Annotated in this window: 45 protein-coding genes and 5 pseudogenes; 23 read left to right on the top strand and 27 right to left on the bottom strand. The window is 69.8% G+C overall.

Translation table 11 applies throughout. The features are described 5' to 3' along the window. Positions 1 to 69 precede the first annotated feature (69 nt). Positions 70 to 978: an aldo/keto reductase gene (locus AB0E02_RS04150; protein WP_362135770.1), complete on the bottom strand. Its 909-nt coding sequence runs from the start codon at positions 976 to 978 to the stop codon at positions 70 to 72. A 70-nt stretch (positions 979 to 1048) separates the two neighbouring features. On the opposite strand from AB0E02_RS04150, the gene AB0E02_RS04145 reads away from it, so the two are divergent. Next, a complete protein-coding gene (locus AB0E02_RS04145; protein ID WP_362136103.1) occupies positions 1049 to 2041 on the top strand; it encodes a helix-turn-helix domain-containing protein in 993 nt (330 codons plus the stop codon). 242 nt (positions 2042 to 2283) lie between these two features. Here AB0E02_RS04145 and AB0E02_RS04140 read toward each other — a convergent pair whose 3' ends face one another. The 5 genes from AB0E02_RS04140 to AB0E02_RS04120 all read right to left on the bottom strand — a co-directional run bounded on the left by AB0E02_RS04140 (position 2284) and on the right by AB0E02_RS04120 (position 8343). Then, on the bottom strand, positions 2284 to 3525 hold the full coding sequence (locus AB0E02_RS04140; protein WP_362135767.1) for a serine hydrolase domain-containing protein: 1242 nt from the start codon (positions 3523 to 3525) through the stop codon (positions 2284 to 2286). Positions 3526 to 3583: 58 nt separating this feature from the next. Further along, on the bottom strand, positions 3584 to 4066 hold the full coding sequence (locus AB0E02_RS04135) for a hypothetical protein (protein WP_362135765.1): 483 nt from the start codon (positions 4064 to 4066) through the stop codon (positions 3584 to 3586). Positions 4067 to 4235: 169 nt separating this feature from the next. Continuing rightward, positions 4236 to 6542, bottom strand: a complete 2307-nt coding sequence (locus tag AB0E02_RS04130; protein WP_362135763.1) for a tetratricopeptide repeat protein — start codon at positions 6540 to 6542, stop codon at positions 4236 to 4238. Positions 6543 to 6790: 248 nt separating this feature from the next. After that, complete coding sequence (locus AB0E02_RS04125; RefSeq protein ID WP_362135761.1) at positions 6791 to 7411, bottom strand: sigma-70 family RNA polymerase sigma factor; 621 nt, start codon at positions 7409 to 7411, stop codon at positions 6791 to 6793. 290 nt (positions 7412 to 7701) lie between these two features. Next, positions 7702 to 8343, bottom strand: a complete 642-nt coding sequence (locus AB0E02_RS04120; RefSeq protein ID WP_362135759.1) for a hypothetical protein — start codon at positions 8341 to 8343, stop codon at positions 7702 to 7704. A 382-nt stretch (positions 8344 to 8725) separates the two neighbouring features. On the opposite strand from AB0E02_RS04120, the gene AB0E02_RS04115 reads away from it, so the two are divergent. Together AB0E02_RS04115 and AB0E02_RS04110 are read left to right on the top strand one after the other, a co-directional pair. Continuing rightward, a complete protein-coding gene (locus AB0E02_RS04115) occupies positions 8726 to 9865 on the top strand; it encodes an MFS transporter (RefSeq protein ID WP_362135757.1) in 1140 nt (379 codons plus the stop codon). A gap of 2 nt (positions 9866 to 9867) precedes the next feature. Continuing rightward, positions 9868 to 10992: a sugar ABC transporter permease gene (locus AB0E02_RS04110; RefSeq protein WP_362135755.1), complete on the top strand. Its 1125-nt coding sequence runs from the start codon at positions 9868 to 9870 to the stop codon at positions 10990 to 10992. Between the two features lie 21 nt (positions 10993 to 11013). On the opposite strand, the gene AB0E02_RS04105 is transcribed toward AB0E02_RS04110, so the two are convergent. After that, on the bottom strand, positions 11014 to 12210 hold the full coding sequence (locus AB0E02_RS04105) for an acyl-CoA dehydrogenase family protein (protein WP_362136101.1): 1197 nt from the start codon (positions 12208 to 12210) through the stop codon (positions 11014 to 11016). Positions 12211 to 12362: 152 nt separating this feature from the next. Between AB0E02_RS04105 and AB0E02_RS04100 the strand changes: the two genes are divergently transcribed. Continuing rightward, complete coding sequence (locus AB0E02_RS04100) at positions 12363 to 14141, top strand: CoA transferase (RefSeq protein WP_362135753.1); 1779 nt, start codon at positions 12363 to 12365, stop codon at positions 14139 to 14141. Beyond that, a complete protein-coding gene (locus AB0E02_RS04095) occupies positions 14138 to 15793 on the top strand; it encodes a class I adenylate-forming enzyme family protein (protein ID WP_362135751.1) in 1656 nt (551 codons plus the stop codon). Before AB0E02_RS04100 ends, AB0E02_RS04095 begins: the two co-directional genes overlap by 4 nt. Positions 15794 to 15849: 56 nt before the next feature. Here the strand turns inward: AB0E02_RS04095 and AB0E02_RS04090 are convergent, their stop codons facing one another. The 4 genes from AB0E02_RS04090 to AB0E02_RS04075 all read right to left on the bottom strand — a co-directional run bounded on the left by AB0E02_RS04090 (position 15850) and on the right by AB0E02_RS04075 (position 19557). Continuing rightward, entirely contained in the window at positions 15850 to 16650 is an 801-nt protein-coding gene (locus AB0E02_RS04090) for an ABC transporter substrate-binding protein (protein ID WP_362135749.1), read from the bottom strand. Next, entirely contained in the window at positions 16608 to 17471 is an 864-nt protein-coding gene (locus tag AB0E02_RS04085; protein ID WP_362135747.1) for a metal ABC transporter permease, read from the bottom strand. Before AB0E02_RS04085 ends, AB0E02_RS04090 begins: the two co-directional genes overlap by 43 nt. Further along, positions 17468 to 18088, bottom strand: coding sequence for an ABC transporter ATP-binding protein (locus AB0E02_RS04080; RefSeq protein ID WP_362136099.1), 621 nt, complete (start codon positions 18086 to 18088; stop codon positions 17468 to 17470). The genes AB0E02_RS04085 and AB0E02_RS04080 overlap by 4 nt, the downstream gene beginning before the upstream one ends. Positions 18089 to 18684: 596 nt before the next feature. Next, a complete protein-coding gene (locus tag AB0E02_RS04075; RefSeq protein ID WP_362135745.1) occupies positions 18685 to 19557 on the bottom strand; it encodes an aldo/keto reductase in 873 nt (290 codons plus the stop codon). Positions 19558 to 20278: 721 nt separating this feature from the next. Here AB0E02_RS04075 and AB0E02_RS04070 point away from each other — a divergent pair. Next, positions 20279 to 21160, top strand: coding sequence for an LLM class F420-dependent oxidoreductase (locus tag AB0E02_RS04070; RefSeq protein WP_362135743.1), 882 nt, complete (start codon positions 20279 to 20281; stop codon positions 21158 to 21160). A gap of 126 nt (positions 21161 to 21286) precedes the next feature. Beyond that, positions 21287 to 21916 (top strand): annotated as a pseudogene (locus AB0E02_RS04065) (histidine phosphatase family protein); the annotation flags it as partial. An 80-nt stretch (positions 21917 to 21996) separates the two neighbouring features. Here AB0E02_RS04065 and AB0E02_RS04060 read toward each other — a convergent pair. The 4 genes from AB0E02_RS04060 to AB0E02_RS04045 all read right to left on the bottom strand — a co-directional run bounded on the left by AB0E02_RS04060 (position 21997) and on the right by AB0E02_RS04045 (position 26591). Further along, positions 21997 to 23358: an aldehyde dehydrogenase family protein gene (locus tag AB0E02_RS04060; protein ID WP_362135741.1), complete on the bottom strand. Its 1362-nt coding sequence runs from the start codon at positions 23356 to 23358 to the stop codon at positions 21997 to 21999. Beyond that, positions 23358 to 24416: an AMP-binding protein gene (locus AB0E02_RS04055; RefSeq protein ID WP_362135738.1), complete on the bottom strand. Its 1059-nt coding sequence runs from the start codon at positions 24414 to 24416 to the stop codon at positions 23358 to 23360. The genes AB0E02_RS04060 and AB0E02_RS04055 overlap by 1 nt, the downstream gene beginning before the upstream one ends. A 97-nt stretch (positions 24417 to 24513) precedes the next feature. Beyond that, positions 24514 to 25626: an FAD-dependent oxidoreductase gene (locus tag AB0E02_RS04050; RefSeq protein WP_362135736.1), complete on the bottom strand. Its 1113-nt coding sequence runs from the start codon at positions 25624 to 25626 to the stop codon at positions 24514 to 24516. After that, positions 25623 to 26591 (bottom strand): hypothetical protein, encoded by a 969-nt coding sequence (locus tag AB0E02_RS04045; RefSeq protein ID WP_362135734.1) that lies wholly within the window; start codon positions 26589 to 26591, stop codon positions 25623 to 25625. Before AB0E02_RS04045 ends, AB0E02_RS04050 begins: the two co-directional genes overlap by 4 nt. Positions 26592 to 28377: 1786 nt before the next feature. On the opposite strand from AB0E02_RS04045, the gene AB0E02_RS04040 reads away from it, so the two are divergent. The 3 genes and pseudogenes from AB0E02_RS04040 to AB0E02_RS04030 all read left to right on the top strand — a co-directional run bounded on the left by AB0E02_RS04040 (position 28378) and on the right by AB0E02_RS04030 (position 29924). Then, the gene (locus AB0E02_RS04040; RefSeq protein ID WP_362135732.1) at positions 28378 to 29397 is read left to right on the top strand and encodes a hypothetical protein; all 1020 of its coding nucleotides are present in this window, start codon (positions 28378 to 28380) and stop codon (positions 29395 to 29397) included. A 68-nt stretch (positions 29398 to 29465) separates the two neighbouring features. Then, a pseudogene (locus AB0E02_RS04035) lies at positions 29466 to 29573 on the top strand (IS630 family transposase); the annotation flags it as partial. Positions 29574 to 29648: 75 nt separating this feature from the next. Then, positions 29649 to 29924, top strand: a complete 276-nt coding sequence (locus AB0E02_RS04030) for a hypothetical protein (protein WP_362135730.1) — start codon at positions 29649 to 29651, stop codon at positions 29922 to 29924. A gap of 412 nt (positions 29925 to 30336) precedes the next feature. Here the strand turns inward: AB0E02_RS04030 and AB0E02_RS04025 are convergent, their stop codons facing one another. From AB0E02_RS04025 to AB0E02_RS04015, 3 genes are all read right to left on the bottom strand, one after another. Continuing rightward, positions 30337 to 31539: a multidrug effflux MFS transporter gene (locus AB0E02_RS04025; protein WP_362135727.1), complete on the bottom strand. Its 1203-nt coding sequence runs from the start codon at positions 31537 to 31539 to the stop codon at positions 30337 to 30339. Between the two features lie 619 nt (positions 31540 to 32158). Beyond that, the gene (locus tag AB0E02_RS04020) at positions 32159 to 33442 is read right to left on the bottom strand and encodes an NPCBM/NEW2 domain-containing protein (RefSeq protein ID WP_362135725.1); all 1284 of its coding nucleotides are present in this window, start codon (positions 33440 to 33442) and stop codon (positions 32159 to 32161) included. A 186-nt stretch (positions 33443 to 33628) separates the two neighbouring features. Then, positions 33629 to 34519, bottom strand: a complete 891-nt coding sequence (locus tag AB0E02_RS04015; protein ID WP_362135723.1) for a DUF1918 domain-containing protein — start codon at positions 34517 to 34519, stop codon at positions 33629 to 33631. 579 nt (positions 34520 to 35098) lie between these two features. Here AB0E02_RS04015 and cseB point away from each other — a divergent pair. From cseB to AB0E02_RS03990, 5 genes are all read left to right on the top strand, one after another. Next, complete coding sequence (cseB, locus tag AB0E02_RS04010; RefSeq protein ID WP_362135721.1) at positions 35099 to 35791, top strand: two-component system response regulator CseB; 693 nt, start codon at positions 35099 to 35101, stop codon at positions 35789 to 35791. Between the two features lie 5 nt (positions 35792 to 35796). After that, complete coding sequence (locus tag AB0E02_RS04005) at positions 35797 to 37050, top strand: HAMP domain-containing sensor histidine kinase (protein ID WP_362135719.1); 1254 nt, start codon at positions 35797 to 35799, stop codon at positions 37048 to 37050. Positions 37051 to 37199: 149 nt separating this feature from the next. Next, positions 37200 to 37982, top strand: a complete 783-nt coding sequence (locus tag AB0E02_RS04000; RefSeq protein ID WP_362135717.1) for an ABC transporter ATP-binding protein — start codon at positions 37200 to 37202, stop codon at positions 37980 to 37982. A 72-nt stretch (positions 37983 to 38054) separates the two neighbouring features. Further along, positions 38055 to 40583: an FtsX-like permease family protein gene (locus AB0E02_RS03995; protein WP_362135715.1), complete on the top strand. Its 2529-nt coding sequence runs from the start codon at positions 38055 to 38057 to the stop codon at positions 40581 to 40583. 234 nt (positions 40584 to 40817) lie between these two features. Beyond that, on the top strand, positions 40818 to 41768 hold the full coding sequence (locus AB0E02_RS03990) for an SDR family NAD(P)-dependent oxidoreductase (RefSeq protein WP_362135713.1): 951 nt from the start codon (positions 40818 to 40820) through the stop codon (positions 41766 to 41768). 102 nt (positions 41769 to 41870) lie between these two features. Here the strand turns inward: AB0E02_RS03990 and AB0E02_RS03985 are convergent, their stop codons facing one another. Next, entirely contained in the window at positions 41871 to 42347 is a 477-nt protein-coding gene (locus AB0E02_RS03985; protein ID WP_362135711.1) for a universal stress protein, read from the bottom strand. A 5-nt stretch (positions 42348 to 42352) separates the two neighbouring features. After that, complete coding sequence (locus AB0E02_RS03980) at positions 42353 to 43609, bottom strand: SLC13 family permease (protein WP_362135708.1); 1257 nt, start codon at positions 43607 to 43609, stop codon at positions 42353 to 42355. Positions 43610 to 43906: 297 nt separating this feature from the next. On the opposite strand from AB0E02_RS03980, the gene AB0E02_RS03975 reads away from it, so the two are divergent. Beyond that, positions 43907 to 45283, top strand: coding sequence for an MBL fold metallo-hydrolase (locus tag AB0E02_RS03975; RefSeq protein WP_362135706.1), 1377 nt, complete (start codon positions 43907 to 43909; stop codon positions 45281 to 45283). Between the two features lie 142 nt (positions 45284 to 45425). Here AB0E02_RS03975 and AB0E02_RS03970 read toward each other — a convergent pair whose 3' ends face one another. After that, a complete protein-coding gene (locus AB0E02_RS03970; protein ID WP_030413348.1) occupies positions 45426 to 45707 on the bottom strand; it encodes a metal-sensitive transcriptional regulator in 282 nt (93 codons plus the stop codon). A gap of 52 nt (positions 45708 to 45759) precedes the next feature. Here AB0E02_RS03970 and AB0E02_RS03965 point away from each other — a divergent pair. The 3 genes and pseudogenes from AB0E02_RS03965 to AB0E02_RS03955 all read left to right on the top strand — a co-directional run. Further along, positions 45760 to 45915: pseudogene (locus tag AB0E02_RS03965) on the top strand (transporter); the annotation flags it as partial. Positions 45916 to 46716: 801 nt separating this feature from the next. Beyond that, on the top strand, positions 46717 to 48822 hold the full coding sequence (locus tag AB0E02_RS03960) for an FAD-dependent oxidoreductase (protein WP_362135703.1): 2106 nt from the start codon (positions 46717 to 46719) through the stop codon (positions 48820 to 48822). Next, entirely contained in the window at positions 48819 to 50678 is a 1860-nt protein-coding gene (locus AB0E02_RS03955) for a thiamine pyrophosphate-binding protein (protein ID WP_362135701.1), read from the top strand. The genes AB0E02_RS03960 and AB0E02_RS03955 overlap by 4 nt, the downstream gene beginning before the upstream one ends. Positions 50679 to 50897: 219 nt before the next feature. Here the strand turns inward: AB0E02_RS03955 and AB0E02_RS03950 are convergent. After that, a pseudogene (locus AB0E02_RS03950) lies at positions 50898 to 51258 on the bottom strand (serine hydrolase); the annotation flags it as partial. 167 nt (positions 51259 to 51425) lie between these two features. Here AB0E02_RS03950 and AB0E02_RS03945 point away from each other — a divergent pair. Continuing rightward, complete coding sequence (locus AB0E02_RS03945; protein ID WP_362135699.1) at positions 51426 to 52046, top strand: DinB family protein; 621 nt, start codon at positions 51426 to 51428, stop codon at positions 52044 to 52046. A gap of 397 nt (positions 52047 to 52443) precedes the next feature. Here AB0E02_RS03945 and AB0E02_RS03940 read toward each other — a convergent pair whose 3' ends face one another. The 5 genes and pseudogenes from AB0E02_RS03940 to AB0E02_RS03920 form a co-directional block, all read right to left on the bottom strand. Continuing rightward, positions 52444 to 53250 carry a nucleotidyltransferase domain-containing protein gene (locus AB0E02_RS03940; protein WP_362135697.1) on the bottom strand — a complete coding sequence of 269 codons (807 nt, stop codon included), beginning with the start codon at positions 53248 to 53250 and terminating at the stop codon, positions 52444 to 52446. Positions 53251 to 53377: 127 nt separating this feature from the next. Further along, positions 53378 to 53615: pseudogene (locus tag AB0E02_RS03935) on the bottom strand (ATP-binding protein); the annotation flags it as partial. A 93-nt stretch (positions 53616 to 53708) separates the two neighbouring features. Further along, a complete protein-coding gene (locus AB0E02_RS03930) occupies positions 53709 to 53918 on the bottom strand; it encodes a hypothetical protein (RefSeq protein WP_362135695.1) in 210 nt (69 codons plus the stop codon). 490 nt (positions 53919 to 54408) lie between these two features. Further along, the gene (locus AB0E02_RS03925; RefSeq protein ID WP_362135693.1) at positions 54409 to 54771 is read right to left on the bottom strand and encodes a hypothetical protein; all 363 of its coding nucleotides are present in this window, start codon (positions 54769 to 54771) and stop codon (positions 54409 to 54411) included. 423 nt (positions 54772 to 55194) lie between these two features. Then, positions 55195 to 55632 carry a VOC family protein gene (locus AB0E02_RS03920; protein WP_362135691.1) on the bottom strand — a complete coding sequence of 146 codons (438 nt, stop codon included), beginning with the start codon at positions 55630 to 55632 and terminating at the stop codon, positions 55195 to 55197. Between the two features lie 347 nt (positions 55633 to 55979). Between AB0E02_RS03920 and AB0E02_RS03915 the strand changes: the two genes are divergently transcribed. The 3 genes from AB0E02_RS03915 (at position 55980) to AB0E02_RS03905 (ending at position 57600) form a co-directional block, all read left to right on the top strand. Continuing rightward, positions 55980 to 56516, top strand: a complete 537-nt coding sequence (locus AB0E02_RS03915) for a DUF1648 domain-containing protein (RefSeq protein ID WP_362135689.1) — start codon at positions 55980 to 55982, stop codon at positions 56514 to 56516. Between the two features lie 130 nt (positions 56517 to 56646). Further along, positions 56647 to 57189: a DUF1707 domain-containing protein gene (locus AB0E02_RS03910; RefSeq protein WP_362135686.1), complete on the top strand. Its 543-nt coding sequence runs from the start codon at positions 56647 to 56649 to the stop codon at positions 57187 to 57189. Between the two features lie 180 nt (positions 57190 to 57369). Further along, positions 57370 to 57600 carry a hypothetical protein gene (locus AB0E02_RS03905; RefSeq protein WP_362135684.1) on the top strand — a complete coding sequence of 77 codons (231 nt, stop codon included), beginning with the start codon at positions 57370 to 57372 and terminating at the stop codon, positions 57598 to 57600. Positions 57601 to 57671 lie beyond the last annotated feature (71 nt).

Here is a 57671-nt window from a genome sequence, read left to right as displayed (position 1 = left end):
GGCCCCACACCCTGTGTCGCGGCAGAGCGATCAGGAGAAGCGGACCACGAGGTCATCGGGGTGACTTGGTCATGCGGTTGGGTGGTGGAGGGAGTCCAGGACGGCCAGTTCGTCCTCGGAAAGGCGCAGAGAGCCGGCCGCCACGTTCTGGACGAGATGGCCGAGGTCGCCGGTGCCGGGAATGGCCAGGACGTGAGGGCCGCGGTGCAGCGTCCACGCCAACCGGACCTGGGCTGTGCTCACCCCGCGGAGGCGGGCGATGGCGTGCACCCTGCTGCTGTCGTCGGCAGGGGCGCCGGCCATGCGTCCGCTGCCGGCGATCGAGTAGAACGGCACGAACGCGACGCGTTGTTCACCGCAAACTCGCAGGAACTTCTCCTGTTCGGGCGAGGCGCCGATGCCGTACATGTTCTGGACGCAGACCACCGGTGCGATGGCCTGGGCCTCGGCGAGGTGGTGGGGGCGGACGTTGGAGAGGCCCAGGTGGCGGATGAGTCCGGCGTCGCGCAGTTCGGCGAGCGCGCCGAAGCGGTCGGCGAGGGAATCGGTGCCGACGATGCGCAGGTTCACCACGTCGAGGTGGTCGCGTCCGAGCTGGCGCAGGTTCTCCTCGACCTGGCCGCGAAGCTGCTGGGGGGTGGCGTGCGGCAGCCAGTTGCCCGAGGGATCGCGGCCGGGTCCGACCTTGGTGGCGATGACGAGATCGTCCGGGTAGGGCGCGAGGGCGCGGTTGATCAGCTCGTTGGCGGAGCGCAGCGGCGAGAAGTAGAACGCGGCGGTGTCGAGGTGGTTCACGCCGAGCTCGACCGCCCGGCGCAGCACCTTGATCGCCTGGTCGCGATCGCGCGGGACGGCGTCGGGCGCGAGCGCCTCGCCGTGCTGGGGCAGGCGCATCGTGCCGAAGCCGATCCGGTTGACCGTGCGGTCGCCGAGCTTCCAGGTGCCCGATGCCGCTGCGGTGATCTTCTGTGAGGTCATGGCGGGATGATCGGTGCACGGTAGCCTGGCGGGCCATTGTTTAAGGCATGCCTGAATCCATTGAGGGGCGATTGTCGTGGCGGAGCTGGCGTTCTCGGCGAACGATCTCGCCGAAGTGCGGTTCGCCGTCTCCCCGATGTGGGAGGTCGCGCCCAGCTTCCGGCTGCTGACGTCGAACACGGCGCATCCGGTCCACCGGTCCTGGGTCGAGCACGTGCGGCCACGCGTGAGGGCCGCCGGCCTGGACCGAGGATGGCTTGCCGAGCTGATCGGGCCCGCCGGCTATGTGCCCGACTTCCTCAACCCGGCCCCCGCCGGACCGGCCCCCACACCGGCGGCAGAGTGGGATGCGATCCGGGCCTCGCCCGCCGACCGGGTACGTCAGGACCTCGACCACCTCGCCCGCCACCAAGGACATCTCGGCCCCCGACTGCGGACCCTGCTCGCCGACCCGCCCTCCCGCCTGACCAAGGTCACACAAGAGATCGCAACCTACTGGGAGTTGGCCCTCGCCCCTTACTGGGCACGGATCAGGGCCCTACTGGACGCCGACATCTTCCACCGGGCCCGAACGGTCGCCGAGCACGGCGCGGGCCACCTCTTCAACGACCTGCACACCTCGGTGAGCTGGGACGACAACACGCTCAGGCTGCTCCGCCGGAAACGAGACATGCCCCGCCCATCCGCAGGCGCCGGACTGCTGCTGATCCCGTCCGCGTTCACCGGCCCCGGCCTGCGCACCCGGGTGCGACCGCCGGACCCGCCGCAACTCGCCTATCCAGCACGGGGTATCGGCACACTATGGGAGACGCGGCCTGCCATCGGCCCCTGTGCCCTCGCCCCCGTCCTCGGCCGCTCACGAACTCTGCTGCTGAGCGAACTGGAGACCCCGGCCTCCACCACCGAACTGGCCCACCGAACCGGGCTGTCGCCGGCCGGGGTGTCCCAATACCTCACAGCACTGCGCAACGCGGGTCTGGTCAGCGCCCATCGCGCCGGCCGTTCCGTCCTCTACGCCCGCACCACTGCCGCCGAAACCCTCCTCAAAGCCGCCTCCTCCTGAAGGTCTGGACGTCAACCCTCGAAGGACTCCCTGGAGCCGACCGCTGGGTCGTGTCCGACGGGTGGCTGTTCGATGCCCGTTGGTGCCGCTCGATGGATGGTGATGGCGTGCCTGCCTGTGGGCGCCCCCTGGGTGTCTGGATCGCTCAGGCCGGGGCGCCTCAAGGGATCTCTCATCCACCAGCAGCCTGAGTCGGCTGCCGCGGATGGAGACGGGCCTACCGGGGCGCCGCCGGGTCAATATCAGTCGTCGATTGCTTGGTAGAGCGTGGTCCAGAAGTCGTGCATCAGGTGCACCGAATGCGGGACGGACGCCCCGACCTGGGTGAGCAGGATGCCGGTGAGCTGGTTGGCGGGGTCGGCGTAGGTCGAGGTGCCGCTTCCGCCGTCCCAGCCGAACTGGCCGATGGGCGCGTAATCGCCGCGGTAGGCGCGGACCGCCATCCCCAACCCCCAGCCGCCGTGCTGCCCTTGACCGAAGGAGATATGGACGTTGTCGCGGGCCAGAGCGGTGCGGGCGGCGTTCTGCTCGGGCGTGAGGCGGTTGGTGGTCATCAGCTCGACGGCGGCCCGGGAGAGGATGCGTTCGCCCCGGTGCATCCCGCCGTTGAGCAGCATCCGGAAGTAGGCGTGGTAGTCGTCGGCGGTGGAGACCAGCCCACCGCCGCCGCCCGGAAACGCCGGAGGCGAGCTCCACCGTCCTCCCTCGGCCTCGTCCCAGACGGTGAACTCTCCGGTCTCCGGGTCGGGGGCGTAGAGGGTCGGCATCCGGTCGATCTTGTCGGCGGGCACGTGGAAACCGGTGTCCTTCATGCCCAGCGGCTCGAAGATGCGCTCCCGCAGGAACGTCTCGAACGACTGGCCCGTGACCCTGGCGACGAGCACGCCGACCAGATCGCTGCTGATCTGGTACTGCCAGCGCTCGCCGGGCTGATGCATCAGCGGAAGGGTGCCCAGGCGGCGCATCCACTCGTCCGGCTCGGGCATCGGTGTCGGCAGATTGGGCGTGAGCCCCTGCTCGAAGACCGCGCCCATGATCGGGGTGCCCAGCACCGTCATATCCATGCCGAGCCCGAACGTGGAGGTCAGCACGTCCCGTACGGTGATCGGCCGCCGCGCCGGCACGGTGTCGTCCAGCGGGCCGTCGATCCGCTTCAGCACCTGCCGGTCGGCGAGTTCCGGCAGCCACGTCTCCACCGGGTCGTCGAGGCGCAGCCGACACTCGTCCAGCAGGACCATCGCCGCCGCGATCGAGACCGGCTTGGACGTCGAGGCCATCCGGAAGATGGTGTCCCGGCGCATCGGCGCGCCCCCGTCATGGCGCATCGTCCCGACCTCTTCGACGTGCGTCTCACCGCCCCGGCCGACCAGGGCCACGACTCCGGGAATCTTCCCGGACTCGACATGCCGTGCCAACACCTCGCGCATCCTGCGCAGCCCTGCTTCGGAGAAGCCGCTCTGCTGGTCGGAAAGGGTGGTGGACATGGTGGTGTGCTCCTTTGATGGGAAAGTTGGAGGGGGAATGGATGGTGAGGGCGGATGGTCAGCAGCCGAGCCGGTCGGCAATCACACCCAGCACCTGCTGCAGATCGCGGGACATGCGGGCGTGCAGGCCGATCTCGGCGATTCCGTCCGTGAACCCCGGATGGTCGGGCAGGACCCGGTGGACGCGATGGGTCACCCGGGTGCCTGCGGGGCAGGCGGTGACGGCGTGCACCCCGGCGTACCAGCTCTGCACCGCCATCCTGGACCGGGCCCGGTCCACCTGGATCTCCACCGGCTCCACCGGCCCGGCGAGCTCGGCGCGGTAGGCACCGGTGCCGGCCCCGGCCACGACGGTCATCGCCCCCTGCCGTGCCGCCGAGGCCCTGGCCAGCACCAGCAGGTTGTCATCGCCGACCCGCCCCTCGGCGACGGCGAGCAGGAGCTCGGCGACCGCTGCGACGGGCGCGGCGAGCGTCCCTTGGACTTCCCACGGGGCGGGCAGCGCGTCCAGTTCGGCGAGAAGGGAAGGCGTCGTGTGCATGGCCAGGAGCCTCGCCGCCGCGGCCGGTCCCGGGCCACCCGTGCCGCACCTTCCGGGACGCGGGACATCTCACCGAGCGCCGGCTGACCTGCGCTGTCACTCCGACGGACGGCTGGTGCGCGGGTGTCCCGGGACGGGACGGGACACCCATGCAACCCCTGGGACAGGCTCAGGACACCTGGGTCAGACCTGAACGCGCCGCGGCAGTGAGGTAGTTGAGGTCATGTGCGGTGGCGATCTCCAGTGCTGCCTGGAAGTGCTGCGCCGCGGCGGCCCGGTCGCCCGTGGCCAGGCATGCCTCCGCGTACGGGAGGAGGCTGCGTACCCTCCGATGCGGCTCGCCGGCCCGTTCGAGGATCCGCATGGCCTCGGCGTGCCTGGCCGATGCCTCCTCGGCGCGGCCGAGGTGGCACAGGGCGACGGCGGTGTCCGTGAGGCTGGCCGCCTCGAAGATCGGATGCCGTGTCGCCCGACTGAGCGCCACCGCCCGCTCGGCGTGGTCGAGGGCGGTCTGCGCGTCGCCCAGTCCCAGTGCCGCCCGGCCGAGCACGTCCAGGCACACGCGCTCCTTCTGCCGGTCCAGCCCGCGCGCGGTCTCGATCACCTCCGAGACGACCTCGCGGGCCTCACCGTACTTCCCCAACTGCACCAGCGCCTGGCCGAGGACGGTGCGCACCCGCACGCGGGCGGCGGCCTCGCGGGGTGACAGCATCCCGGTCGCCTGGCGCATGAGCTCGACGGCGCCTTCGGCGTCCGCGGCGTACAGCCGGATCTCCGCCAACTGCTCGAGGGCGACGGCCTCGCCGACGATGTCGCCCTCCTCGGCCATCAACACACGGGCCACCTCAAGCTCCGACACCGCCTCCGCCAGCCGGCCTTCGCGCATCAGCGCGGCGCCCAGCAAATACCGGTGCGAGGCGAGCATGCGGCGCTCACCGAGCCGTTCGGCAGCGGGCATGCTGGCCTCAAGCCCGCGGCGCAGCTGCGCCATGCCACCGCGCCGTGCGTGGGAGATCAGGGCGAGCTGTCCCAGCCCGACCGCCGGCGCGTCGATGCGCAGCTCCATGGCGAGCGAAAACGTCGCGGTGAGGTTGGCCCACTCGGTGTCCATCCAGTCGACGGCTGTGTCGTGGTCGGCGAGGTCGGGAAGAGCGGGAGGTGGCTGCGACACGATGACCGGCAGGGAGATGACGATTTCGACCAGCCTTTTCACGGCCAGCATGCCACTCAGGTAGTAGTCGCCCAGCCGGGCGATCGCCGGCACGGGATCGGCCGCGGCATCTTCGGCACGAGCAGCCTGCCGAAGCAAGTCGTGCATCCGATATCGACCCGCCGCCGGCTCCTGGACCAGATGGACGTCCACCAAGTCCTCCAGCAGCGAACGGGCGTTGGCCAGCGGGACCCCGGCCAGGGCGGCCGCGGCGTACGCGTCGATGTCCTCGCCCGGCACCAGCCCCAGCAGCCCGAACATCCGCCGCTGGGCCGCGTCGAGCTGCCGCAGCGACATCTCGAACACGTCCGACACCGCCAACTCGCCCTCGCGCAGCCGCTCCACCAGGGTGTCCAGCGTCCACGCGGGCCGGTGCCGCAGTCGCGCGGCGGCCACCCGGATGGCGAGCGGCAGGTTCCCACATCGGCGCAGCACCTCGCCGACGTCACCGGACCGAGCGCCGCCCGCGGATTCGACGAACAGCTCCGCCGCCTCCTGGGTCGGCAGCACGTCCAGGGAGATCGGCTGGACCCCGTCCAGCTCCACCATCCGCCGGCGACTGGTGATCACCACGAAGCTCCGGCCGGCGCCGGGCAGCAATTCGCGCACATGATCCGCGTCGGCGGCGTTGTCCAACAGCACGATCGCACGCCGCGTCGCCAGCTCCGAACGCCATAGCGCGGCCCGCTCGGCGACCCCGTCGGGGATCCTGCCGGGCGGCAACCCGAGCGCGGCCAGCAGCACCCGCAGCGCCTCCGCGGGCTCGACCCGCTCCCGGCCCGGAGTGAACCCGTGCAGGTCCAAATAGAGCTGGCCACCGGGGAAGTCGGCGGTCAGCAGATGCGCGGCGTGCACGGCCAACGCGGACTTACCCACCCCGCCCATGCCGTCGATCGCCACCACCGAGGTGTTCCGCGCGGCGCCGAGGAGGGCGTCCAACTCCGCCCGGCGCCCGGTGAAGGCGGTGATGTCGTGCGGCAGGTCATTGCGCACCGACGGAATGGCAGCCGCGCTCGTCCGGGGCCCGTCCTTGGCCCGTTCCCACACCTCACGCATCGGCCGCGGGTCACGACCGGCTGCCTTGCACAGCGCCACCACCGTCGGCCAGGGCGGAACGGCCTGCCCGGAGACATAGCGCGACAGCGAAGAGCTGCTGACGTGGACCTCGCGGGCGAGCTCACGCAGACTCCGTCCGGTCACGTCACACAGCTGCCGTAGCGTCCCTGCCAACTCCTCGTGCACTTTTCCCCCTTGCTCCAGTTTCACGCGCTGATCCTAGAGGGATCGAAATCGGCCAAAGCTGGCCCAGGACCGACCGTCCCCGCGTAGCTCACGGACGCGCACAGTCACAGTCCGTTGGCTTCGTCATCCGTGGGGCGGGGCGGGGGGGGTGGCCCAGGCCGTCGCGGCTGCTGAACTCAAGTGTCCGGGACGCGGACCCGGTCCGTGACTCCGTACAGCAGGCCCCCTTGCCGGTCGGCCCGCGTGGACGTCACGACCGGAACCGCAACCGGTTACGCCGCGACCACCTGTGCATGCCCCACACCGCCCTCCGCCGCGCTCAGCCAACAGGTGAGGTCGGCGCGGGCGCGAGCCACCCGGGAGCGGACCGTGCCGACGGGGCAGCCCACCACGGCCGCGGCGTCCGCGTACGGGAGTCCGAGCAGCTGGGTGAGGACGAATGCCTCGCGGCGGGTGGCGTCGAGAGCGTCGAGCAGTTCGCGCAGCGCGACACCTTCGGTGAAGCCCGGAAGTCCGCTCGGCTGTGCCCTCTCCGCCACCTCCTGCCAGTCGTCGACGGCGGCGATACGGGGACGGGTGGCGGCCGAGCGATAGCGGTCGATGACCACTCGGCGGGCGATCGACAGAAGCCAGGTGCGTGCGCACGAGCGCCCGGCGAATCGCGGCAGGCTGGTCAGTGCCCGGAGAAAGGTCTCCTGGGTGAGGTCGTCGGCGCCGTGCAGATCGTCGCTCCGGTGGGCCACGAACCTCCATACGTCTTTATGGGTGGCGCGTATGAAGCGTTCGACCGCGTCGGATTCTCCGCTGCGGGCGGCGAGCGCCCATTCCGTCACCTGAGCGTCGTCTGTCGTGGAGCGCGACGCGCGGGTCGTCTCTTCGAGGGCAGGGGTCATCGCTGGGTGTCCTTAAGAGCCTGCGGGGGTCGGGCCAGGCCATGGCACGGCAGACCCCCGGCGGTGAGCGGCGTCCCGGACCTACCCAGCCGAAGCGCGGCGGGCGGGCCGGAATGCCGGGGAGGCAAGGAGGAGGCGGCGGTGGACGGATCACGTGCTACGGCGTGCTTTACGGCAGCCTGGGCGTGGACGCGCCGGCGCTCCGCTCGTCACCGGCTCCGCGGCCCCGGAATCGCGGTCCGAGACGGCAGCGTGAACCGACGGGAGCGTGGGGCAGGGCAGTGACGAGCTCAGCAGCAGAGCGAGTGCTGTGGTGGGCCTCTGCGGGAGACGACGTCGTGCCACAGCACCGCATTCAGTTTCACCAGGGGGGTGGCGCTCAACGGGCGCTCAAGCAGCGGGAGTTCTGACCCGCCATGCATCGTCCGCACCAGTAGCAGTGGCGTGAACAGCAGGCCGGCCAGGCTGCGGGCGAGCCTGAAAACGGCCGCCTCACCGCGCCACAACCACAGACCGCACAACAGGGCAGCCAGCAGGTGGGCGAGGAACATGCCAGGGCCCCCGGGGCCGGCATGGCCCATGGGATGGGTGGGTGCCATGGCGCCCATGTCCATACCTGGCACGCCGGCCATCGACGTCGTAGGGGTCACACGGAGGGTGGCTGAGGATGCCGATGCCTGCGACAGACCGAATATGGCGTGCAATCCGAGTTGCGCGGCGACGGTGGAACCCGCGACGACCAGCACTCCACGTTGCCGTCCGGTCAGGCAGTACGCAGCGGAGCCCGTTGCGAGGAAGGCGGCGATGAGTGCCGACCAGGGCAGGGTGCCGGACATCAGCGCGTGCCCCAGGGCCGTCGTCGTCACACAGACGGCCGCAAAGGTCGCGGCTCGGGCGGTGCGAGCGGGCGGCCCGGTGGTCACGCCGGACATCGTGCCCCCCTCCACGCGGGTCGGCAGGGCGGTACGGCTGCCGACGGCTCGCTCACATATGCGCCGCATCACATGATGCAGCCGAAACTTACGCCTGCCCAGAGCCGACCAATGGGTAGGTTTTCCGTCTTCGGTGGTGTCGAGAAGGTACAAGCACGGTGAGGCCGTGAGGGCGGTTTTCCTCGTCCTCGCCAACTTTCCGGCCTTCCGGGAACCGGGTGCCAGGATGGACCGACTGACTGTTCCGGGCCCAGTGCCGGGCCGGGGATCATCGGAGGTCAGTGGTGGGAACGCAGTGGTGAAGCAGACGACCCGTCGCGCCGGAGCTCACGTCGCCACACCGGACCGCAGCAACGGCCGGCCCGCTCGCTCGGGTCCGTCCGTGACCGTGCTGCTGACCTGCGCGATGGCCTTCTCGATGATGCAGCTGTTCCTCCTGGGAGCGCTCGGCCCGCGCCTGGTGGGCGAGTTGGGGATCTCCCGGACGGTGCTGGGGCTCACCACGACTGCGGGCTTCGGTATCGCGGCGATGCTGTCGCCGGTGGCGGGGCGCCTGGTGGACCGGGTGGGGCCGCGACGTTGTCTGGTGGCGTTGTTGTTGCTGGCCGCGGTCGCGCTGACGTTGATCGGGGCTGCTCCGGGAACCGCGGGGTTGCTGATCGCGGTGGCCATCGGCGGGCTGCCGCAGGCGCTCGCCAATCCGGCCACGAACAAGATCATTCTTGCCGTGTTCCCGCCCGAACGGCGTGGGTCGGTCACCGGGTTCAAGCAGTCCGGGGTACAGGTGGGGGCCTTTGTGGCAGGGCTGCCGCTCTCGCTGTTGGCGGCGGGCGTGGGCTGGCGCGGGGCGGTTTGGGCGGCGGCGGGCACGGCAGCGGTGGCGGCGGTATGGGCGGCGCGTGCACTCCCGGCGGACCCGGCAGCTGCGGCGGCCACCGGTCCGCGCCCCGTGCCGGCGGCACGCGGGGTGGTGTGGCGGCTGGCCGCGTTCTCGCTGTTGCTGGGCTGCGGCATCGCTTCGGTCAACACCTACCTGGCGCTGTTCGGTACGCAGCGGCTGGGGCTGGCGCCGACCACCGCCGCGGCGTTGCTGGCCACGTTGGGAGTGGCGGGCATCGGTGGGCGGGTGGCGTGGTCCCGTGCGGCGGGACGTAAGGGACGGGCCGAGGTCCTTCCCGCGCTGCTGGCCGCCGGGGCGGTGGGCGCGGCACTGCTGCTCGCCGCCTCGCTGCCGGTGCACACGGTGGTGTGGCCGGCCGCGGTGGCCGTGGGCGTGTTCGCGGTATCCGCCAACGCGGTGTCGATGGTGCTGGTGATCCAGCGGGCGGCCCCGGGCACGGCGGGCGCCGACACCGCACTGGTGTCGGCCGGCTTCTTCGCCGGATTCGCGCTCGGCCCACCGCTGTTCGGTGTGCTCGTGTCGGCCACCGGTTACGGGCCGGGCTGGCTGCTGGTGGCAGGGGAGTTCGCCGGTGCGGCGATGGTTGCCCTGCCGCGCCTGCTGCGCCGGGGACAGGGGTGACGGTGGACGGGGCAATGAACGCCGCGGCCCATATAGGGAGTTGGCCCGCATCAGCGTTGGCCGTGGTCCTGGAGCGGGTCCGCACGACGGCGGTCGAGGTGGGGCCGCGCTTCCCGCTCTACGCGGATCCCGACACCGGCCGGTGGACCACGACGTCACGCGGATCCTGGACGGGCGGTTTCTGGGCGGGGCTGCGGTGGCTGCGCGCCTTGGCCTACGGCTCCGCGCACGACCGGGCGGAGGCCGCCGCGTGTACCGGGCGCCTGGCCCCCTGGATCGGCCAGGACACCGCGGCCCGGGGGCTGGTGCTGTGGTACGGGACGGCACTGGCGGCCGGGCCCGGGGACGACCGGGCAGCGGCCGCACTGCGTGACCGTGCGGCGCGGGCCTGCCTGGCCGCGTACGAACCGGAGCTGCGGGTGGTTCCCTGGGGCGACGCCTTCGGCGGGCCCCGGCTGCTGGCGAGGGCGGACGGTGTGCCGGGGCTGGTGCCGCTGCTGCCGTACGCGTCCGGTGGCGGCGCGGCTGCGGCGCGCGGGCACCTGGCACGCCACCTCGAACTGTGTCTTTCCGAGGAACTGCCGCGTCCCGCCTGGGAGGCCCTGCGCGGTGGGCGGTGGGCGGGCTGTGCGGAACCCGCGCCGGGGTGGAGTCGTACGGTGGCGTGGCTGTTGCTGGGGGTGGCGGACGGGCTTCACTTCCTCCCCGATGACGAGGGTGCGAGCGGTTCACGGGGTGACCTTACGGCGATCGGTCTCTGGGAGGCGGCACGGCGGCTCATGGCCCTGCGGCTCGACGATGCGGCCCCGCTCGTACCGCACGACGGGGACCACTCCGGCCCCGTGGACACCTCGGCGGCCGCGATCGAGGCGGTGGCCGCGCTGAAGCTGGCGTTCCTCGCCCGCGCCGAGGGATGGCACAGCGAAGCCGATCGGCTGGCGGGCCGGGCCGAGGCGGTGCTCCGTCGACTGTGTGAGCACCACCTGTCGTCCTCGGGCGGGTTGCTCGACGGCTGCTATGACGCGGCACGCGGCATCGCCCCACGCCATGAGCTCGTCTGGGGTGACTTCTTCCTGGCGCTGGGGCTCGCGGTGCTCAGCGGGCTGGTCGGGCCGTTCGCCACCTGACCAGGGCGGGTCCCACGGACGTCAGTCCCGCAGGACCCGGCGCGCGACCGACGCGATGTGCAACTCGTCCGGACCGTCCAGGAGCCGAGCCGTGCGGCCGGCCCGGAAGAGGGCGGGCAGGGGCGTGTCGGGCCCGAGTCCGGCCGCACCGTGGACCTGGATCGCCGCGTCGGCGACCTGCTGGAGCATCCGGGCCGCGGCGACCTTGGCCAGTCCCGTCTCCACCCGGGCGTCCTCGCCCGCTTCCAGACGGGCCACCGCCTCGTGGACCAACGGCCGGGTGCTGCGGATGGCGAGCAGCGCGTCGAAGACCAGTTGCTGGACGAGTTGGCGGTCCGCCAGGGGGCCGGATGACTGGGCGCGGGAGCGGGCCCGGGTGCACATCAGGTCGAAGGCGCGGGTCGCCTGGCCGAGCCAGCGCAGACAGCGCAGGATGCGGCCGAGCCCGATCCGTTCGCCGGCGATCCGCAGCGCGTGCCCCCGCGGCCCCACCAGGTGGTCGGGGCCCACGGCCACGCCGTCCAGTTCGATCTCCCACTGGCCGCCCGCACCGAGAACGGGCAGTTCGCGTACCACGCGGAATCCGGGCGCTGTGGTGGGGACGAGCAGGAGCGACAGCCCGTCGGCCCTTGGCGCCTCACCGTCCGTACGAGCCACGACGGTCACCAGATCAGCGTCGCCCGCGCCGGTGATGTACCACTTTCTGCCGCGGATCTGCCACGTCCCGCCGTCCGCGTCTTCGTCGGCGCGGGTCGCGATCAGCTTGGGGTCGGTGCCGGGGGTGTCCGGCTCGGTCATCGCGTAGCAGGCGCGTAGTTCTCCGGCCGCGATCCGTGCCAGATACCGCTCCTGGGCCGGTGCGGTGGCGTGCCGGCTGAGCATCAGCACGTCCAGGAGCGATGCCGAGCCGAGCGCGAGCGGGCCGTGGTCGCTGGCGCCCTCCGCCTCCGCCAGGTGTGCGTAGTGCGAGAGGGGCAGTCCCTGCCCGCCGAGCTCGACGGGCAGGGGCAGCGCCCACAACCCGGCTTGCTTCGCTTGCCGTTGGAGCTCGCGCATCCGTTCTGTCGCCTCGGCCCCGCCCGCGTCGAGCACGGGCTCGAAGGGCATCACCCGCGTCCGTACGAAGGTGTCGACCCGAGCGCGCAATGCGGTCACTTCGGGCGGACAGCCGGGCAGTCCACGCACCGTGGAGCGGCCTTCCGGCACGGAATCGATCATGTTCACGGGCTTCCTCCTCAGTCACCGGGAACCCGATGGAGTCACGGTCCGACTTACTCGCCGTGGAAGTTGGTCGGCGCCGAACGCCTCCCAGTTCCCGCACTTCCGTACAACCCCGACGGCAGCCACGGCCGCCACAGGAGAGGAGAGCCATGGGACCCCTCACCGCACTCCATGCCACCCAGCCCTTGGAGGAGGCGACGGTGCACGTCTCAGGTCCTCGCCCGCTCACGGGACCCGCGGCCGGCCACCTCCGCGCGCTTGGTGCGACGGCGGAACAGACGGCGGAACAGGCGGAAGGGCAGGCCGGTCCCGGCCGGTTGTCCCTCACCGTCCCCGGGCTGGGTGCCGTCAGTGCCGAAACCGCATGGGCGGACGTACTGACTGATGCGAACGGCGCCGACGACGAGGCGACCGTCCAGGCGTCGACGGGCGTGATGGCCGTACACGGCAGACGCGAGGGCGCGCCGCGCGGTCTCGCCGTCGACTACGCCGCTACCTGCGCCTCCGTCCTCACCGTGCAGGGCATGCTCGCGGCGCTGATCGGCCGGGCGCGTGGCGGCGGCGCCGAGCGGGTGGCCACCGGAGCCGACCGGGCCGCGCTGCTCACCGTCTCCCAGTACCTGGCCGCCGCCTGTGCACCCGAGGCCGAGGCCGTACCCGTGTCGCCCGGAGGCCCGCCGTTCACGGCGTCCGACGGCACCCGGTTCGAGCTGGAGGCGCTGGAGCCTGATGTGTGGGCCGGGTTCTGGCGCGAACTGGGTGCTCCTTCGGAGGCAATACGTTCCGGGTGGCGCCCCTTCCAGTTCCGCTACGCCACCGCCTGCGCACCGCTGCCCGAGGCCCTGCACACCGCCACGCGGGGCGTCCGGTGGGAACGGATCCGGCAGGCCGCCGCCGCCGCGGGGGCGGCGGTGTGCCCGCTGCACGCCATGGCCGCCCCGGCCGGCTCCGCGGCGCCGTGGACCCTGGAGACAGGCAAGCCCTGGACCACACGGCCACACCTCACGCCCGCTCCGGACGACCCGGCCCGCCCCCTCGCCGGCATCACCGTCCTGGAGGCGGGCCGCCGCATCCAGGCCCCGCTCGCCGCCCATCTGCTCGGCCTCCTCGGGGCCGAGGTCGTACGGATCGAGCCACCGGGCGGCGACCCGTTGCGCGGAATGCCGCCGTGCTGCTCGGACGTCTCGGCCCGCTGGCTCGCCCTGAACCGGCACAAGAGTGCCGTCGAGATCGACATCAAGTCACCGTCCGGGCAGGCGGAGTTGCGCGACCTGGCCTCCGGCGTCGACGTCTTCCTGCACAACTGGGCTCCCGGCAAGGCCGAGCTGCTCGGCTTGGACGCCGACGCCTTCCAGGCCGCGAACCCCGGGCTGGTCCACGCCTATACCAGCGGCTGGGCGGGCCGGCTGCCCGACGCTCCCATAGGCACCGACTTCATGGTGCAGGCCCGCATGGGCATCGGCGAGGCGGTACGCCCCCTCGACGAGCCACCCGCCCCCTCCCTCATGACCCTCATCGACGTGCTCGGCGGCCTGCTCGGCGCCGAGGCGATCCTGGCCGGCCTGCTCCTGCGCGAACGCTCCGGCCACGGCGTACGGGTGGAGTCCTCGCTGCTCGGCGCCGCCGAAACGCTCACCACGGCCGCCGGACACCGGCGACGCCCGGCGGGATTCCGGCGTCCCCTGCCCACTGCCGACGGATGGCTCGCCCCGACGGACGCATCGGCAGCCGCCGCACGCAGTCAACGGACCTCGCTCGCGAGGCTGACGAATCAGCAAGCGCTGGCAGCCCTCCGGACACAAGGGCTGGGGGCCACAGCAGTCACCACCGACCTGGCCTCCCTGCCCGCCGACCCCCGGCTGGACGGGGCGCTCGGCCGCGACTCCCACGGCTGCGTCACCGTCCCCTCTCCCTGGAGGTTTTCGTGACGATCCCCCGGTATCACGACCTGGTCCCGGCCACGCTGCGGCGTACCTGGGCCGCCGAAGGCCACTACCCCGACCTCGACCTGTACGCGCTCTTCCGGGCGCACCGCTGCGCCGATCCCGACCGGCCCGCGGTGATCGACGCCGAAGGAGCCCTTTCTTACGGCCAGTTGGACCACCGGGCCCGATGTCTGGCCGCCGGTCTCGCCGAGGCCGGCACAGGTCCCGGGGATGTGGTCGGAGTCCAACTCCCCAACGGCCGCGATGCGGTGGCCACCGATCTGGCCCTGGCGGCGCTCGGGGCGGTGGCGCTCCCGTTCCCCGTTGGGCGCGGCGGGCGGGAAGCGCTGTCGCTGCTCGGGCGTTCCCGGGCGCGGGCGGTGATCGCGGTCACCGAGTACCGGGGTGTGCCGCACGCGCGCGAACTGGCCGGGCTCGCGGACGACCTCCCTGACTTGCGGCATGTGATCGCGGCTGGTCCGGGCCCTGTTCCCGCCGGCTGCTTGCCGCTGGCCGGACTGCTCGGCGCCGACACGTCCTCGTCGTTCACCCCGACCCGCCCCGACCCCGATACCGCCGCCCGCATCCTGGTCTCCTCGGGGTCCGAGGCCGAACCGAAAATGGTGGCCTACTCCCACAACGCCCTCGCGGGCGGGCGCGGCAACTCCCTGGCCCCTCTCCTGCCGAACGGTACGCCGCCCCGCTGCCTCTTCCTGGTCCCGCTCGCCTCGGCCTTCGGCAGCAGCGGCACCGCGGTCACCCTCGCCCGGCACGGCGGCACCCTGGTCCTGCTCGACCACTTCACGCCCGACGCCGCACTGACGGCGATCCGCCGCCACCGGCCGACCCACGTACTGGGCGTGCCGACGATGGTGCGCATGATGCTGGAACGGCTGGACGAAGGTGACCCGCTGAGCGGTGTGACCGCCCTCGTCCTGGGCGGCTCGGCGCTCGACGACGCCACCCGCGCGGAGGCCACCCGGGCGTTCGGCTGCCCGGTGGTGAACCTCTACGGATCCGCCGACGGGGTCCACTGCCACTGGGGCCTCACCGATGGCAGCCACACGGACCACGGCCCCGGAATCGCAGTCGGCCGTCCGGACCCGGCCGTCTGCGAGATCCGTATCGACCCCTCCCACGGCGGCGACCCGACCGCCGGCACCGGCGAAATCATCGCCCGCGGCCCCATGACCCCCCTCTGCTACGTCGGCGCCCCCGAGCTGAACACCCGCTACCGCACGGCCGAGGGCTGGGTACGCACCGGCGACCTCGGCACCCTCGACGCCGACGGCACACTGCGCGTCATCGGCAGGCTCAAGGACATCGTGATCCGCGGCGGAGCCAACATCAGCCCCGCCGAAGTCGAGGGCGAACTGTCCTCGCATCCGGACATACGGGACGTGATGTGCATCGGCGTCCCCGACCCGCTGATGGGCGAACGGCTCGCGGCCTGCGTCGTGCCCAAGGCCGGACGGACACCCACCCTTGAGAGCCTGTGCGCCCACCTGGACTCCCGCGGTGTGGAGAAGCGCAAGAACCCCGAACGACTGCTGCTGGTGTCGGACGAACTCCCGCTGACCCCGGCCGGCAAGCCCGACCGCGCCGCGCTGCGCCGTCGGCTGGTCGCCGGGCTCGCCGAACCCCAACCCGCCTGACGCAGACAAGGGGTGGGGCCGCCCACAGCAGCCCCACCCCCACTCCCCCGGTCCGCTCAGGAACTGCCGAACGCCTCCTCCATCTGCTCCGCCGCCTTGCGGTAGACCGCGAGCACATCGAGGTCCGCGCCCGGGTAGTTGACGATGTCGAGCTGCCTGGCCCCGGAGCCGGGCAGCACGGTGCCGCTGGACATGTTCTCGTTGTCGAGGACGAACGTCGGCTTCTTGGCCGACAGCTTCGACAGCTGCGCCGGGGTGACCTGGTCCGGGCCGTAGGTCCCCGCCAGCTGGGCTCCGGCCAGCTTGGCCGCCCACGTCGTGAACGCCTGCGCCACGACAATCGGCCGCTTGCCGCCGGGCCAGGCGGACTTCACCTGCTCCGCCAGCTTCTTCCGCTGCCCGGCGAACTTCGCGTTCCACTTGCCGGCCGCCTTCTCGGTGCCGAACAGCTTGCCCAGCTTGCCGACACCGGCCTCCGTCGCCGCGGGGTCGTTGTCGAGAGTCACCTCGACCAGCTTCGCCTTCGAACCGGCCGCTTCCTTGATCCGGCCGGCGAACGGCTCGAAGGACGCGTACAGCACGTAATCCGCGTCCGCGACCTTCGTCAGGTCGGACGGCTTCAGGTCGTAGTCGGGCGCGTGGCGGATCGAGGCCGGCACGATGTACTTCACGTTCTTGGCCCCGGCGGCCTTCGCCAGCGCCGCCTCCCAGGAGGAGGTGGCCACGACGACCGGACCGTCCGCCCGGGACTTGCCACCGGAGTCGCCCGAATCGCCGGAGCCGCCGCAAGCGGTGAGCAGAAGCAGCCCCGCACTCAGTGCGGTGAGGGAGCGGACGGGGAGGCGGGCAGGCGCCATGAGGTGGTTCTCCGTTCGGGTATCAGATGGGCGGCGAGGGCGACCGCGCCCGCCGCGAGGACAAGAATCGGGCCGGGCGGCAGGTCCCAGGCCAGCGAGATCGCAAAGCCGACGACGTTGACCACGGCACCGATACCGACCGCCCATACGGTGATCGACACCAACGAGTGGCCGAGGCGCCGGGCGGCGAGCGCGGGCAGCAAGGTCAGCGCGTCCACCAGCAGCGCACCGGTCAGACGGATGGCACCGGCCACCGCGACCGCGACGATGACCAGCAACAGCGTCGTCAGCCGCTGCACCGCCACGCCCGAGCACCACGCCAACTCCCGGTCGTGCAGCAGCAGTGCCAGATCCCGGCGCCGCCAGACGAACAACGCCGGCACCGCGACAGCCAGCGCCCCGAGCACCACGAGATCGACCGGCCGCACAGCCAGAATCGATCCCCACAACAGGGCGAACGCCCCATTGGCGTTCACCCCGGACAGCGCCAGCATCAGCAGCGCCGCCGCGATCGCCAGGCTCATCAGCAGCCCCATCGCCCCCGACAGCCCATCGGCCGTACGGGCCAGCGGCGCCACCCCCGCCCCGGCGAGCCCGCAGGCGAGCAGCGCACACAACACCGGGTCCAGGCCGACAAGCTGGCCCACCGCGATCCCCAGCAGCGCAACATGCATCATGGCGAAACGGACCGGCATGATGTCCAGCCCGACGATCACCACGCCGACGACCGGCAGCCCGAGCGCGGCAAGCACCAGCCCGGCCCCCGCCCGCTGCACAGGCACCAGTTGCAGCAGCTCCCCGACCTGCCCGAGCGCACTCACCGGACCTCCCGCAACCGGCCCGCCGCCATCTCCAGAACGCGGTCGCACCGTGCGGCCATCGCCCGGTCGTGCGTCACCACCAGCAACGTCACCGGCAGCCCGGTGAGCACCTCCGCGGCCTCCTCCTGGCCGTCGAAATCCAACGCGGCCGTCGGCTCATCGGCGAGCACCACCCCGCTCCCCGCCGCAACACAGCCCACCGCCCGGGCCAGATGCATCCGCTGCAACTGCCCACCCGACAAACTCCCCAACGGCCGCTCCGCCAGGCCACCCACCCCGAGCCGCTCGGCCGCCTCCGCCGCCTGTTCAGGAGCCCCACTGATCGCCAACAACTCCCGTGCCAGCAGCGGGAATCGCCCGGCAGCCGGACGCTGCGGAATCCACGCACACGCCCGCCGCCGCCACGCCCACTCCGCAGCGGTACGACCGCCCCGCCCGCCGACCAGGATCTCCCCGGACGTCTGCCGGTGCAGCCCGAGCACCGCCCGCAGCAAGGTCGTCTTCCCGGACCCGTTGGTCCCCGTCAACGCGATCCGCTCACCGGCCGCCACATCGAGATCGACGCCACCCACTGCCGCAACCCGCCCATGCCGGCACACCACACCACGCAGCCGCATCCCAAGAGCCGTACCGCTGCCCACATCCGAGCGCCCTTTTTGCCTCATGCCGGAATCCACGTCCCAGTAGTCGGGCGCTCCGGCCTCCTGGTTCCCGAGCTTCACCAAAAGGTCACCGCGGGGGGCCCCACTCCGCCATCGGCCGCCTGCCCCCGCCAACTCCAGTGCGTAGCCGGAATGCAGCGCGTCCCCGACGAGGCAAGTACGTGAAGCCGGAGACCGATCACAAGGACGCTGTCCTCGCCTGTTGCTGGCGTGGCTGGGCGCCGAGGTGTCAGTCCCCCGCCGGTGGACGTATGCCGAGGTCAGCCCCCCTTCCGCCTCCTCCGGGCAACGTGGCGAAACTGCGCCAGCACTACCGGGCGAGCTCGCCGCAGATATCCGTTCGTACCCGTGAGGCGGACGACGAGGCCGCGGTGCTCGACCTGTCGCGGTAGGTCGGCTGCACGGGCACTGACTTGTGCGGCTGCGGCGCAGGGGCAAGAAGAACCTGGCGACGATCGAGGTCACCGATTCCTGAGGTCCCCCGCGCCACAAGACGGGGCGGCAACGGCGTGCCAGTCACCCCATCACGATCCGCCGAATTTGCTGATTGGTCACACTACGGCAGTCAGGGCATCGAACTCGTCGTCGGTGAGGGTGATGCGGGCGGCCTCGGTGTTTTCCTCCAGGTGGGCGGTCTGGGAGGTGCCTGGGATGGGGAGGATGACCGGGGAGCGGCGCAGCAGCCAGGCGAGGGCGAGTTGGGAGGGGCTAGCGCCGTACTGCTTGGCGGCGGTGTCGAGCGGACCGCCGGCGCGGGCGAGTTCCCCGGTGGCTATGGGGAACCACGGGATGAAGGCGATGTTCTCGCGCTCGGCGTACTCAAGGACGTCTTCGGCGCTGCGGTTGGCGAGGTTGAACAAGTTCTGCACGGAGGCGATGTCCGTAATCGTGCGGGCCTCCTTGAGCTGTTGGACGGTGACTTCGGAGACGCCGATGTGGTGGATTTTCCCCTCCTGCTGGAGCAGAACGAGCTCGCCCAGTTGGTCAGCGAGCGGCACCTTCTCGTCGATACGGTGCAGCTGGTAGAGGCCGATGCGTTCGACGCCAAGGTGGCGCAGGCTCAGCTCGGCCTGCTGACGCAGGTACTCGGGCCGGCCCAGGGGGCGCCAGTCGTTGGGGCCACAGCGGGTCAGCCCGCCCTTGGTGGCGATGAGTAGGTCGTCGGCATAGGGGTGCAGGGCCTCGCGGATGAGCTGCTCGCTGACGAAGGGGCCGTAGGAGTCGGCCGTATCGATGAAGTTGATGCCCAGCTCGACGGCGCGGCGCAGCACCCGTACCGCTTCGGCTCGGTCCTTCGGCTCGCCCCAGATGCCGGGGCCGGTGAGTTGCATGGCACCGTAACCGAGGCGGTTGACGGTCAGGTCTCCGCCGAGGGCGAAGGTCCCGGAGGCATCTGCCGGGCGGGAGCTGTTCTGATGGCTCATGTAAGTAACCCATCTCTTTCATTGGGAAATTGTGCAGAAACTGCCCGTCGAACCCACGGGATAATCGGACCGGAGAGTCCAAAGTCCAGCCGGGGCGCGACTCCTTGTCGACTTAGGCGTCACTGGTGGAAAGGGTACGGAAGACGGAAGGTGGCAGCGCTACAGAGGGCGAGCGTGCGGATGCTCTACGTCAAAAGCTTTTGTGGCTGGGGAGTTGGGCAGTCCGGGCGTGGCTGGTAGTGCAGTCCGGTGCGCGGTCGAGGTCGAGAACGAAGCCGTCGGGTGCGGTTGCGCTGTTGTCTGCTGGAGCGGGGGCAGGCGCGATCGGCAGCGATTCCCGTGCGGGGCTGCTTGGCCTGCATCAAACATTGGGTACCGCGCCGAACGCTACCCATAGCCGCCCTGATGGCGAACACACCTGCGTCGTAAAGGAGTTGGGTGTTGGCCCGTCCCGTCCAGGCGGCCGTGCGCGCGGGCGCAGGTGGTGTCGTGCTCACGGCCCCGCCGGACCAGAGATGCGGCCTGATCTCCGCCGACCCTTTCCCACCAGGGGCTTCACGCATGTGTGACGCCGGGTCACCATCCCGACCCCCCGAGCCTGCACGCGGTCACGCACCGCAACCATGACGGTGCCGAGAAGGCTGCAATGGATAGCTGATGGAGACGATCTCGCCCCGCCCAACGCGATGACGGGAGAATCATCGTGTGGTAAACAGGCATAATGCCTTTACATCGCCCCTTCCGCTTCGGCGTCAACATGTTCGCTTCCGAATCGCGAAACGAGTGGATCGCGAAGTGCCGCAGAGCCGAGGAACTCGGTTTCGATGTGGTCGGAGTGGCCGATCACCTGGGATTTCCCGCGCCGTTTCCAGCGATAGTACTCGCAGCCGAAGCCACCGAACGGGTACGGCTGTCCACGTTCGTGTTGAACACCCCGTTCTACAACCCCGTCCTTCTCGCGCGTGAGGTGGCAAGCACCGACCAATTCGTCGACGGACGCATGGAACTCGGGCTCGGCGCAGGCTATGTGAAGTCCGAGTTCGACGCCGCGGAGATACCGTTCCCCAGCGGCGGAAAGCGGGTCGAACAGCTGGAACAGACTGTCACCACGTTGCGCCGTCTGTTTGAGGACCCGGAATATCAGCCGCGTCCGGCCCAGCCATCCGGGCCGCCATTGCTGATCGGCGGCTGGGGCGATCGGCTGCTGCGACTGGCCGCCACACACGCCGACATCATCGCCTTCACCGGGGGCTGGGCCAACACCACCGGTGATGAACTCCATCTGGCCGGAGCCGCACAGACGGAAGAACGGGTCGCCTATGTACGCGGCCTGCTCGGCGACCGCGCCGACGCAGTGGAGCTGAATCTCCTGGTGCAACAGGTGATTCCGCCCGCCGATCGCAGCACGATGCCCGACAGGTTCGAGCCGCTGCCGCCCGACGCCGAGCGCAGCCCCGAGGAACTGCCCAGCGTGTTGACCGGAACGCCAACGGAGATGGCGCAACAAATCAAGGAACGCCGCGAACGCTACGGCTTCACCTACTTCACGGTCATGGAATACAACATGGAGAACTTCGCGCCGGTCATCGCCGCACTGCGCTGAACCACGCAATTCGCCACCATGCCACCGAATACGGGGGCTGTGATCGAAAGAGGTGCCCCAATGAACATCGGCGCCAGAACCAGTCGCGTAACGGCCGGGACGAATTCCCCGCTCGCCGCCCAGGAAAGCCCCACGACCCTTGTGCTGCTGCGCCACGGTGAGACGGAATTGACCCCGCAGAAGCGATTGTCCGGCAGCGGTGGCTCCGATCCGGCGTTGTCAGAGGCCGGGAAACGCCAGGCCGAGGCCGCCGCGAGGGTGCTCGCGGCACGCGGCACGGTGCAGGCGGTGGTGTCCTCACCGCTGCGCCGGGCCCGGCAGACGGCCGAGACCGCGGCCCGACGGCTGGGTCTGGAAGTTCACATCGACGACCGGCTCAGCGAGGCGGATTTCGGTGCCTGGGAGGGACTTACGTTCGCCGAGGTGGGCGAGCGCTACCCGGACGAGCTGGCGGCCTGGCGCGCCTCTCCGTCAGTGGTGCCGGGTGGAACCGGGGAGACGTTCGCCTCGGTCACGCACCGGGCCGCGCTCTCACGGGACCGGCTCCTGGCGCAGTACAAGGGACAGACGGTCTTGGTCGTTTCGCATGTCGGCGTGTTGCGCACGCTGATTCGGCTGGCGCTCGGCGCGCCGCCCGAGTCGCTGTTCAGGATGGAGCTGTCGGCGGCATCGCTGTCGGTCGTGGCGTATCAGGGGGACGGGAACGCGTCGGTGCACTCGCTGAACGACACGTCGCACTTGACGAACCACCGCTGAGCTCGGCAGCCGACGAGGGCGCTGCGTGGCGCAGCGCCCTCGTCGGTCAGCCACCCTCATCGGTCAGCCGCCCTCGTCGGTCAGCGTCGAATCGTCTTGGTGCGCATGAGGAATTCGGCGAGGTAGCCGTCGTGCGGCAGTCCGTGCTTCATCCACGGTGTCGGATGGTCACCGACGTAGACGTTGGCGATGGACGGCTCGGCCACCAATGCGTCGATCAGGTCCTCGTCAGTGGTGACGGCAGTGAGGACAAGGGTGTCGCGCAACGGCCGGATCCCGGCCTCGCGGTCCCACGGCGCAACCCACGCACAGGGGAAGCCCAATTCCATCCCGAGCTGTTCGGCGAACGGACTGTCGAGCTGGTGCACCGCCGGCCTGAGCGCCGCGGAACCATCGCCGAGATCGCCGACGATACTGTCACCGCCGAGCCACGCCTTGGTGCCCGCTGCCCGCTGCCGCAGGTACGCGTCCCACCGACGGGCGGGATCGACGGGCATCACGGGCAGGACCGCGCGTTCGTCCGTCGGGGGCAGGCTGGGCAGCGCGGCGAGGCGTTCGGCGATCGCCGCGGCCACGGGGGCGGGGTCGCCCTCGACCAGTACGCCGGTGGCATTGACGCAACCGACGCCCCCACCGCCGCTGATCGACTCCACGAGGGTGTCGACGATCGGCTCCCACTCGGTTTCGGCGGTGATGAGTATCTTGGAGCGCCCGGGGCCCTGCGGCAGAATGCGGGGATCGCCCGCGTATTTGCCCACGACATCCGCACCGCCGTACACCATTCCGAAGTCGGCGTGCCGGAGGATGTCGTCGGCCACGTTGTGGTCGGTGGGCAGGAACGCGATTCCCTCGTCGCCGAAACCGGCCTCGTGCAGGGCAGTCACCAGCCGATGCGGGGTGAACGGCTCACGACGGGAGGGGCGCACGGCAACGCGATAGCCGAGCGCGAGGGCGTCGAACCAACCCTGGTGCACCGCAGGGTGATTGCCCGCCGCATGGACGGCGAACACCTCGCCGCGCCGGGTCCACACCGCCGCACCCTCCCGGGCCCGCGGATCGCGCCACGAGCCGACCGCGGCGGCCGGCCGCGCGTACTCCACGCTCTGGTGGATCCGCTCGGCGGCCTGCGCGAGGTCGTCGACGGCCTGGCGCACCAGCGTGATCGGTAACCCGGTGACCACGCTGACGGTGCGCTGATACTCCTCCGGCGTCAGTCCCCCGATCGACTGCGTGGCGAAAGCCCGGCCCGCCTGTGCGAACGCCGCGATCCGTGCGTCGAAGGGGAGCGCCGGAGCTCGACGCATGGCCTTGATCGCGCGAGTGACGTAGAGCGAGGGTGCGAGACTCAGTGTCGCAACCGAGTCTTCGGCAAGGCCTCGAATGGTCTCCTGGCGCCGGGACCGGTAGGGGCCGCCGGGGCCGAGAACGTCCAGGGGCAACATCAGTACACGCCCTCGATCACCTTCGTGTCGCCGAAGGACGCCACGGGTGCGACATCTGCGACCGCATCACCGAAGCCGCCGTCCAACGGTGCGATCCGGGTGGCGAAGTCCCGCTCAATGTTGTTGACCAGCAAGGCAGTTCGGCTCATGTGATGCACGACTATCTGCCCGCGCTCGCCGTACGGAACCACCTGGCCGGTGTCGGGGTCGATCACCCGGAACGTGGTGTACGGAGCGAAGGAGTCGAACACGCACGGCTCGTTGTCACCGAGGCCGGGCCGCTCCACCGATGTCCCCAGCATCATCGTGCCGCCGTACCCGCCGACCATCTTGGCGTTCACGAACACCTCGTCACGCAGCAGATCTCGGGTGTCGGCGTCCAGATGTGTACCGCCCCAGATGATCGCGCGAACCTTCCGGTTCACCAACTCGACCAGGTCGTCGTGCTGCGCGAGGCGCTCCAGCATCGGCGGGGTGCCGAAGAGGACGCCCACGTCCTGCCCGGCCAGGATGTAGCCGACCTGTTCGATGATGTGGTCGGTGTAGGCCTCGGCCATGTCCGTCCGGCCCTGCGCCAGCATCTTCTTCACCCATCGCGGGTCCAGATCGATGCTGAAGTTCAGCCCGCCCCGGGCCATCGCGGTGTCGACCGCCATCGCCCCGACATTGTGCGGCCCGCTGGGAACCGCACTGACCCAGTCGACATTCCGAGGTACGCCGTGCGCGTCCAGTCGCTCGCTGAACCATGCGACGCTGCCCCGCTGCCACTCCGCGGCATACGCGACTCGCTTGGGCTGCCCGGTGGTCCCGCCGCTTTCGTAGACGGCCACCCCGTGCTCATCACCGTAGCCACGAGGAATCAGGTCACGGACGCCGACATCGCGCAGCTCGTCCACCACGTTGGGGAACAAGCCGAGATCGTCGAAATCCCGGACATCGGTCAGCGGATCGAAGTCGAGGTCCCTGGCCCGTTTCAGCCAGAACGGTGACCCGGTCTCCGGACTGAAGTGCCACCGCATCATCTCCCGAACGAACTCTCCGCCGGTGTGCTCGACCATGGATTTCCCTCTCGAAAGAATTGAACAATGCCAAGGAAAGCGGCGCGCAACGTCGGATCGTCGTGCGCGCCCGCTTCTCCGTCACACGCAGCACGTCCTACCCGGTCTCGGCCGCACCACTGAGACAGCGGGCGGTGGAGAGGCCGGTCGTGTCGATCCAGGATTTCTTGTCGAGCACGAGGTCTCGGATGATCTCTCCGGCGGCAGGGGCTTGGCACAGTCCCTGACCGGAGAATCCGGCCGCGTAGAGGAACGGGCGGGTGCCATCGCGGCCGATGAAAGCCATCCCGTCCGGACTGACATCGAGGTCTCCGCTCCACCCGCTCTCGAGCTCGTTGCCGGCGAGGGCCGGGAAGGTCGTGCCGACGTGGTGTGACACCCGTTGTAGCCAGGCCTGTCGGGTTTCGTCCGGAGCGGGGCGGCCCATCCCGACGAGGATGCGGTCTCCCCAGCTTCGAATGCGCAGGCTGGACGGGTGCATGGTCATCGGCAGAGCGTTGCGCGGGGCACTACCGGGGGTGTCGGTCAGGAGCATTTCGACGGGGTATGTGGTCACCGGAATGCGCACGTCGGCCATGGCGGCGACCGTTCCCGCCCAGGGGCCTGCCGCGCAGACGACGGTGTCGGCGCGGATGCTGCCCGCAGGCGTGTGGACCTGCCCATCCGGGTCGATGCCGGTGACGGCTGTTTCCGTGCGCAGGATGGCGCCGGCCTGCTGGGCGGCTGTGGCATAGCCGCGCACGATCGCGGCGGGATCGCAGGCGTAGGCCTCGGGCGACCAGGCTGCCGCCAGGATGGTTCGCTCGTCGACCAACGGGTTGAGCCGCGCTGCTTCAGCAGGAGCCACGAGTTCGACGTCCACTCCCGCTGCCTGCTGGGCAGCTTGGGTGCGCCGGAATTCCTGCACCTGCTGTTCGTCGGTGAACAGCACGAGCAAGCCGATGCGCTTCAAGCCGAGGTCGATTCCGGTCCGTTCGGTGAAGGCGTGGTAAGCCGCCAGGCTCCGGACGGCGAGGCTGCTGATGAGGGGCTTGCCGGGAAAGTAGGTACGCACAACGCCCGCAGTGGTCCCGGACGTTCCCGATCCGAGCGCGCCACGCTCCAACAGGACGGTACCCACGCCTGCCTCGGCGAGCTGGCACGCTATGGAGGTGCCGATGACACCCCCACCGATGACGACGACGTCCGTGCGTTCGGGGAGTTGGCTCACGACTGGCGGACCAATTCATGGGGGCGCAGTTGGCGCAGGTGATCTCCGGCGTCCCACGGGTACAGGTGCAGATTCCAACCGCCCAGACAGTTGACGTAGAGGGCCAGCTGGCTCGCCACACTCAGGAAATCGTCGCGATCGAGCTGGTCGAGGCAGGTCAGGAAGCGCTGGGTGAAACTCCACAGCTGCTCCAGGCCGCAGTAGCCCAGAAACTCGGCCGGAAGACCGACCAGCAGGCGCGCCATGTGACGCAAGGAATCCATCGGCATGCCCTGGACCGCGGCCCGGACCAGACCACCGTAGGTGGCATAGCCCAGCGGGCGGGTCTCACCGTTGACGAACAGCAGAGTGGGCAACACCGTTTCAAAGCTCCCTGCCCCGGAAGGGATCACCCCCTCGTGGAGATCAGCGAGCTCCTGTGGCGCGGACAGCCAAGCCCGCTCGGTCGCGGTGTGCACGTCGTGGATGAGACGTTTCGCGTCGGGATCCGCGGCGGTTAAAAGCGGAATACGGTGGCCGCCTTCCGTTCCCGCCTTGCGGACCTCCACCAGGATCGGCTTCTTCGTCGAATAGACCGAATCCCAGATCGCCTGCCCGGCCTCCAGTAGGGCGGGCATATCCTCCTGCCGGATTCGGCCCACCGGGGATGCCGACATCGGTTCGGTCAACGTTCCGTACTTTATTCCCAAATGCTGTAGCGCGGAGCAGAATACGGTTCCATCGGGCGCCTCGCGTCGATCTGCGATCCGAGTGGACGCGGACAGATGCAGCAGCGACGGGATCGGTGCCGCGTGGTAGAGATGCTGTCCCGCCACCAGCGCGTGACCCTGCAGACTCTGGTAGGGCAGCGCCTCCCACAGCGCATCGGCAAGTTCAGCGTTGCGGCCGTCGAGTTCCGCGGTCACGGTGATACCCAGGTCGGGCCAGGCAATCTCGACATGCCGACCGGAAAACGTTTCGGTCAAGGTCTTTCCCTTCGTTCAGTGAGAAGTTATCTCCGCTGCTATTTCTCAGCGGAGAGGCAACAGGGGGAGTCGGTTTCTTACGTCTCGTGGCGGTGGTCGTCTCGACGATCTCGTCGTTGGACGCCCGGCATCCCGTACCACTTCTATGGACGCGTGCTCGTGCTATAGGTACGCTCCACAGGAAGGCTTTACAGGTACGGCACGCGCATCCGATGCCTGACCAATTGGTTGGGGGGGTATGGTCAATCCACTCACCTCGGCGGACGGCAATGAGAGAGCCGCGATGCCGGGTCGCCAGCGATGACAAATAGGGTTCAGTGAGCAGATCTCATTTACGCCGTCCTGCGCCTGAGCGCTGTGGCTGGTTAGCCGGAGTCGGCGGTGATCTCCACGTCCTGCTCGGCGGCGGACTCGATGGCGGCAGGTAGAGCGGATCCGGGTTGGCCTACGTGGCCAGGCTGGTGTAGCGCCAGGCGGACATCGAGGCGCGCGCTCAGCAGCAGGCGCCGTTCAGCAGCGGGCGCCGCTCTTCTCCGGAGGCGGTGGGGGCGTCGGCCAGACTGAGGGCCGGCGCGGCGAGGACGTCGATGCCCTCGTTGACGCAGCGGCGGGCGGGCGCTCTACGTGTGACTCCACGGCGCCAGGGCCCGCCAGATGCCGCCCGCGTCATCCCTTTGGGCGGCGGTCAGTTTCTCTCGTCAGGAAACCAGGCCGGAGGGGACATCGAGGGGCTTTGTTGCGTTACGGGTCCCGACCTCACTCGAACCGAGCACGATGAGATTCGCTCAGTCACATGCCGGGAATGCATCTGCCTGGCGACAGGCTTCAATGGCCATTTACGCCACTCAGGAATGGGTGCAAATTCTTCTCGTCTTGCATAGTTGGTAGACCCTGGACAATTCTTGGTAAAGTCATCAAGAACATTGACGCGTGCACCGGAATCGCAAGTCACGCCGGAGTGCCGATCCTCCAGATTGCGTGAGCATACCTTTACGCCATCATCCCTCCGGCGCACCGAGGGAGGAGTAAGCGATGCAACAGCTACCCGGTGGTGAACGAGCCCCCTGATGAAGCGATATAACCCGTACAGGTAATCCTCGTTATGAATATGCCCACGGACAGTAACTGAATCGCTAGCTTGCAGCTGCCAACCGAACTGGTCTAACAAGGATCCTCCGAGCTCTACTGAGGCCTGCCGAGGTCTTCCTAAACGATGCCGTCTGTCAATTAGAGAATACATGCCAGAACCAACTGGTCAACCCTTCGCAACGGATTGGTCAAGGTGCTCATGCAGCGACGGTGGAGGTGTGGAAACCGTCCGGCAGGTCGATTTCGGTGACCGGGTCGGTGGACTCCAATAGCGGGCCCAGCACCCGCGGCCCGTGGTACTCCGGTCAGAATTCGTTGGCTGAGCTGGTTCTTCTTCGGTAATGGTGGTGCCGGGCAGTGGCCTGGTGATGACGTCGCCGGTGGGACCGGCTCAGGACGTGTGCGAGGGGGCGTTGCGGGGTTCGGGGCGGGGAAGCGGAACGCCCAGGAGCCGCCGGACCTCTGCCACGGTGGCAGGGGCCGTGCTGGTGGCGTCGTTTCTGCTGCCCCCTTATGCGCGTTACCAGAAGTTCCGTCGGTGACTGGGCAGGCACCAGGCTGGTCAGTCGGCTCCTCAGCTCGACGGGCCGGCCGCGGTGCGGCCTTGACGCTGACGCAGCGGCAGCTTGGACGATGACGCCGTACGGCAGACACAGGCACAGTCACAGTCACAGTCACCCCACGGGAGGCATTCGTCATGTTGCGAGGCAAGGGCATCCATTACGACACCGGCACCTTTCCCAACGGCGACACGTCGCGCCCCGTCTTCGACGTGGGGGACGTCGAACGGGACATGCGTGTCGTCGCGGAGGATCTGCACTGCACCGCTGTCCGTATCACCGGGGGCGATCCGGACCGTATCGAGACCACGGCGCGGTCCGCGGCGGAAGCGGGCCTGGAGGTCTGGTTCTCGCCGTTTCCCTGCGAGCTGTCGAACGCCGAGATGCTGCCGCTGTTCACCGACTGCGCCGAGCGGGCGGAGCGACTGCGGCGCGACGGCGCAGAGGTCGTCCTCGTCACTGGCTGCGAACTCAGCGTCTTCGCCCGCGGCTACCTGCCCGGGGACACACTGAACGAGCGCATTCCGGTCCTGGCGGGCCCCGGCCGCGAAGCCGCGCTCCGGGTCATCCCCGACAAGGTCAACGCCTTCCTGGGGGAGGTCGTCGACGCCGTGCGGCCCATCTTCGGAGGCCGCGTGAGCTACGCCTCCTGCCCTCTGGACGGCGTGGACTGGGCCCCGTTCGACATCGTCGGTCTGGACGCCTTCCGTAGCCTGCGCAATGCGGCCACCTACCGCACCGACCTGCGCAAGGAATGCGGCCACGGCAAGCCCGTCGCCATCATGGAGGCCGGCTGCTGCACCTACCGGGGAGCGGGAGAGCACGGCGGCGCCGGCTGGTACATGGCGAGGGAGGCCAACGGTGTCACCCTCAAACCCGGCCTGGTGCGCGACGAGGGCGAGCAGGTCCGCTACCTCGACGATCTCATGACCGTCTTCGAGGGAGAGGGCGTCGATTCCGTCTTCTGGTTCAGCTTCGCCGGGTTCAGCACACCCCACCGGACGTCCGGACCGGACGAAGACCTCGCCTCCTACGGCATCGTCAAAGTCCTGGACGAGCACAGCGACTATCCCGCTGACAAGCGCACCTACCCCGACATGCCCTGGGAACCGAAGCAAGCGTTCCACGCTCTCGCCACCCGCTACAGGGCCCACTGAGCTTTTTGCTGTCGCTGCATGGCCTGTCACCTGCGCAGATCGCCGTACTGGTGGAGTACGACCCAGCCGGGCCCTGGACGGTGTCCCGCCTGCACCGGCGTCTGCGGCGGCCGCGTATCAGTCGACGCACGCTGTACCGGCGGGAGCGGCAGGTGGCTGTCTGGCGGCGGCCCAAACGCAGCCCCTGCACCAGCCCCTGGTTCCCGCACAATTACCGACAGAACTTCTGGAAACGCGCTTATGGTTGAGCCGTGACATGGAGTGAGGCGCAGTACCTCGACTGTCTGCAGTCCGAGCGGCGTTCTTACGCCTGGGTGATGGAACGTCATGGCGGTTTGTCGCCGACAGAAGCCAGGCAAGCGGCCTTGCGGTGTTACCCGTACGAGCCGGGTGATGACCCGTACCGTGGACTCGTCTTTCACGATGAGGCGTGGCACTGGGCGATGCTGGCGATCCACGGAGACCGATACGTGGTGGAACACCCCGAACTGGTTCACCCGTCACCTGACTACGAGGCCCTTGAGTGAACGCCGAGCGCAAGGGGCACCTGCGCCGGTTCTTCACTCCTTTCTTTCTCAGGACGGTAATGACCATCCGCTCCTGCTGAGCCGGCGGTAGCCGATCACGGCTGCGGCTATGCCGACGAAGCCAGGAAGTGGCCAGCCTTCGAGGCGTCTGAACTACCGTTGGCTGCCCGGAGAAGCGGGGCTCCAGGGCCGCAGTTCGGGTGGTGAGAGGGGTGGGCGCGCGGCGGCCGGTGCGTGTCGTGGTGCCGGCCGCCGCGGCCCCTGTTGGGCGAGGTCAGGTGGTCGCGACGTCACTGACCGCGGTGACGGTGGGCGGTACGCGCAGTACGCCCTGTGGGCTGTAGCGGATGCTCGCGACGTTCAGACCGGCTGCCGCCTGCTGGCCGCGTACCTCCTCCTCGATCGGTGATTGTCAGTCGGCCTCGGGCACCGGCTCGGCTTCCATCGGGTCCGCTGTGCTCTGCTTCGGCTTGATGAAAGCCAGGGGCGCGGCGACGACCACGGCAACGGCCATCACTCCGGCGGTCACGAGCGAGTCACCGGTGGACAGGCCGCTGGCGACGCCGGTGAGCAGGGTCACCAGCAGCGCCCGTCCACTCATGTTCAGCGAGGACGCGGCGCCCTGGAGCTCCGGGAAGACCGCCAGGGAACGCCCGAAGATGACCGGGTAGACCGCGGCGAAGCCGACGCAGAAGACGGCGATGGGGCCGGTGGTCGCCCATGCACCCTCGCCGAACACCAGGAACAGGGCGATGCCGAGGACGGTGGCGGCGATGCTGTGGACCACCGTGCGCTCCGGGCCGCCGAGCACCCCGATGAGCTTCGAGGCGAACAGGCTGGTCACCGCGAACGAGGCCACGATGATCAGCAGATGGCCGGCGAACCCGAGCGTGGACAGCCCGTAGGTGTCGGTGTAGAGGAACGAGCTGGACGCGATGAACACCATGTAGGCGGCGAACAGCAGACTGGGAACCACCGAGGCGGCGAGGAACTCCTTGCTGGACAGCAGCTTGCGGTAGTCCGAGGCGACCTGACGAATCGTCACCTTGGTCGGTTCCTCCTTGGTCTCGGGCAGGAAGCATGCCATCAGCAGCAGCGAGAGCAGGGTGATGCCACAGACGGTGGCGTAGTTGCCGCGCCAGCCGATCGTGCGGTTGATCAGTCCGCCGAGTGCGGGCGCCAACGTCATGAAGGTGGACATCGCGGCGTTGGTGAGCCCGAACATCTTGAACAGCTCGGTGCCTTGGTAGACGTCGCCGATGATGACGAAGACCAGGACCACGGAGGTGCTGGCGCCGACGCCCTGGACGAGCCGGGAGCCGAGCAGGAACTCGATGTTCGGCGCGATGGCGCAGCCCAGTGCGCCGGCCAGCATGATCGTGTTGCCGATCAGCATGACCTTGCGCCGGCCGAACCGGTCCGAGAGCGGACCGTAGGCCAGGGCGCCGAGGCAGTAGCCGAAGAAGTTGTAGGTGATCGTCAGCTGTACCGAGGACTCGGACGCCGTCAGGCTCTTGGCGATGTCCGGGAAGCTGGGCACGGACATGTCGAGTTCCATGATCGTGCCGATGAGCGTCACGACCAAAAGGGCAGGCAGATATCTGTGTTGTTTCATGGCCTCATGAAGGACGGACAGGACGGACCTGAGGGGAAGAAGGGAGTGCGGGCACGCTGAGCAGAGCCGTGCCGGGATCGGCAGGCTCTGCGGTGCGGCTATGGTCTTCGGACCAAGGGCCACCAGGTGGCGTGGGCATTGAGAGGCCGTCGGCTCGCCCGTTCACCACCTGCGGCATTTAATGCCGGCTGCAACGTGTCCCCTTCTGCGTCAAGGCTGTCGTCAAGCCCATCGTATGGGCGTGGTCGGACGGTGCAATTCGTTTATGACCTGTGGCGATGCGGGCCAGCAGCTCCTTGGCGAACAGTTCGGGGGCCTCCAGACGGGACCTGTGCGAGGGCCGCGATGACCGCGGTATCGGCGCCCGGTATCGCCCGGGCGTATGCCTGGCCGGCCCGCGGCGGTACGAAGTCGTGCTCGCCGCAGTTGGTGAGCACCTCGCTCGTGGGAGACCGCGTTCGGCACGTCGGGCGTGGGGCTCCTGCTGGTGCAGTCGGTGAACCGGCTGGACTTCCAGGCGAGGGGGCGCTCCTCCGGCTCGTGGTGGCCGCGTTCGTCGTGGTCAACGCCCTGGTGGACGATCAACCCGGGCAGGTCGGACGTGGTCGGACGTGACCGCTCAGCGGCAGGTGATGAGGGGGCCGGCCCAGTCGGCGTGGTCGGAGTTGTTGCCGTTGCCTCCGTCGGTGACCACGAGCCGCAACTCGCTGCCGCCGGTCAGGTCTGCGGTGAGGTGCTGCGCGGGCTGGTCGACCGTCATCAGCCCGCTGTCGGCGACCTTCGTGCCGTCCCGGTAGATCTGGAAGACCACTGAGCCGTTCGCGCCCACCTCGTCGTCGATGCCCACGTCCACACCGAGGGCGGAGCAGGCGCCGCCGAGGTGGTAGGTGATCTCGCTGAAGGCGTGGGCCCCCAGCCCTTCGGTGTAGCTGGTTCCCTGGATGGTGAGGGGGCGTCCGTCGATGCTGCGGTTCCTCCCGACCGGTCCCCAGCCGTTCGTGCTGGAGGTCCACGGCCGGGTACCCAACGGGGTGGTACGGGCGGGTGACGGCTTGTTCTCGGAGCCCGGGCGTCCGGAAGGCGACGGCTTCGCCGACGACGAGGGCCGGGACCGCGGATGCCTGGACGCCTTGGTGCGGGTGGGGGACGGGGAGCCCGACGCCGAACGGGAGGCGGTAGCCGAGCCGTTGGGCGAGGCGGTCGGCGGGTGGTCCGGAGTGGTCGCCGATGAGTGACCGGACCGTTCGGGGCTGCCGGCCGAGGTGTCGTGGCGCGCCGGTCCGAGCAGGGTGCCGGCGGTTATGGCACCGCCGGCCAGGACCGTCACGGCAACAGCGAGCACGGCGATGCGCGTGGGTGAGAGTCGGGACACCTGGGCCACGCGCGGTTCGCCGTTCGGCTTCACCGCCCAAGGGGGCGCAGCGGCGGCGGGTTCGCCGTCGGTGGCAGGCTCCCGTTCGCCGTCGAAGGGATCGGGTCCGTCCCCTGACTGGTTGGCCAGCCAGGACTCGAAGTTGTCGCGCAGTTCGGTGTTCCGGGAATTCTGGTGCCAGGCGGCGGCGGTGTGGCGTACCGCCGCCAGCAGCCTGTCCCGCCATGCGACGTCAGGCCCCTCCCCCGGCTCTTGGGAGTGCAGGACGCCGTCGATGGCTTCCTTCGCCAGGTCCGCTGCGGCCTGGGAGCTTCTGGAGCAGGAGCGGGCGTAGGCCAGTACGGCGGCGTAGTGCCGGCGGTGAAACTCGTCGAGGGCTTCCTCGCCCGTCTCCGCCGCGCCGTCCGGAGCCGGCGTGCCATACGGATCAGCCGCCGCCCGGCTTCCGGTCCGGGCTGCCGCACGGATGCGCTGGACCAGCTCGGTGTCGGAAGGTGTTGTCCCACCGATGGTGTCGAATTGCTTGTGCATGATTGGGCTACTGACCCTTCAACGTCCTGACGATGAGTGAAAGTACCGCAGGCCAGGGGCAGATGTGTGGGCCGGCCGCGCGTGAGGGCACACGGTGGCGGACTGGGTTCGCGAACCGGGCTCCCACCACCGCCAGTTGGTTCGTCGGGGCGCGTCAGCCCAGAGGTGGTCCCGTTGACCAGGGGCTCAGTCGGTCTGGATGCGCCGACCTGTGACGCGCCGGGGTTCGATGAGCACCCAGAGCTGTCGTTCCCCACCTGCCCACGGCTTGCTGTGGGCCTCTTTGGTCAGCCGGCGCGCGGCCTCGGGATCGGTGACGGCACGGGCCGGCCCCAGGACGAGCACGCTCCAGCCCTGGCTCATGGCGTCGTCGATGTGGTCGACCTCGAAGGTCGCATCGGTTCCTGCGGCCGCTGCCGGCACCGTACCCGGCGCGGTCCGGTAGGCGATCGCACCATCGACGATCTCGTAATTCACCGGGACCACCGCCAGCCCATCGGCTGTCGTCACGGCGACGCGTCCCACCCCGTGGGTGGACAGCCGGGCCCGGCATTCTTCGGGATCGAGCTCCAGCAGTCGGGGGTGGTACCCGGCCTCGGCGTCGCCGGGCGGCAGATCGACCCCGGCGCCGCGCAGCTGCCTCACGGTGGTGCCCAGCGCACCGGCCAGGCCGTTGAGCGTGTCGCTGGTCGGGTTCGCGGGCCGTTCCTCCAGATAGGCCAGGTAGGACGCCGATATGCCGCTGCGCTCGGCCACCTCCGCCCGGGTGAGCCGTTGCCGCTTGCGTTCGTGAGCCACGCGGCGGCCGACGTCACCGGGGTCGAGCGGCCAGTGGGAGGGGCGGTCCGACACCGCCGACTCCGTCCGGGGCCGCTCGGCCTCCGGGTGGTGGCTGAAGTGCTGGACGTGCGCGTCCGGGCCCGGGAAGACGAGGGTCACCTCGTTCGTGTTCGCCCAGCGCACCTCGTAGGGAGGCGTCCCGTCCTCGTGGGCGACTCCCACGATTTCGCCGTCCCGCCTGACCGCGCCCGTGGACGGGCTCTCCACCACGAGCTGATCTCCGATGTGAGCACGCATGTCGTCACCGCTCTCCGACTCCGCCGTGACATGCCTGCTTCCAACGTGGCACAGCGGCACGCCGTCGGCATGCGCCCACCGGGACCCACCCGGGGACCGCATGGACCTGGTGGGGGTTCCTCCCACGAAAGCGGGGCCGGCTCCGGAGTCGGTGTCGCGCCTGGGGCAGGTCAGGTGTCGTGGTCCCGGGGCGCCGCCGTACACCGGCTGGGCGGGTTTTGTATCCGGTGGGTATCAGGGAGCGCTTGGTTGTCCATCGGATCGGTGCGCCAGGGCCACGGTGACCGAGCCCGAGGGGCGATGGAGTGCCATGGAGACGGCAGGGCTCCCAGTCAGCTTCACCTGTCCTGACCTGGAGGTTTGCGGGTGGGGGAGGCTTCGCGGTGGGCTGCGGGGGCCACTGGGTCATGCCGTCGACGCGGCTGGTGTCTGCCGTATCGTTCGTTTCGGACCTCCGACCGCGTGAGTCGTGAGCACAGCCGGGACCGTCGTCTCATCCGACCCGTCCGAACGTCCGAACAGGAGTCATCCGCCGTGTCCTCGTCCGCCCCCACTGGCGCCTCGCCGCGCCCTGTTCGTGTGTTGCTGGTGGAGGACGACGAGCTGATGCGCAGGTCCTTCACCGTCGCCCTGGAGCGCTACGGCTACGAGGTGAACGCGGCGGCCGACGGGCTGGCGGGGCTGGAGTCGTTCCGCGACGAAAGCTTCGACCTGCTGATTCTGGACGTGATGTTGCCCGGCCTGGACGGGATCGGCCTCTGCCGCAAGGTCCGGGAGACCAGCTTGGTGCCCGTTTTGATGATGTCCGCTCGTGGCGACGGGCTCGATGTCGTCGCCGGCCTGGAGGCCGGGGCGGACGACTACGTCGTCAAACCCGTGGACACCTACGTGCTCGTGGCCCGCATCCGTTCCCTACTACGGCGGGCGGCCTACGCGCCCGCCCCGGGGCCCGAGCGCGCCGCAGACGGGGGGACGCCGTCCGAGGGCGAGGTGCTGGTGTTCGGGGAGCTGAGCATCGACACCGGCGGCATGGAGGTGTTCGTCTCCGGAAGCCCGGTGGCGCTCACCCCGACCGAGCTGAAGCTGCTGCTGGAGTTCGCCGCCCACCCGGGCATCGTGCTGGAGCGGCACACCCTGCTGCGCAATGTGTGGGAATACGGCTGGGACGGCGACAGCCGGGTCGTGGACCTGTGTGTGCAGCGGCTGCGCAGGAAGCTGGGCCGGGAGCGGATCGAAACGGTCCGCGGCTTCGGCTACAAGCTCAGGCGCTGAGGCCGGTGCGTCCGTTCCACCGGCTGCGGCCGGACCTCTCGTCCCTGCGCTGGAAGATCGCCGCGCTGGCCGCGGCCACGGCATGCCTGGTCGTGGCGGCGGTGGGGGTGCTGGTGCATGTGTGGACCGCGCAGGACATCCGCTCCCGGGCCGAAGCCCAGGCGTTCAACGCCGTGTACTCGGCCATGGACGTCTACCGGCGTACCGCAACGCTGGCGGACGGTGCCGAGCTCGACCCGGCCGCGCTGCCCGCCGCCCTGCGCCACCCCACCGACGGCGACCGGCACACGGTCTACGACGGGCGCGTCGACGGGAACGTGGGGCCGAGCATCTGGGCCGCTCAGCGGACCGGCGGCCCGGACAGCCCGGTCCTCGCCGTCCAGATCAACATGAGCTCGGAGCTCTACGATCTGCGTCGGCTCGACGTGAGCATGACCGTCGCCTCCCTGGTCGCCGTCGCGGCGGCCGTGCCGCTGGCGGTCTACGGGGCCGGGCTGCTCGCCCGCCGGCTGCGGCAGGTCGCCGAGACCGCGGGCCGCATCTCCGCCGGGGACCTCGATGCCCGGACCGGGCCCACCAAGGGCCGCGACGAGGTGGCCGACATCGCCACCACCGTCGACCGCATGGCCGACAGCCTCGGCCGCCTGCTCCGCACCGAGCGCCGGTTCACCGCGGACGTGGCCCACGAGCTGCGCACCCCCATCGGCGGTCTGCTCGCCGCCGCCGATCTGCTGCCGGCCGGTGAGACGGAGGATCTGCTCCGGGCCCGGGTGCGCGATCTGCGCGGCCTGGTCGAGGACCTGCTGGAGATCTCCCGGCTGGACGCCGGGGCCGAGCGGCCGGTCCGCTCGCGGGTGCCGCTCGGCGCCGTCGTCTCCGAGGCCGTGGCACGCACCGGCCTCGACACCGAGATCACCGTTGTGGAGGCGGAAGCCGCTCAGACCGTGGAGACCGACCCGCGCCGCCTGGAGCGGATCGTCAGCAACCTCGTCGTCAACGCCCACCGGCACGGAGAGGCCCCGGTGAAGGTCACCGTCGAGGGCCGTACGGTCGTCGTGCGCGACCACGGCCCCGGCTTCCCGAGGGAGCTGCTGATCCACGGTCCGCGACGGTTTCAGACGGGGGCGAAGGAGCGCGGCACGGGCCACGGCCTGGGCCTGACCATCGCCCTGGGCCAAGCCCGGTTGCTCGGTGCCGAACTGCGCCTGGACAACGCCCCGGACGGCGGCGCCGTCGCCACCCTGCGCCTGCCGGCCTGACCACCAGGCCCCACCGGACTGCCTGGCCACCAGGCCCCTACAGGACTGCTACAAAACGGCGCGGACGCCGATACACGGCGGCCCAGGCCCCGATACGTTCCCCCGACACCCTTCGAAGTGCACCGTTCCGCACCCGAAGAGGAGTCCCCGTGTCCGTCCCCCCCTTTGCCTCGAATGCGCTGCACGCGGCGTCCGGGATCGCGGCCGCCGCCACCGACCTGTCGAAGGTCTACGGCAGCGGCGACACCCGTGTCGTCGCCCTGGACCGGGTCAGCATCGACTTCCGGGAAGGCGAGCTCACCGCGATCATGGGCCCCTCCGGATGCGGCAAGTCCACCCTGATGCACTGCGCCGCCGGGCTCGACTCGCCCAGCTCCGGCTCCGTGCGCGTCGGCACCACCGAACTGAGCACGCTCAACGACCGGCAGCTCACCCAACTCCGCCGCGACCGGATCGGGTTCATCTTCCAGGCGTTCAACCTGCTGCCGACGCTGACCGCGCTGGAGAACATCACGCTCCCGCTGACCATCGCCGGACGCCGCCCCGACCAGCAGTGGCTGGACCGCGTGATCGCCATGGTCGGCCTCTCCCAGCGCCTCGGCCACCGGCCCGCGCAGCTGTCCGGCGGGCAGCAGCAACGCGTCGCGGTCGCCCGCGCCCTGGCCTCGCGGCCGGCGATCATCTTCGGCGACGAGCCCACCGGCAACCTCGACTCCCGCGCCGGGGCCGAAGTCCTCGGCTTCCTGCGTGACTCGGTACGCGAACTCGGCCAGACCGTGGTCATGGTCACCCACGACCCGGTCGCCGCCGGCTACGCCGACCGCGTGGTCTTCCTCTCCGACGGCTGCCTGGTCGACGAAATGGCACATCCCACCCCGGACCGGGTGCTGGACCTGATGAAGAGCCTGGGCACTCTCTCGCACACCAGCTGACCCACCCGCCCCCGGCACCCACTCACCCACCCGCTCGCCTCCGCCGAGCCCGCCTCACAGGATCCGCATCCCATGTTCCGTACCGCCCTGCGCAACGTGTTCGCGCACAAGGCCCGCCTGCTGATGACCGCGTTCGCAGTCATGCTCGGCGTCACCTTCATCACCGGAAGCCTTGTCTACGGCGACAGTCTCCACCGGGCCGCCACTGCCAAGGCGACCGCCGGCTACGAGCGGATCGCCGTCGATGTCGCCCCCGACGGCCCCCGAGCCGGCGGCCCGGCCGGCATCGATGCCCGCACCGTGCGCACCCTCGCCAAGCTTCCCGGCGTCGCCGCCGCCGCAGGCCGGGTCGACGGTTTCGCCGCCGTCGCCGACCCTGCCGGCAAGCTGATCGGTGACGGCAGGTCCTCCCAGGGCGGCAACTTCGCCCCGGCTGCGGACGGCAAGGACCCCGCCTACCGCTTCACCGAGGGTTCCGGCCCGACCGGCAAGGACACCATCGCCCTCGACGGGACCACCGCCGCGAAGGGCGGATACCGCGTCGGTGACGCCGTGCGCGTCGGCACGGACAAGGGCGCCGCCTCCTACACCCTCAGCGGCATCTTCCGCACCGACGGGACCAAGCTCCCCTCCGGAGGCAGCCTGACGCTCTTCACCGGCGCCACCGCACAGAAGCTCTTCCTCCAGGCAGGCCGCTACCAGCACGTCGAACTCACGGCCACACCCGACACCGACGTCACCCGGCTCCTCAGCCGCGTCGAATCCGTGCTGCCCAAGGGCACCAGCGCGGTGACCGGCGCCCGGCTCGCTCAGATCAAGGCGAACCTCGCCACCCACGACAGCGACACCATGAGCCAGATCCTGGTGGGCTTCGCCGCGGTCGCCCTCTTCGTCGCCACCTTCCTCATCTCCAACACCTTCACCATGTTGGTCGCCCGGCGCACCCGGGAGCTGGCCCTGATGCGGGCCGTCGGCGCCACCCGCAAGCAGGTGCGCCGCATCCTCCTCGTCGAGTCGCTTCTCGTCGGCGCGCTCGCCTCGGTGGCCGGTCTCGCCGTCGGCACCGGGGTCGCCGGGCTGCTCCAGGCACTCTTCTCCCCGGCCGACGCCCCGGCCGCCCCGCTGGTTCTCACGCCGGGCACCGTGAGCATCTCCCTCCTCGTCGGCACGCTGCTGCCCATGGTCGCCGCGTGGCTCCCGATCCGCCGGGCGATGGCCATCCCGCCCGTCGCCGCGCTCAGCACGGCCGAGCAGACAGCGCCCGCGCGCGCCGGCTCGCTGCGCACCGGCCTGAGCGCCGCACTCGCGGTCACCGGCACCATCACCGTGGTGTACGGCGCCCTCACCACCGCCAAGGACGCCCGGACCGTCATCGGCATCGGCGCGGCCCTCACGCTGACGGGAGTGATCGGCCTCATCCCGTTGCTCTCCCGGCCGGTCGTCTCCCTGCTCAGGCCGCTGCTGACCCGCGTGGCCCCGGTCCACGGTGACCTCGCCGCCCGCAACACCGTGCGCGACCCGCGCCGCACCGGCGCCACGGCCACCGCGCTCGCCATCGCCCTGACCCTCGCCTCGGGCCTGTCGGTCCTGGGTGCCTCCGCCTCCCAGTACCTCGACCGCGCGACCACCCAGGCCCTCAGCGCCGACTACGTGGTCAAGCCCGCGGGTGGCCGACAGATGACCGCCGCCACCACCGAGCCCCTGAAGAAGCTGCCCGGCGCCACGTACAGCCCGCTCAACCAGTCCACCGAATACCGCCTGGGCGGTGTCCCCTCCGTCCTGACCGGCGTCGACCCCACTCACATCGGCCAACTGCTGCGGTACGACGTCGTCGAGGGCTCCCTCGACAACCTCGCCAAGGGCCAGATCGCCGTGGCCGACTTCAAGGCCGAGCAGGCAGGCTGGCACGTCGGCCAGACCCTCCCCCTTCAGCGTCAGAACGACCAGCGCGGCAGCGTCACCATCGGCGCCGTCTACCGGGCGGACGAGCAGAGCGATCTGATGCCCAGCATCACCGCACCCGAATCCCTCGTCGCCCGCTACGACTCCGCCCCGACCACCCACGCGATCCTCGTCGCCACCCACGGCGGCCCCAGCCGGACCGCGCTCGCAGCCGTCGCCCACGCCCTCGGTGACAACCCCGCGCTGACCGTCCTCGACCAGGACGGCATCCGGGCCCAGGACAGCAGCGGCATCGGCGAGCAACTCAACGTCTTCTACGCCCTGCTGAGCATGGCCCTGGCGATCGCCGCCCTGGGCATCGCCAACACCCTCGCGATGTCCGTCCTCGAACGCCGCAAGGAGATCGGCACCCTGCGCGCCCTCGGCCTGGACCGCGCAGGAGTGACCCGAATGATCCGCCTGGAGGCCCTGCTCCTCGGCACGCTCGGCGCGACCCTCGGCACGGTCATGGGCGTCTTCCTGGGCTGGGCCCTCGGTCGCACCCTCCAACAGAGCGTGGTGGGTTACGAGTTGGTCCTCCCCTGGGGCCGCCTCGCCCTCGGCGTACTCATCGCCCTGGCCGGCGCGCTGCTCGCCTCGCTCTGGCCGGCCCGCCGGGCCGCCCGGGTCGACATCCCCGCGGCGACCACAGCACAGTGAGCACCCGCCCGCCACGCTCATGACCACTGGGTGCTTCACCCTGGCCGCGCGCTCTCAGTTCTGCGCCGGTCATGGCCCAGCGGCCTTCTTGCTCGCTGCAGTTTTCTGGTGGGTGCCGGACAGCTGTCGGCGGTGAGTGTGCTCTGTCGGCGGTATGTCGGTGGAGGTTGCGACCTTGGGCGGGTTGGTGCTCCCCATGAGCACGCCGCCCCAGAACGCAAGGAGCCCGTCATCGTGTCTTCCGCATCCCAGGGCCGACCGTGGGACGTTCACCGGCTGCCGCCTGCCGAGGGCAGGATCTTCCTGGTCACCGGGGGCAACGCCGGGATCGGCTACTTTGCCGCGGAGCAGCTCGCCGCCACCGGCGCCGTCGTCATACTCGGCAGCCGGGACCGCGCGAAGGCCGACGCCGCCCTGGCCTCGATCCGCTCGCGCGTCCCCGGCGCGCAGGTGCAACACCTTCAACTGGACCTTGCCGACCTGTCGTCCCTGAAGACCGCGGTGGACAAGCTGGACCTCGATCGTCTCGACGCGGTGGTCCACAACGCCGGGGTCGCGCTCGACGACCCGCCGCGTCGAGAGACCACGGACGGCCACGAGCTGATGTTCGGCACCAACCACCTCGGCCACTTCGCGCTGACCCAGTGGCTGGCCCCCCTGCTATCCGCGGCGCCGGCGGGCCGCGTCGTGACGGTGGGAAGCTTCGCGGCGCGGTCCGAGCGACTGGACCTCGGCGATCTGCAGTCGACCCAGGACTACCGGCCCAAGCGCACCTACGGCCGATCGAAGCTGGCCCAGATGTACTTCGGCTTCGCACTCGATCGCCGTCTGCGGGCCGTCGGCAGCACGGTGCTCAGTGTGGTGGCCCACCCCGGCGGCGCGCTGGACTCCCTCACCCCGTCCCGCCCGCCGGTAGGCGTGACGACCCCCGGCGAGCGGCTGCGCGCCTTGCCCGCGGCGCTCTTGGTGCAGGGCAAGGACGCCGGAGCATGGCCCGTCGTGCGTGCCGTCCTCGACCCGGAGGTGCAAGGAGGGCAGCTGTGGGGGCCGAGGGTCTTCGGCCTGCGTGGCATACCGCGGCGTGAGCCCGTCCCCCCTCACATGGCCGACCCGGCCGTCGCCGCTCATCTGTGGGCCCTCAGCGGTGAGCTGGTGGGCACCGATCCGCACCTCGGCTTTCGGTAGCCGCAAAGCCGCGCCCAGGGCGGCCGTCCGGTGGCCAACTGCCGTGTGCAGCCCGGCCCACCGGGCTCTCGTCGTCGTGGCTCGCGAGGGCCCGCCCGGCCTTCACGGGGGCGGCATGGTGGCGATGCCCGGTGCGGGCTCGGGCCACACCAGCAGGACGGGGCAGGGGGCATGGTCGACGATGAAGCGGCTGGCCGGCCCCAGGCTCCGCGGCCCGAGGTGCGTACGGTCGCCGTCCCGGGCGAGCACGAGCAGGTCCGCGCCTTCCGCGGCGGCGACGACCTCCCGCTCGACGCGGCCGGTGCGCTCGACCCGGGTGCACGGGCGGCCCAGGCGCCGCTCGGCCTGGGCAAGGAGCTGGTCGGCGGAGGCGGCGGCCAGGTGCTCCAGTCTGGTGCCGGGGTCTCGTTCGGGGTGGCCGCGGCCGAGCAGACCGGCGAACGCGCCGTGCGCCGCGCCCGGGACGTCGGCCGGAGTGACATGGAGCAGCACGATCGCGGCGCCGTCGGGGGCGTGGGTACGCGTGGCGTCGATGCCGGCGGGCCAGGTGCCCTCGGTGATCCAGACGATGACTTTCATGGCGGTCAGCCTCCGATGAGGGTCAGCGAGGTCCACAGTGCCAGCACCGACAGCACCAGCGCGGCAGGCACGGTGAGCACACCGAGCCGGGTGAACTCGCCGAGGGCGACGTCGCTGTCATGTTCGTGCACGATGCGCCGCCACAGCAGCGTGGCCAGGGAGCCGGCGTAGGTGAGGTTCGGGCCGATGTTCACGCCCAGCAGCACCGCCAGGATTGCGCCCGGCCCGGACGGGGCGGTCAGCGGCAGCAGCACCAGCACGGCGGGCAGGTTGTTGATGGCGTTGGCCAGCACCGCGGCCAGAGCCGCGGTGCCGAGCAGAGCCGCGAGGCCGGTGCCACCGGGGACCAGGTGCCCCAGCCCGGTGGCCAGCCCGTTGTCGACGACCGCGCGGACCACCACGCCCAAGGCCAGTACGAAGGCGAGGAACGGTACCGCGGCGGCGCGCACGAGGGCCGCGGGCGTGGTGCGGCGCTGCGCCAGAGCCCGCCCGGCAAGCACGACGGCACCGGCGAAGGCCGCCCAGGCCGGATCGATCCCCACCGCGGAGGTCAGTACGAAACCGGCCAGCGTGCACACCACCGTGACCAGGGCGAACACCGGCACCTCGCGCGGTCCGGCGGCCGGCGGGGCCTGAGCGCCGGCGTCCAGGTCGGTGGCGAAGAACCGGCGGAAGACCACGTACTCCCAGGCGATCGCCACCAGCCACGGCAGGGCCATCAGCGCGGCGAACCGGGTGAAGCTCAGCCCGCTGGCGGCGAACGCCAGAAGGTTCGTCAGGTTGGAGACCGGCAACAGCAGCGACGCGGTGTTGGACAGGTGAGTGCAGGCGTAGACGTGCGGTTTGGGCCGGGCGCCGAGCCGGGCTGCGGTGGCGAACACCACCGGCGTGAGGAGCACGATGGTGGCGTCCAGACTGAGCACCGCAGTGATCACCGATGCGGCCGCGAACACCTGCACCAGCAGCAGGTGCGGGCGCCCTGCCGCACTCCGGGCCATCCAGACCCCGCACGCATGGAACAGCCCCTCGTCATCGCACAGTTGGGCAAGAACCAGGACCGCGGCGAGGAATCCGATCACCGGCCCCAGCCGTTGCGCCTCCTCGCGGGCGTGCCCCAACGAGATCGCCCCGGTCGCGATCACCACTCCCGCGGCCGGGACAGCCACGACCGCCTCCGGCCACCCGAACGGTCGGATGACCGCGCACGCCAGCACCGCCAGGAGCAGGAAGACGGAGACGACCTCCGCCACAGATGAGTTCACCGTCAGATCTTCTCCCGGCAGCACGTTGCGGCGGCCGCACGTTCATCTGTCGGGAGCCGGACAGGCCACTCCCTCCCCACCAGCCGCCGGCACAGCAACTGCGGGAACTTTCGGAGGGGGTGGAACAGATGGGGTGGTGGAACAACTGAATCCTCTCGGCCCCTCCGGGTACCCACGGGACGGGTGCGACGCTCGGATCAGGGGTGAGCACACCTTCCGGAATACCCCACGGGGTACCCTGTTGGAGTGCACATCGGATACCCCCGGGGGTACATCGTCCAGTGAGGAGTCGTAGTCGTGTTCTTCGTCGACACCTTGGAATTCGAGGGCCTGGGCAACCGCAGCTACCTGGCCGGTGGGCGTGATGCCGCGGTGGTGGTGGATCCGCCCCGGGACATCGAGCAGGTCATCGCCGCGGCGGCCCGCCGCGGGGTGCGCATCGTCCATGTGGCCGAGACCCACGTGCACAACGACTACATAACCGGCGGACTGGAGCTGGCCCGCGTCACCGGGGCCCGCTACCTGGTACCGGCCGGGGCGTCGGTCGCCTTCAGCCGGACTCCGGTCGCCGACGGGGACGCATGGACGGTGGACGAGGGCCTGGTGCTGCGTGCCGTGGCCACGCCCGGTCACACTCCGCACCACACTTCCTACGTCTTGGAAGAGGAGGACCACCCGGTGGCGGCGTTCACCGGCGGGTCGCTGCTGATCGGAGCGGTGGGGCGGCCGGACCTGGTCGAGCCGCGGCTCACCGAGCGGCTGGCCCGTGCTCAGCACGCCTCCGCCCATCGCCTGGCCGACGAGCTGGACGACGACGTTCCGGTGCTGCCCACCCACGGGTTCGGCAGCTTCTGCTCCTCCACACAGGCGGAGGGCGACTCGACCACGATCGGCAAGGAGCGTCGGACCAACGACGCGCTGACCAAGGACGTGGACACCTTCGTCGCCGAGCTGCTCGCCGGACTGGACGACGTTCCCGCCTACTACGCACACATGGGCCCGGCCAACGCCGCCGGACCCGCCCCCATCGACCTCACCCCGCCGAAGCCCGCGAACGCCGAGGAGATCGCCGAGCGGCTGGCGGCCGGGGAGTGGGTGGTGGACCTCCGCCACCGCGTCGCCTTCGCAAAGAGCCATGTGGCCGGATCGTTCAACTTCGAAGGCGAGGGCAAGCTCGCCACCTACCTGGCCTGGCTGATCCCGTGGGGGAAGCCGGTCACCCTGCTGGCCGAGACGCCTGAGCAGATCGCCGCCGCACAGCGTGAGCTGGCCCGGGTGGGCATCGACCGTCCGGCCGCCGCCGCCATCGGCGCCCCGCACGCATGGGTACGGGAGGGCGAGCAGCCGGTCTCCTTCCCGCGCGCCCGCTTCGCCGACCTGGCGACGGTGCGCGAGCGCGGCGAGCAGGTGGTGGTGCTGGACGTGCGCCGGGACACCGAGCGCGCGGGCGGGTTCATCGACGGCTCGGTGCACCTCCCGATCCACGAGCTGCCCGGCCGCCTCGGCGAGGTGCCGAACGGAGCGGTGTGGGTGCACTGCGCCGGCGGGATGCGCGCGGCGATCGCCGCATCCCTGCTGCACGCCGCCGGGCGCGAGGTGGTCGCGGTCGACGACGGCTTCGAGGCCGCCGCCGACGCGGGTCTGACCCTCACCCGTCCCGACAGCACCGATTGATTGCCGTACCGCACGACGAGCCCGAAGGATCCCCCATGTTCTCGCCCGGCCTCATGCTCGTCGACGCGCTCACCTGACCGTCGCGCGCCGCAGCGCCCGACGACGTGCATCCAGGCCGCCGTGCATGCAAGCCGCCGTGTGCTCAGGCCAGTGAGAGGAACAGCTTCTCCAGCCGGGTGCGCATCTGCTCCCGGTCCCCCGAGGCGGCCATGTCCGCATCGGTCAGGCAGTGCTGCAGACCGGTGGCAATGATCGCGAAACCTGCCTTGTCCAGCGCCCGGGAGGCCGCGGCGAGCTGCGTGACCACCTCCTCGCAGTCCCGCCCCTCCTCGATCATCCGGATCACACCGGCGATCTGCCCCTGCGCCCTGCGCAGCCGGTTGACCACCGTCTTCAGTTCCTCAGCCGCCATCGCCAGTTCCACAACCCACACTCCTTCGCAGATACCCCCGTGGGTATCCTAACCACGGCGCCGGCCCCGGGCCCTCCTGCTGTCCGCGGGCGTAGCCGGCGGCCTGGTCTTCTCCGCCCTCACCGACACCTGCGGCATGGCCAAGATCCTCGCCAAACTCCCCCACAACCAGCCCAGGGCCACCGACCTGGAGACCACCCTCGCCGCCCTGACCGGCTGACACCGCCGGGCCCACGAGGAACCGCCACGTGCCACGGTGAGCATCCGGTGGCGGAGGACGAGGCCCCGTGCCGGACCCCGCGGACCGGCTCCTCTACGCCCTTCGCCTCGCGGTCGCCCCTCGGCCGCCTCGTCCGGCCCGGCCGACCCGGCCGGACGCGCCGAGGCACCCGATCGAATCCGGCGGCTGAACGACGCGTCCGCCTGGGCGACTTGGGCGTTCTTTCCGTCCTCACCGACCCGGGCAACAGCGCCGTCCGACCGGAGTCCGGCCCGGCCATGATGCGGAACACCGCCTACGGCATGGCGCCCGCTCCCCCACCAGACCTCCGCCAGGGCCACCAGACCTCCGCAGTCGGACTGAGCCTGACGGCGGTTCTCTTCCACTGCCCGGCCGGAGCGGACGGTCCGAGCGAGCGCCGCGACCCCTCGACTGGCGCACGGCCGTTTGAGAGTTTCCGATATGCCCGGAATATTCGAAACGGGTATGCACGCCTTTCCATGGCTACGTTCTGTAGCCGCACGCCCTCCACCGTGATCCATCCAGTGTCCCGTCCACGAGGAGTTCCCGCATGACCACACCCCGGGTGCGCCCTGAGCCGGCGCCCGCCATGGACGAACAGTTCGAGGGCGGCAGCACGAACACGGCGCAGTTCCGCACCACCCAGGGCATGGTCTACGCCTCCACCCCTCCCCATCACGCTCCGCCACCACGCCCCGGGCGGTCCACTGCCCAGGCACTGACGGGCCCCTCCCTCCACCTCATCCGGCACTCCCCCACCTCTGACATAGGAAGCGACGCATGGACAACAGTCCCCTCACCGTCCCCACCGTCCCCCCGTCCAGCAACGGCCACGGCCCCGAACCCGAACCGCCCTCGGAAGTCCACCGGCAGCTCGCCCGTGCCCTGCTGCTGATCGGCCCGAACGACGAAGACCTCAAACTGCGCTATCTCAAGACGCTGATCGACAACGGTCTGCCCCCGGCCACCGCCACCGAGCGCAAGCGTGTGCTGATCGTCGGCGCCGGCATCGCCGGTCTGGTCGCCGGTCACCTGCTGAAGAACGCCGGTCATGAGGTGACCATCCTGGAGGCCAACGCCAACCGGGTGGGCGGCAGGCTGAAGACCTTCCGTACCGAGGACCCGAAGCATCCCGCGTTCTGGGACGAGAAGCAGTACGCCGAGGCCGGCGCGATGCGGATTCCGGACTTCCACCCGCTCACCCTGGCCCTCATCGACAAACTCGGCCTGACCCGCAGGCTGTTCTACAACGTCGACATCGAACCGGGCACCGGCTGCGAGAACGTGCACGTCCCCCCGGTCGTCTACCGCTCCTTCAAGAACAACGAGAAGTGGCAGTACGGCAACGAGAGCCCCCAATTCAAGGCCCCGAACAAGGCCAGCCGCACCTGGATCCGCACCAACCGCGTCCAGGTCCGCCGGAGGGACTACGCCCTCAATCCACGCCCCGTCAACGAGGGCTTCAACCTCTCCGGCGGCGAGGCGTGCACGCAGGTGTCCCAGCTGGTCCACCAGGCACTGGAACCGGTCCGGGACTACTACTCCGTGCTCAAGCCCAACGGCGAGCGCGAGAACAAACCGTTCGAGCAGTGGCTGGACGGCTGGGCCAGGGTCATCCGGGACTTCGACGGCTACTCGATGGGCCGCTTCCTCCGGGAGTACGCGGGCTTCAGCGACGAGGCGATCGAGGCCATCGGCACCATCGAGAACATGACCTCCCGCCTCCACCTGGCCTTCTTCCACACCTTCCTGGGCCGCAGCGACATCAACCCCAACGCCACCTACTGGGAGATCGACGGCGGCAGCTGGAAACTCCCCTACCGGCTCGCGGACGGCCTCAAGGACAACATCCAGATGGGCCAGCGGATGACCCGCCTGGAATACCTGGACCCCTGGAGCGACGGCGCCACCAGCCGGGTCACCCGGTCGGCCTTGCACCGGGTGGAGATCGACACGGTGAGCGAGCAGGACCCCCAGGCCCCGCCGCAGACCTGGGAAGGCGACCTGGCCATCGTCACCGTCCCCTTCTCCAGCCTCCGGTTCACCCGCGTGAACCCGCCGTTCTCGTACAAGAAGCGCCGCGCCATCATCGAGACCCACTACGACCAGGCCACCAAGGTGCTGCTCGAATTCTCCCGCCGCTGGTGGGAGTTCACCGAGGAGGACTGGAAACGGGAGCTCGGCGAAGACCTGTACCGGTGGTACCAGCAGCAGGGCGAGGACGAGGCCGAGGCCGCACTGGCCATGCCGGAGCACCTGCGCAACGCCCCGCACGGGCCGCTCGGCCTGCTCAGCGGGGTGGCGGACACCGAGGTCAGCGAGGCGCAGCTGAAGCACTACCGCAACTGGTCGCTCCAGCACGCGCCGGTCCGGGAAGCCAGCCACGTCTTCGGCGGCGGCTCCACCACCGACAATCCCAACCGCTTCATGTACTACCCCTCCCATCCCGTCCCAGGCAGCGAAGGCGGCGTGGTCCTGGCCAGTTACAGCTGGTCGGACGACGCGGCGCGCTGGGACTCCATGGAGGACGACGAGCGCTACATCTACGCCCTGCGCAACCTCCAGACCCTCCACGGGCGCCGCATCGAGGCGTTCTACACCTTCCACGGCCGGACCCAGAGCTGGCTGCGCGATCCGTACGCCTTCGGCGAGGCCGCCGTCTACACCCCGCACCAGATGACCAGCTTCCACCTGGACGCGATGCTGCCGGAGGGCCCGATCCACTTCGCCGGCGAGCACATCTCCCTCAAGCACGCCTGGATCGAGGGCGCGGTGGAGACCGCCGTGGCCGCCGCCATCGCCGTCCACGAGACGCCGCGGCCGGCCGACCTCGCCGCCATGGAAACCGCAGCAGCAGCCCGTCCGCAGGAGGTTCTGACGTCATGACGACCACCAAACCCACCGCATGGAACGTGGGCCGCTACCTCGCCACCCGCCTCCAACAGCTCGGTGTCACCCACCTTTTCGGGGTGCCCGGCGACCATCTCGGCCCCTTCCTGTCGATCATGCAGGAGACCACCGACGTCCAGTGGATCGGCACCCCCACCGAGGTGGGAGCCGGTTTCGCCGCCGACGCCTACGCCCGGGCCAAGGCCGCCGACGCCGACCCGGACAAGGGCGAGGTGGCCATCGGCGCGGTCGCCGTCACCTACAGCGTGGGCTCCTTCAACCTCCTCAACCCCATCGGCGGCGCCTACGTCGAGCAGGTACCGCTGGTCGCCATCAACGCGGCCCCGTCCTACGAGCAGTGGCTCAACTACCAGGCGATCGGCCTGCTCACCTCCCACATGAGCCAGCGCCGCGAGAGCAACCTGGACGTCTACCGCCAGGTCACCGTCGACGCCCAGGTGATTTCCAACGCCGCACTGGCTCCCGTCCAGATCGACACCGCGCTCACCGCGTGCCTGTCCGAGCGCCGGCCGGTCTACCTGGAGATCATGGACGATGTCTGGAAGGCGCCCTGTCCCGAACCGACGGGCACGATCGAACGCCGGGTGCGGCCGTCCACCCTCCGCAACGACGAGATGTGCCGGGCGGCGGTCCAAGCCACCGTGGAACTGATCGACCGCCACGGCAACCCCATCCTGTGGGCCGGTGAGGAGATCGAACGGCAACGGCTGGAAGGAAAGTTCACCGCGCTCGTGGAGAACACTGGCATCCCGTTCTGCACCACCATCGGCGCCAAGTCCGTCGTCTCCGAGAACACCCCGGGCTTCTCCGGCGTCTACAACGGCAAGGCCAGCGATCCCAAGGTGCGCGAGACCTTCAAGGCACACGGCTGCCGGATCGGCCTGGGCACCTGGTCGACGTCGAAGAACCTCGGCGGCGAGCAGGCGCTCGGCGACGACTGGGCGGTCGCCGTACGCGACGGCGTCAGCGTCGGCGCCAGGTACTTCCCCAGCGTCCAGCTCCCGCACTTCATCGAGGAGCTCGACAAGGCCCTGAGCGAACGCTACGGCCACCACGGTCTGGCCGCCGACGCCTTCGCGCACGCCCATGACCAGGGCCTGGACGTACCGGCGAGCACGGACGCCTACCTGTCCGGCCTCAGCTCCTCGGACCAGCCGGCGGACCTGCCGGTGACCTACGACAGCTTCTTCGAGCACATCAGCGCGTTCCTCCAGGAACAGACCACGGGCTCGGGCACCGGCGCCACCACCCCGTACACCGTGATCTCGGACGCCGCGTTCGCCCTGATCGGCTCGATGAACCTGCGCATGCCCGAGCGCGCCTCGTACATCGCGCAGAACAGCTGGCTGTCCATCGGCTACTCGGTCGGTGCCACCACCGGCATCGCCCTCGCCAGGAAGCCGCGGAAGAAGCGCCCACTGGTGTTCGTCGGCGACGGATCGTTCCAGGAAACCTGCCAGGAACTCGCCACCCACGTACGCCAGTTGCTCAACCCCGTGATCTTCGTGCTGGACAACGAAGGCTTCTACGGCATCGAGCAGATGCTGGTCAACCCCTGCTACTTCAAGGGCCGGACGTCCGACGGCGCCGACTTCTACAACGTCCTCCACCCCTGGAACTACGACCGCCTGGCCGAGGTGTTCGGATCCGAGAAGACCCCCATGACCGGCGAGCAGATCCACAACCACGGACAGCTGGCCACCCTGCTGGACCGCATCGCCAACCCGGACGACACCCTCAACACCGGCCCGACCCTGGCCCAGATCAGACTCGCCCGCCATGACTACCCCAAGGCCATGACATACAAGATCAAGGAGAAGTGCCCCGACTGAGAACGGCCGGCGGGGACCATACCGGTGGCACGGTCGAGCCGGTTGAGTGGTCCCCGCCCTACCGGCCCTGCGAGGGCCTCCGGGGCCGGCGACCGGGGAAGCGTGATCACTCCGAGGGCTCTCGCAGAACTTCCGCATCGGTCGTCGTCGTTTGTGAGAGGTCGCGAAGGACGCCTGGTCGAGGCCTTCTGCCGGACCGCCCTCGACCAGCCAGTCAGGTCAGTCCTCGATTGCCTGGTACAACGTGGTCCAGAAGTCGTGGAGGGCCCGCGCCGAATCCGGGGTGGACATCCCGGTCTGGGTGAGCAGGATGCCCACGAGCTGGTTCTCCGGGTCGGCGTATGCAGTGGTGCCGGCTCCGCCGTCCCAGCCGGACTGGCCGATGGGCGCGTAATTCCCCCCGGTAGATACGCACCGCCATCCCGAAGCCCCAACCGCCGTGCTGCCCCGTCCCGTGGGACACATGAACGACGTTGCGGGCCCAGGCTTCGCGGACGGACGTCTGCTCGGGCGTGAGGCGGTTGGTGATCATCAGCTCCACGACGGGCCGGAACAGGGTCCGTTGGTTACCGTGCCTGCCAATTGCTGGGTGAGACCTCATCACGTCGTTCGCCAACGCGCAGCCGACGGGCGACCCTCCTTCAGCAAGCTCAAGGTCTGGTGAGCTCCTCAGAAATGGGGACGCGGCTGCGGTGCTGGCTGTGCCACGCTGACGGGCCGCCCCGGAACACGACCCAGGAGCGTCCGATGACGACACCATCCCGTCTGTCTCCCCTGCTGGAGCAGTTCGACTTCGCACGCCAACGCCTCACCGACCGAATGACCGGGCCGGTCATGGACAGTGGCGACGGGACGGATACCAAGGTAGGCCCGCTGACCGACGAGGAATACCTCTGGGAACCGGTGCCCGACTGCTGGTCGCTACGGCGGCGCGTGGAGGGACCAGGGCCGCGCGCGACCCTCCTGGCCGGCACTGGTGACTGGGGACGCGACGCCGCCTCCTACCCGCATCCTTGGCCGCCGCCCTTCACCACCATCGCGTGGCGCCTGAGCCACCTCAGCGAAATGCTGACCTTGCGCGCTGACCACACCGCCGGCGGCCACGCACTGACCCGGGACGACTACCCCGTCAGCGGCGACGCCGCAGGGGCGGTCGCGGCTTTCGACGCCGGTGCCGCGGCCTGGCGGAACGCGCTACTGAGCGTCGACGACGCCGCACTCGACACCACCGGGTACTGCACCTACCCGCATGGCAGCGATCCGGAAGAGCCGTTCATCGACATCGTGTGGTGGGTCAACCAGGAATTGCTGCACCACGGGGCCGAGGTCGCCCTGTTGCGCGATCTCTACCGCGCCCGACCACACTGACCACCGCCACCAGCGGCTCACGCGGCACAGCAGCCAGGTCCGGTTCAGGAAGGAGTCCTGCGAGGAGAGCGGCGCGGTGGGCAGCCGCAGACAGCGTGGTCGGCCGGGTGGAATTCCGATAGCGACGGGACTTGAGGACGGGACTTGAATCTTGCACCGGTGGAACTTCCTGAGGAACGCCTGCCGGCGCAAGTCCGTCTCGGCGGCCGTCTCCAGGGGCGGGGAAGACCATGCACGGCGCATCTCCTGCCGCCGACTGCAACTCTTCTCCAGCCGCCACGAGTTCACAGACATCGCCGACCAAGCGGCCGAGGAGCGAAGGGCAATTGACACCACTGCTGGGCATCTGGACTCTCCGTGGCCGCTGAGAAGATCAAGTCATGGCGTAGGCCGCCCGTCAGGGACGCAGGGCTTTCTCGCCGTGCACGGCCGTGTATTCGGCGGCGAGCCAAGGGCCGAGGTCGTTGAGGAGCATCCCGAGTACCGCCGGATCGGGTGAGGGTGCACGGCCGATGGACGCGGCGATACGCATCTGCTCGACGCGCTCGGGGTAGTAGCGGCCGAAGAGCTCGGCGGACTGGCCGAGGTCGCTGGTCCAGCCGCCCCATCGGGGCATGATCAGGGTGAATCCGGTGCGGACGATGCGACGGCCGACGAAACGGCTGAGGGCCCGGCGATCGGCGTCCGTGACGGCTTCGGCTGCTTTGGCACGCCAGCGTGGAAGCACGCGGGCGAGGTCACCGTTGGTCTCCCTCGCGAGTAGGGCTGTGGGGCGGTAACGGGGCAGTTGTGCTGCGAGGTCAGGGCCCAGCAACGGGGTGCAGAGGCAGGCGATGAAGAATCCGCCATCGTGACGTTCGAGGTCACTGAGCAGAACCCGCGTGCTGGTCAGCAGGATCCCGACGCCATCGATCTGCGGGAATGCCCGGTCGAGTACGGCCTCGATTGCTTTGGCGTCAGCGCGGTCGGCCTCGGTGGGCTCGTCGTGGAGAGCGAGTTGGAGGTCGAGGTCGGAGACTCCGGGGGTGGCGGTGCCACGAGGGATGCTGCCGTAGAGGTAGACGCTGTGCAGACGCGTGCTGCCGAACGTCTCGCTGATACGAGCACGGGCGGCATCGACGACCGGGACGAACACTGCCGGCACTCGCTCCAGTGCGCCTTCGCGTGCGATCGTCCCGTCGCGGTCCAGCCCTCGTTCATTCATGGGGCCACTGTGCCTTGTGCTGCTGTCTGCTGCCGAGCGGATTTCCGAGGCCGCGTGGTGTCCGCGCACCGCACCGCACCGCACCGCCCGCGCATCCGCCAGCGGGCGGTGCAGCACCGACCCACCACTATCGTGGACGCGACCTCGCCGTCCCCGATCGTTCCCCAAACCCGCGGCTGCGTGCGGCGGCTTCGTGTTCGGTTGCGCGGGCCTGGACGATGGCCAGGCGGTAGGAGTCGGTGCCGGTCTCGATGATGTTGCCGCCGAAGGTGAGACGGTCAACGATGGCGGCGCAAGAGGTGGGGATCGGTGAAAGTCTTGCTCCAGCCGCCGAACGATTCGTTGGAGGTGAGTCCGGATGATGAGGTGGCACGGTGACCAACCACAGTGCAGCAGCGGCTGTCCGACCGCTGACACTGGCTTGGACGAGTCGGCACCTGGAGGTCGGCGAACGGAGCCTACGGACAGCTCTGGTGCTTCGCCCGGCGTCGTCGGTACAGGCCATGCAGGCTGAGGACGACCATCACCCCTGCCGTCAGCGGCCACCACCACGCGCCCCCGTTCTGGGCCATCTGCATGCCCTTCCACAAGAGAGCGATCGAGAGCAGCAGGCCGAGCAGTCCCATGGCGATGTCGAGCGGACCGCCATCCCTGAACACATTCTGCATCTTCGTGTCCTCTACTCTGCGGCTCGCGAATCACGGCGTCGGCAGTGTAGTCACTACCCGCTTAAAGCCATCGTCTGGGTGCAGGTTGAACAATGGGCGCTCATGCGGAGTGACAGTGGTCAGTCCGCGTGCACTCCGTGCCACGCCACCTACGCCGTGACGCCGAGCGAGTGGCGCCGCACGGCATTGGGTGGACACTGCTGACGGCTCAACCTCGCCCTTGCCAGGGGAACTTGGCAGCTACTTGGCAGAAGGCAGCTGGCGCCTGTGCCTGTGTTTGCGGGGCTCGAAGCAGAACCGGCATGAGCGGGATGCGATGACTCGGGGGCGCGAGTCATCGCCATGCTGAAGTGGCACCCGTCGCCCGAAGCAAGGGCACGGCTCCACTGGCCCCGCCAGCCCTACCAGTCCGCCAGCCCAGCCCCAGCCCCAGCCCCAGCCGATCACTGGTTGGGACATGCTCGCCGTCACCCAGGCGCGGCCACTTCGATCACTGTCTCGGCCCGGTCTCCTGCCTCGGCCGAGCCATGAGCAGACCGGCTCCGTCCACCACCCCCATTGCCCCGGCCGCCAGGAAGCCGCGAGAGCAACGCCAGGACAGCACCGACCACCGCGACCGGGCCGAGAACAGTGATCCCGTGCTCAGCCATGCTCCGGCTGAGATCAGCGACAGGGCGGAACCGATCGAGCCGGCCGACAGGATGCTCCCGACCGAGGCAACGGACAGGGTTGAGCCGACGGACCCAATGGACAACACCGACCCCACCGAGCCGATCGACAGCACCGAGTCCTGCGACCACAAGGACAACACGGAGCCGTGGGAGGCGGGACGCTTCGACGGCAGCTTGGTCATGTGACCATCCTGCCCACAGATCTCGCCCGGCAGCACGCGTGGGACGGCTGGGCGGTGTCGCGGCAAGAGCCGCACGCCGGCGAATCCCGAATCGTTCACCACTGACGTGGGGGGGACGAACCGCGCACCCTAAGCACCTCCGCCTCCAGCAGTCATCGCTCCCGATGGGGATCAGCCGCGCACTCCTCCAAGGCTGAGCCTCCTGGCCGTCACCGGCAAGTGCCTGAACGGCCCCGCCTACCACGGATACCTCGACGGCCTGCGCTGCGCCGTGGCCTCCGCCGCAGAGCTCGCCCCGGCCCGCTCCGCTGGGTCGCCTTCGTCCGAACGTTATGGTGCCGACGGGGGCGGACGTCACCGGTGCTGTCCCTGGCGAGGAGTACGCCCGGGATCGTGTCGCCGTCACCGGCCTCGCCGCCGGGCTCACCCGGGGTGCTGGTCGTCCTGCAGGCCGTGCAAGGAGGGGGCGTAGGAGATCCCCACGATCAAGCCCTCCGCAGTGAGAAGTCTGGCCACCGTCTGGCCCCACGGCTCGGTGCGTGCCTGGTGCACCAGCTCGAATCCCGCGCGCTGAAGCTCGGCACCGGCGGCTGTGACGGCATCCGCGTTCACCACCTCGAACTCGATCGATGCCTGTGGGACCACCCGGTCGGCGGGCCACTGGGTCGTGCCGAAGCATGCCTCGGCCGCCTGCGAGAGCGGCCACAGGCCGAAGTGCTTGCTGCCGGGGACGTTCCCGCTGGAGTAGTAGCCGTTGCCTTCCCCCTCCAAAGGGAGGCCAAGAGCCTCGATGAACAGCTTGCGGCTCAGCGGCGGGTCGGCGACGACCACCGCCACGCTCGTGATGAAGAGAACGTCCATGCCTGTGGTGGCACTCCCTGCTGCGACCGGACTGCGAAGCCGGAGATTCGACCTGGTCAGGGTCACTTTCAGCGACCGGATCTCCCTCAACCTATGCGCCTGCTCCCCCAGGGCCGAGACACCCGCGCCCACACCAGCCTTGAGTCACCCGATCGGGCCGGCTGACCTTCGTACGCCGAGCCCGGCCGTGCCGTCATGCCACCGCTCCGTAGAAGGCTTCGGTGATGGAATGGGGGCCACCCGAGCAAGCCCAAATCAGGAGCTCGTGACGGCTCGGCGTTGGTTCTTCGGCGCAGCTACAGGGAAGCCGGTACCGGCCTTGACCTCTTCCGCCGACAATCGATCTCATGGTCTTCTCAGCTCCCGTACGCCTGTGGCAACTCCCCAACGCTGCGCTGCTCGTCGCAATGTCTCTCTGGGGCATTGTTCGCTACCCGCAGCTGCCCCATCGGATACCGCAGCACTTCGGCGTCGACGGTGTGGACGCATGGACGAACCGGTCGATCGGCAGCGCGTTTGGGCCGGTGTTCGTGTTCATCGGAGCGACGGTGCTGCTGACGGCCTGCGCAGAGCTGACGCTGCGAGTGACCCCGCAGTCCGAGCTGCCGGACGACGCCACAGCACCTTTCGCACCTGCACTGGCGAGGGCATCACTCAACCGGCCGCGCACCCGCGCCTCTGCACTGTGGATCGCCCGAGCATTGCTGGTGCTCAACACGTGCACAGGCATCTCGCTCGCGATCGGCTGCGGCGTGCTGTGGCGTTCCACGCCGGAACAGCAAGTACCCCGTTGGCTATTCACCACAATGATTGTGCCGCTCCTCATCGGGACTGCCCTGACCGTTGCCTCCGCTGTACGGGATCGCAAATCGCCTGCCAGCTGAGCCAGTGATCGCTCGCACCTCAGCAGAGCGCACGAGCACCGTGATCACGAGCGGTTCCATGTCCCCAACTGAACCTGCTGCTGGGGACGTTGGCGCATTTGCATCGTTGGTGCAGTACTAGAGTGAAGCGATGACCTCTCTGCCGGAAGATCCGCGGCCGCTGGCCGGCGACGACGACCGCGACAGGGCCGTGCAGCGCCTGCGGGAAGCGTACGCCGAAGGGTACGTCTCGCATGAGGAAATGGATGAACGCCTTCACCAGGCGCTCACCGCCAAGACGCGCAATGAGCTCGTACAGGCTCTTGTCGCGCTCCCGGCGGAAAGTGCGGGCTCCGCGTCCACGCTTGCTGCCGCCAGCGGACGGATCCAACGGCGCGGCGCCTGGCGGGTGCCTCGGGTCCTCAAGGTCGAATCCGCCTACGGAAGGGTGTACCTGGACCTGTCCCGGGCGATCATCGAACATCCGGAAGTGGACATCGAGTTGCACCTCGGCTCCGGTAGGGCGAACATCACGGTGCCTCGCGACGCGATCGTCGATGTTGAGGGCCTGCGCACCGGTTGGAAGCACCCACTGCACAAGACCCGGCGGCGCTCCCGCCCCGGCGGGCCGACGATCCGGATCTCCGGAAGCATGGAGTTCGGACGGTTGAAGATCCGCCACGCACGGCGTTGAGTTCATCCCGTACTCGGTCCAACCTCTCCCGCACTTCTTCGTCCGGGCTTGACCGCCGTTGCCTGTAAGCCTCGCGAACAATGGCCGGTGGCCTACCGCCCCGACTCCCCGTCGCGGAGGGTGGCCTCACCTGTCCGCCAGGACCAGAAGCACCGCCTAATACCGTGCTAGCACACACAGGTGGTCACGAATCGCGCGGGGATGAAAGGCGCCACCGCCGACATCGGCAACAAGACCGTCCGGCAGCTCGTCGAGCGCGGCGCCAGCGTCCTCGTCCACGGCCGCACCGCCGAAGAGGCGCAGGCCGACCACGACGCGGCCGTTGCAGATCAGTCATCGAGTGGGCGGCGATGCGCGCGGCGGCAAAGCCCCTGCCGAGCACGCATCAGTTCCGGGCCAGGCATTGGGTGACGGCCCCGGCTCACATGTGATCTGCCGAAACCGGGCATGTTCTGACGGCGCAGTCGTCTGCCGACCTGCAA

This window comes from Streptomyces sp. NPDC048196 (assembly GCF_040652715.1).
GTDB classification, from domain to species: domain Bacteria; phylum Actinomycetota; class Actinomycetes; order Streptomycetales; family Streptomycetaceae; genus Streptomyces; species Streptomyces siderophoricus.
This window is presented reverse-complemented; position numbering and strand designations above follow the sequence as displayed.

What these genes read in the sequence shown, in the direction of transcription:
- AB0E02_RS04150 (WP_362135770.1), bottom strand. Translation starts at nt 978, where the DNA reads ATGACCTCACAGAAGATCACCGCAGCGGCATCGGGCACCTGGAAGCTC.
- AB0E02_RS04140 (WP_362135767.1), bottom strand. Translation starts at nt 3,525, where the DNA reads ATGTCCACCACCCTTTCCGACCAGCAGAGCGGCTTCTCCGAAGCAGGG.
- AB0E02_RS04135 (WP_362135765.1), bottom strand. Translation starts at nt 4,066, where the DNA reads ATGCACACGACGCCTTCCCTTCTCGCCGAACTGGACGCGCTGCCCGCC.
- AB0E02_RS04125 (WP_362135761.1), bottom strand. Translation starts at nt 7,411, where the DNA reads ATGACCCCTGCCCTCGAAGAGACGACCCGCGCGTCGCGCTCCACGACA.
- AB0E02_RS04120 (WP_362135759.1), bottom strand. Translation starts at nt 8,343, where the DNA reads ATGTCCGGCGTGACCACCGGGCCGCCCGCTCGCACCGCCCGAGCCGCG.
- AB0E02_RS04105 (WP_362136101.1), bottom strand. Translation starts at nt 12,210, where the DNA reads ATGATCGATTCCGTGCCGGAAGGCCGCTCCACGGTGCGTGGACTGCCC.
- AB0E02_RS04100 (WP_362135753.1), top strand. Translation starts at nt 12,363, where the DNA reads ATGGGACCCCTCACCGCACTCCATGCCACCCAGCCCTTGGAGGAGGCG.
- AB0E02_RS04090 (WP_362135749.1), bottom strand. Translation starts at nt 16,650, where the DNA reads ATGGCGCCTGCCCGCCTCCCCGTCCGCTCCCTCACCGCACTGAGTGCG.
- AB0E02_RS04080 (WP_362136099.1), bottom strand. Translation starts at nt 18,088, where the DNA reads ATGCGGCTGCGTGGTGTGGTGTGCCGGCATGGGCGGGTTGCGGCAGTG.
- AB0E02_RS04075 (WP_362135745.1), bottom strand. Translation starts at nt 19,557, where the DNA reads ATGAGCCATCAGAACAGCTCCCGCCCGGCAGATGCCTCCGGGACCTTC.
- AB0E02_RS04070 (WP_362135743.1), top strand. Translation starts at nt 20,279, where the DNA reads ATGCCTTTACATCGCCCCTTCCGCTTCGGCGTCAACATGTTCGCTTCC.
- AB0E02_RS04060 (WP_362135741.1), bottom strand. Translation starts at nt 23,358, where the DNA reads ATGTTGCCCCTGGACGTTCTCGGCCCCGGCGGCCCCTACCGGTCCCGG.
- AB0E02_RS04055 (WP_362135738.1), bottom strand. Translation starts at nt 24,416, where the DNA reads ATGGTCGAGCACACCGGCGGAGAGTTCGTTCGGGAGATGATGCGGTGG.
- AB0E02_RS04040 (WP_362135732.1), top strand. Translation starts at nt 28,378, where the DNA reads ATGTTGCGAGGCAAGGGCATCCATTACGACACCGGCACCTTTCCCAAC.
- AB0E02_RS04025 (WP_362135727.1), bottom strand. Translation starts at nt 31,539, where the DNA reads ATGAAACAACACAGATATCTGCCTGCCCTTTTGGTCGTGACGCTCATC.
- AB0E02_RS04020 (WP_362135725.1), bottom strand. Translation starts at nt 33,442, where the DNA reads ATGCACAAGCAATTCGACACCATCGGTGGGACAACACCTTCCGACACC.
- AB0E02_RS04015 (WP_362135723.1), bottom strand. Translation starts at nt 34,519, where the DNA reads ATGCGTGCTCACATCGGAGATCAGCTCGTGGTGGAGAGCCCGTCCACG.
- AB0E02_RS03995 (WP_362135715.1), top strand. Translation starts at nt 38,055, where the DNA reads ATGTTCCGTACCGCCCTGCGCAACGTGTTCGCGCACAAGGCCCGCCTG.
- AB0E02_RS03985 (WP_362135711.1), bottom strand. Translation starts at nt 42,347, where the DNA reads ATGAAAGTCATCGTCTGGATCACCGAGGGCACCTGGCCCGCCGGCATC.
- AB0E02_RS03960 (WP_362135703.1), top strand. Translation starts at nt 46,717, where the DNA reads ATGGACAACAGTCCCCTCACCGTCCCCACCGTCCCCCCGTCCAGCAAC.
- AB0E02_RS03955 (WP_362135701.1), top strand. Translation starts at nt 48,819, where the DNA reads ATGACGACCACCAAACCCACCGCATGGAACGTGGGCCGCTACCTCGCC.
- AB0E02_RS03945 (WP_362135699.1), top strand. Translation starts at nt 51,426, where the DNA reads ATGACGACACCATCCCGTCTGTCTCCCCTGCTGGAGCAGTTCGACTTC.
- AB0E02_RS03940 (WP_362135697.1), bottom strand. Translation starts at nt 53,250, where the DNA reads ATGAATGAACGAGGGCTGGACCGCGACGGGACGATCGCACGCGAAGGC.
- AB0E02_RS03930 (WP_362135695.1), bottom strand. Translation starts at nt 53,918, where the DNA reads ATGCAGAATGTGTTCAGGGATGGCGGTCCGCTCGACATCGCCATGGGA.
- AB0E02_RS03925 (WP_362135693.1), bottom strand. Translation starts at nt 54,771, where the DNA reads ATGACCAAGCTGCCGTCGAAGCGTCCCGCCTCCCACGGCTCCGTGTTG.
- AB0E02_RS03920 (WP_362135691.1), bottom strand. Translation starts at nt 55,632, where the DNA reads ATGGACGTTCTCTTCATCACGAGCGTGGCGGTGGTCGTCGCCGACCCG.
- AB0E02_RS03915 (WP_362135689.1), top strand. Translation starts at nt 55,980, where the DNA reads ATGGTCTTCTCAGCTCCCGTACGCCTGTGGCAACTCCCCAACGCTGCG.
- AB0E02_RS03910 (WP_362135686.1), top strand. Translation starts at nt 56,647, where the DNA reads ATGACCTCTCTGCCGGAAGATCCGCGGCCGCTGGCCGGCGACGACGAC.